General features: G+C 70.2%; 45 protein-coding genes and 3 pseudogenes (1 of these 48 running past the window's edge). 23 read left to right on the forward strand and 25 right to left on the reverse strand.

The genetic code is table 11. From position 1 onward, the window contains the following. Positions 1-27: 27 nt before the first annotated feature. Positions 28-699: a cupin domain-containing protein gene (locus HG542_RS01695; RefSeq protein WP_171078177.1), complete on the reverse strand. Its 672-nt coding sequence runs from the start codon at positions 697-699 to the stop codon at positions 28-30. A gap of 180 nt (positions 700-879) precedes the next feature. On the opposite strand from HG542_RS01695, the pseudogene HG542_RS01700 reads away from it, so the two are divergent. Further along, positions 880-1,053, forward strand: a pseudogene (locus HG542_RS01700) (SDR family NAD(P)-dependent oxidoreductase); the annotation flags it as partial. A 163-nt stretch (positions 1,054-1,216) separates the two neighbouring features. Then, a pseudogene (locus tag HG542_RS36240) lies at positions 1,217-1,363 on the forward strand (IS630 family transposase); the annotation flags it as partial. 53 nt (positions 1,364-1,416) lie between these two features. On the opposite strand, the gene HG542_RS01705 reads toward HG542_RS36240, so the two are convergent. Then, complete coding sequence (locus HG542_RS01705; RefSeq protein WP_171078178.1) at positions 1,417-1,794, reverse strand: nuclear transport factor 2 family protein; 378 nt, start codon at positions 1,792-1,794, stop codon at positions 1,417-1,419. A 545-nt stretch (positions 1,795-2,339) separates the two neighbouring features. Here HG542_RS01705 and HG542_RS01710 point away from each other — a divergent pair. After that, entirely contained in the window at positions 2,340-4,391 is a 2,052-nt protein-coding gene (locus HG542_RS01710) for a phosphocholine-specific phospholipase C (RefSeq protein WP_171078179.1), read from the forward strand. A 94-nt stretch (positions 4,392-4,485) separates the two neighbouring features. Here the strand turns inward: HG542_RS01710 and HG542_RS01715 are convergent, their stop codons facing one another. From HG542_RS01715 to HG542_RS01730, 4 genes are all read right to left on the reverse strand, one after another. After that, positions 4,486-8,076, reverse strand: a complete 3,591-nt coding sequence (locus HG542_RS01715; protein WP_171078180.1) for a hypothetical protein — start codon at positions 8,074-8,076, stop codon at positions 4,486-4,488. Positions 8,077-8,194: 118 nt separating this feature from the next. Next, the gene (locus HG542_RS34470; RefSeq protein ID WP_218038999.1) at positions 8,195-8,365 is read right to left on the reverse strand and encodes a hypothetical protein; all 171 of its coding nucleotides are present in this window, start codon (positions 8,363-8,365) and stop codon (positions 8,195-8,197) included. Between the two features lie 118 nt (positions 8,366-8,483). Then, the gene (locus HG542_RS01725; protein WP_171078181.1) at positions 8,484-9,047 is read right to left on the reverse strand and encodes a hemerythrin domain-containing protein; all 564 of its coding nucleotides are present in this window, start codon (positions 9,045-9,047) and stop codon (positions 8,484-8,486) included. A 132-nt stretch (positions 9,048-9,179) separates the two neighbouring features. Further along, positions 9,180-9,743 (reverse strand): TetR/AcrR family transcriptional regulator, encoded by a 564-nt coding sequence (locus HG542_RS01730; RefSeq protein ID WP_171078182.1) that lies wholly within the window; start codon positions 9,741-9,743, stop codon positions 9,180-9,182. A gap of 155 nt (positions 9,744-9,898) precedes the next feature. Here HG542_RS01730 and HG542_RS01735 point away from each other — a divergent pair, with 155 nt between their 5' ends. Further along, complete coding sequence (locus HG542_RS01735; RefSeq protein ID WP_171078183.1) at positions 9,899-10,504, forward strand: DUF2867 domain-containing protein; 606 nt, start codon at positions 9,899-9,901, stop codon at positions 10,502-10,504. Between the two features lie 60 nt (positions 10,505-10,564). Here HG542_RS01735 and HG542_RS01740 read toward each other — a convergent pair whose 3' ends face one another. From HG542_RS01740 to HG542_RS01765, 6 genes are all read right to left on the reverse strand, one after another. After that, positions 10,565-14,710 carry an RICIN domain-containing protein gene (locus tag HG542_RS01740; protein ID WP_171078184.1) on the reverse strand — a complete coding sequence of 1,382 codons (4,146 nt, stop codon included), beginning with the start codon at positions 14,708-14,710 and terminating at the stop codon, positions 10,565-10,567. Between the two features lie 231 nt (positions 14,711-14,941). Beyond that, the gene (locus tag HG542_RS01745) at positions 14,942-16,315 is read right to left on the reverse strand and encodes an FAD-dependent oxidoreductase (RefSeq protein ID WP_171078185.1); all 1,374 of its coding nucleotides are present in this window, start codon (positions 16,313-16,315) and stop codon (positions 14,942-14,944) included. 4 nt (positions 16,316-16,319) lie between these two features. Then, positions 16,320-16,904: a PadR family transcriptional regulator gene (locus tag HG542_RS01750; RefSeq protein WP_218038991.1), complete on the reverse strand. Its 585-nt coding sequence runs from the start codon at positions 16,902-16,904 to the stop codon at positions 16,320-16,322. Between the two features lie 90 nt (positions 16,905-16,994). Next, positions 16,995-17,888: a C40 family peptidase gene (locus HG542_RS01755; protein ID WP_171078186.1), complete on the reverse strand. Its 894-nt coding sequence runs from the start codon at positions 17,886-17,888 to the stop codon at positions 16,995-16,997. 71 nt (positions 17,889-17,959) lie between these two features. After that, positions 17,960-19,159 (reverse strand): sensor histidine kinase, encoded by a 1,200-nt coding sequence (locus tag HG542_RS01760; protein ID WP_171078187.1) that lies wholly within the window; start codon positions 19,157-19,159, stop codon positions 17,960-17,962. Positions 19,160-19,188: 29 nt separating this feature from the next. Next, positions 19,189-19,854, reverse strand: coding sequence for a response regulator transcription factor (locus tag HG542_RS01765; RefSeq protein WP_171078188.1), 666 nt, complete (start codon positions 19,852-19,854; stop codon positions 19,189-19,191). Positions 19,855-19,979: 125 nt separating this feature from the next. Between HG542_RS01765 and HG542_RS01770 the strand changes: the two genes are divergently transcribed. Genes HG542_RS01770 through HG542_RS01785 form a run of 4 tightly spaced genes read left to right on the forward strand, consistent with a single transcriptional unit; the run spans position 19,980 to position 23,530 of the window. Then, a complete protein-coding gene (locus tag HG542_RS01770; RefSeq protein ID WP_171078189.1) occupies positions 19,980-20,474 on the forward strand; it encodes a hypothetical protein in 495 nt (164 codons plus the stop codon). A gap of 28 nt (positions 20,475-20,502) precedes the next feature. Then, positions 20,503-21,576 (forward strand): efflux RND transporter periplasmic adaptor subunit, encoded by a 1,074-nt coding sequence (locus tag HG542_RS01775; protein WP_229922461.1) that lies wholly within the window; start codon positions 20,503-20,505, stop codon positions 21,574-21,576. Continuing rightward, complete coding sequence (locus HG542_RS01780) at positions 21,573-22,349, forward strand: ABC transporter ATP-binding protein (protein WP_229922462.1); 777 nt, start codon at positions 21,573-21,575, stop codon at positions 22,347-22,349. The genes HG542_RS01775 and HG542_RS01780 overlap by 4 nt, the downstream gene beginning before the upstream one ends. Then, a complete protein-coding gene (locus HG542_RS01785) occupies positions 22,331-23,530 on the forward strand; it encodes an ABC transporter permease (RefSeq protein WP_171078191.1) in 1,200 nt (399 codons plus the stop codon). The genes HG542_RS01780 and HG542_RS01785 overlap by 19 nt, the downstream gene beginning before the upstream one ends. A 123-nt stretch (positions 23,531-23,653) precedes the next feature. On the opposite strand, the gene HG542_RS01790 is transcribed toward HG542_RS01785, so the two are convergent. Both HG542_RS01790 and HG542_RS01795 read right to left on the reverse strand, forming a co-directional pair. Beyond that, complete coding sequence (locus HG542_RS01790; protein ID WP_171078192.1) at positions 23,654-24,535, reverse strand: serine hydrolase; 882 nt, start codon at positions 24,533-24,535, stop codon at positions 23,654-23,656. Continuing rightward, positions 24,532-25,509: a LysR family transcriptional regulator gene (locus HG542_RS01795; protein WP_171078193.1), complete on the reverse strand. Its 978-nt coding sequence runs from the start codon at positions 25,507-25,509 to the stop codon at positions 24,532-24,534. Before HG542_RS01795 ends, HG542_RS01790 begins: the two co-directional genes overlap by 4 nt. A 109-nt stretch (positions 25,510-25,618) precedes the next feature. On the opposite strand from HG542_RS01795, the gene HG542_RS01800 reads away from it, so the two are divergent. The 3 genes from HG542_RS01800 to HG542_RS01810 all read left to right on the forward strand — a co-directional run bounded on the left by HG542_RS01800 (position 25,619) and on the right by HG542_RS01810 (position 29,502). Then, positions 25,619-27,244, forward strand: coding sequence for a penicillin-binding transpeptidase domain-containing protein (locus HG542_RS01800; protein WP_171078434.1), 1,626 nt, complete (start codon positions 25,619-25,621; stop codon positions 27,242-27,244). Beyond that, positions 27,241-28,716, forward strand: coding sequence for a peptidoglycan D,D-transpeptidase FtsI family protein (locus HG542_RS01805; protein ID WP_171078194.1), 1,476 nt, complete (start codon positions 27,241-27,243; stop codon positions 28,714-28,716). The genes HG542_RS01800 and HG542_RS01805 overlap by 4 nt, the downstream gene beginning before the upstream one ends. 144 nt (positions 28,717-28,860) lie before the next feature. Then, on the forward strand, positions 28,861-29,502 hold the full coding sequence (locus tag HG542_RS01810; RefSeq protein ID WP_218038992.1) for a nucleoside/nucleotide kinase family protein: 642 nt from the start codon (positions 28,861-28,863) through the stop codon (positions 29,500-29,502). A gap of 51 nt (positions 29,503-29,553) precedes the next feature. Here HG542_RS01810 and HG542_RS01815 read toward each other — a convergent pair. Continuing rightward, positions 29,554-30,704 (reverse strand): annotated as a pseudogene (locus tag HG542_RS01815) (NADH:flavin oxidoreductase). Between the two features lie 178 nt (positions 30,705-30,882). On the opposite strand from HG542_RS01815, the gene HG542_RS01820 reads away from it, so the two are divergent. Beyond that, complete coding sequence (locus HG542_RS01820) at positions 30,883-31,344, forward strand: winged helix-turn-helix transcriptional regulator (RefSeq protein ID WP_171078196.1); 462 nt, start codon at positions 30,883-30,885, stop codon at positions 31,342-31,344. Between the two features lie 24 nt (positions 31,345-31,368). Here HG542_RS01820 and HG542_RS01825 read toward each other — a convergent pair whose 3' ends face one another. Then, positions 31,369-32,499: an alanine racemase gene (locus HG542_RS01825; RefSeq protein ID WP_171078197.1), complete on the reverse strand. Its 1,131-nt coding sequence runs from the start codon at positions 32,497-32,499 to the stop codon at positions 31,369-31,371. 71 nt (positions 32,500-32,570) lie between these two features. Here HG542_RS01825 and HG542_RS01830 point away from each other — a divergent pair, with 71 nt between their 5' ends. The 7 genes from HG542_RS01830 (at position 32,571) to HG542_RS01860 (ending at position 38,176) form a co-directional block, all read left to right on the forward strand. After that, positions 32,571-33,149, forward strand: a complete 579-nt coding sequence (locus HG542_RS01830; protein WP_171078198.1) for a helix-turn-helix domain-containing protein — start codon at positions 32,571-32,573, stop codon at positions 33,147-33,149. A 155-nt stretch (positions 33,150-33,304) separates the two neighbouring features. Further along, entirely contained in the window at positions 33,305-34,537 is a 1,233-nt protein-coding gene (locus HG542_RS01835; RefSeq protein WP_171078199.1) for a helix-turn-helix domain-containing protein, read from the forward strand. Between the two features lie 109 nt (positions 34,538-34,646). Beyond that, positions 34,647-34,877: a hypothetical protein gene (locus HG542_RS01840; RefSeq protein WP_171078200.1), complete on the forward strand. Its 231-nt coding sequence runs from the start codon at positions 34,647-34,649 to the stop codon at positions 34,875-34,877. A gap of 34 nt (positions 34,878-34,911) precedes the next feature. Next, a complete protein-coding gene (locus tag HG542_RS01845) occupies positions 34,912-35,355 on the forward strand; it encodes an ATP-binding protein (RefSeq protein WP_171078201.1) in 444 nt (147 codons plus the stop codon). After that, entirely contained in the window at positions 35,352-35,885 is a 534-nt protein-coding gene (locus tag HG542_RS01850) for a hypothetical protein (RefSeq protein ID WP_171078202.1), read from the forward strand. Before HG542_RS01845 ends, HG542_RS01850 begins: the two co-directional genes overlap by 4 nt. A 135-nt stretch (positions 35,886-36,020) precedes the next feature. After that, entirely contained in the window at positions 36,021-37,043 is a 1,023-nt protein-coding gene (locus HG542_RS01855; RefSeq protein ID WP_171078203.1) for a radical SAM/SPASM domain-containing protein, read from the forward strand. Then, complete coding sequence (locus tag HG542_RS01860; RefSeq protein ID WP_171078204.1) at positions 37,040-38,176, forward strand: methyltransferase domain-containing protein; 1,137 nt, start codon at positions 37,040-37,042, stop codon at positions 38,174-38,176. Before HG542_RS01855 ends, HG542_RS01860 begins: the two co-directional genes overlap by 4 nt. Positions 38,177-38,435: 259 nt before the next feature. Here the strand turns inward: HG542_RS01860 and HG542_RS01865 are convergent, their stop codons facing one another. The 4 genes from HG542_RS01865 to HG542_RS01880 form a co-directional block, all read right to left on the reverse strand. Further along, positions 38,436-38,828, reverse strand: coding sequence for a nuclear transport factor 2 family protein (locus tag HG542_RS01865; protein WP_171078205.1), 393 nt, complete (start codon positions 38,826-38,828; stop codon positions 38,436-38,438). Between the two features lie 182 nt (positions 38,829-39,010). After that, the gene (locus HG542_RS01870; protein WP_171078206.1) at positions 39,011-40,624 is read right to left on the reverse strand and encodes an NHL repeat-containing protein; all 1,614 of its coding nucleotides are present in this window, start codon (positions 40,622-40,624) and stop codon (positions 39,011-39,013) included. Positions 40,625-40,650: 26 nt separating this feature from the next. Beyond that, positions 40,651-42,090, reverse strand: a complete 1,440-nt coding sequence (locus HG542_RS01875) for an NHL repeat-containing protein (RefSeq protein WP_171078207.1) — start codon at positions 42,088-42,090, stop codon at positions 40,651-40,653. Positions 42,091-42,246: 156 nt separating this feature from the next. Then, on the reverse strand, positions 42,247-42,987 hold the full coding sequence (locus tag HG542_RS01880) for a hypothetical protein (protein WP_227722912.1): 741 nt from the start codon (positions 42,985-42,987) through the stop codon (positions 42,247-42,249). Positions 42,988-43,497: 510 nt separating this feature from the next. On the opposite strand from HG542_RS01880, the gene HG542_RS01885 reads away from it, so the two are divergent. From HG542_RS01885 to HG542_RS01900, 4 genes are all read left to right on the forward strand, one after another. Further along, positions 43,498-44,898: a phage tail sheath family protein gene (locus tag HG542_RS01885; protein ID WP_171078208.1), complete on the forward strand. Its 1,401-nt coding sequence runs from the start codon at positions 43,498-43,500 to the stop codon at positions 44,896-44,898. Between the two features lie 31 nt (positions 44,899-44,929). Further along, complete coding sequence (locus HG542_RS01890) at positions 44,930-45,370, forward strand: phage tail protein (RefSeq protein WP_171078209.1); 441 nt, start codon at positions 44,930-44,932, stop codon at positions 45,368-45,370. Positions 45,371-45,464: 94 nt separating this feature from the next. After that, the gene (locus HG542_RS35905; protein WP_171078210.1) at positions 45,465-46,805 is read left to right on the forward strand and encodes a phage tail sheath family protein; all 1,341 of its coding nucleotides are present in this window, start codon (positions 45,465-45,467) and stop codon (positions 46,803-46,805) included. A 10-nt stretch (positions 46,806-46,815) separates the two neighbouring features. Then, the gene (locus HG542_RS01900; RefSeq protein ID WP_171078211.1) at positions 46,816-47,250 is read left to right on the forward strand and encodes a contractile injection system spike tip protein; all 435 of its coding nucleotides are present in this window, start codon (positions 46,816-46,818) and stop codon (positions 47,248-47,250) included. Between the two features lie 38 nt (positions 47,251-47,288). Here HG542_RS01900 and HG542_RS01905 read toward each other — a convergent pair whose 3' ends face one another. The 5 genes in view from HG542_RS01905 to HG542_RS01925 are tightly spaced (each overlapping or abutting the next) and all read right to left on the reverse strand, a layout consistent with a single transcriptional unit that may run on beyond the window. After that, a complete protein-coding gene (locus HG542_RS01905; RefSeq protein WP_171078212.1) occupies positions 47,289-49,607 on the reverse strand; it encodes a hypothetical protein in 2,319 nt (772 codons plus the stop codon). Beyond that, positions 49,604-51,730, reverse strand: a complete 2,127-nt coding sequence (locus tag HG542_RS01910) for an ATP-binding protein (RefSeq protein ID WP_171078213.1) — start codon at positions 51,728-51,730, stop codon at positions 49,604-49,606. The genes HG542_RS01905 and HG542_RS01910 overlap by 4 nt, the downstream gene beginning before the upstream one ends. Continuing rightward, positions 51,727-52,371 carry a Pvc16 family protein gene (locus tag HG542_RS01915; RefSeq protein WP_171078214.1) on the reverse strand — a complete coding sequence of 215 codons (645 nt, stop codon included), beginning with the start codon at positions 52,369-52,371 and terminating at the stop codon, positions 51,727-51,729. The genes HG542_RS01910 and HG542_RS01915 overlap by 4 nt, the downstream gene beginning before the upstream one ends. Beyond that, positions 52,368-55,349 (reverse strand): beta-propeller fold lactonase family protein, encoded by a 2,982-nt coding sequence (locus tag HG542_RS01920; RefSeq protein WP_171078215.1) that lies wholly within the window; start codon positions 55,347-55,349, stop codon positions 52,368-52,370. The genes HG542_RS01915 and HG542_RS01920 overlap by 4 nt, the downstream gene beginning before the upstream one ends. Further along, positions 55,346-57,671 carry the 3' portion of a baseplate J/gp47 family protein gene (locus HG542_RS01925; RefSeq protein ID WP_171078216.1) on the reverse strand. 914 nt of this gene lie beyond the right edge of the window, so the window shows 2,326 of its 3,240 coding nt (coding positions 915-3,240); its start codon lies off the right edge, out of view — the gene reads right to left on this strand; it ends in the stop codon at positions 55,346-55,348. The genes HG542_RS01920 and HG542_RS01925 overlap by 4 nt, the downstream gene beginning before the upstream one ends.

Below are 57,671 nucleotides of genomic sequence, written 5' to 3' on the forward strand. Positions count from 1 at the left end.
CCGCATCGATCCGCAAGGAGTACAAGGTCAGCCTGCCGTCGCCGGGACCGGCTCGTGCAGGAAGAGGATCGTGCAGCCGGTCCTGCTGAAGGTCTGGTGCTCGATGGGGTACGGGTAGTCGACGAAGTCGCCCCTGGCCCGGTGTGCCGTGTGCCGGGTCCCGTCGGGGAACACCAGCTCGTCGTCGGCCTCGCCGTCGAGGAACAGAAAGCGGTGCGCCGTGCGGTGCGGATGCCGGGGCGAGAAGGAGCCCGGCTCGAAGTGGGACAGCCCTACGACCCGTTCGTCGAAGGTCTCGTCGAAGGCGACGTCGAGGAGCAGCCGGAACCACTGTCCCGGGCCCGACTCCAGCCACCCCTCCGGGCCGAACACGTCGTCGGCCGGGGTTCCCAGCCGCTTCCCGGCCAGGACGAGGGCCGTGGAGCCGCTGGTGCTGGATACGACTGCGCCCACCTCTCCGTCCCCGGGCAGCGCGGCATACGCCCCGGTCCGGTGCTCCGATACGAGTCCGGTCGTGCCGCCCGCGATCGAGAGCTTTCCGTCCAGGACGAGAACACGGTCGTCCCCGCACCCTGGACGGGTGAACTCGCCACCCGCCGCGAGCCGCAGGAGCGAGAACGAGTCGCCCTGGGCGGAGTTGAGCAGCTCTTTCGTCCAGACCCCCGGCACCCGCCCGCCGTCGTCGCGGGTCGCCGCCATCCACCCGACAGGGCTGAAGGTTGATATGCGGTCGGCCATTTCTCTCCTCTTCTCTCCTCCGTTGCGCCGACAATCCTGCCGCGCGGAGGCCGAGTTGGCTGCTTGTCACCCCGGGCACCGCTGATTCCACGACCGCTTGGCGGCCGCGGCCCTGGGCTTCATCCGAGGAGCGGGACGACAGTGTTCAGGGGAGCGCAACGTCGCAGGGAACAGGACCGGGCGGTACGCCTCAACCCTGGCAGCAAGGTCGTTATCGTCACCGGAGGCGGGTCCGGCATCGGCGCCACCACCGTGTATCGCTTCGGGCGCGAAGGAGCCACGGTGGTCGCCGTCGGGCGGACCGAGGGCAAACTGAAGCAGGCCGCCGTCGGTGCCCCCGCTGGTTCGCGCTACCGGCGCGGGATGATGCTGCTTGCCTCGGCGTCGCCCGTCCCTGATCGCGACGCCGGGCTCGACCGGATTGACCGACGTCGCAAGGGCACCGCCAACACCCTGGCCGTGCTCAAGTCGATCTGCGCAAACCCAGGCACTGCACCGCTACTTGCGCCGGCGCAATACCAACGCCCGCCACCCCGACGTACTCACCGCCCAGCGCAAGGAACGCGCCCGCGTCCGCAGCGAGAAGGGCATCCTCTGGGGCGGACGCCCCCTCGACACCGCAGCCCCCGAGCGCCGAAGGGGGCAAGTTCAGGAGAGGGACAGCGGCAGAAGGACGACTCAGGAGGCGGACGGTCCGATCTCCCCCGCAAAGACGATGACCTGGTCGATGAGGCTCCGCCGCAGATGGACGACATCCGTTCCCGCCAGGCAGGGACCTCCATCCGGCGTGGTGAAGACCCACTGGTACCGGGCCCACTCGTCAGGCATGTCCACCGCCGAGCAGCGCACCATCGTGCCGGTCCCCGCCGGGTGGCGCCGGATGTCCAGCACGAACCTCTCGACCGCCGCGATTCCTTCGCTGCGACCCAACGGCCCCCAGAAGACCACGTCCGAGGTCAGAGCCTGGGAGAGCAGCGCAGTCACATAGCTGTCGTCCGAGGCGTTGAACGCGGAGATGAACGTGTCGATCGCGGAGCGTGCAATCTCTTCCTGCATGCCCCAGTAATATCAGTCGTTTCGCGTGCGCTCGTCCCGCGGTCCGGAACGTGCGCTTCGAGGCGGTCAGTTGGTTCCGCTGGGCGGCCTTCCACGGCTGTGCATGCTTCCAGGGCAGCTTGTGGTGCAGCTCCGAGCGTTCGGACGAACTTGCGGCAGGCCGCCGGCTCACCGCCCCAGCGGGACCTGGCAGCCCCGCTCGCGGACGGGGCCAGAAACTCGCCTTCATCGGCACCGCGTTGCGCCCGCCTTCCCCGCCTGGGACGCCCACGGGCTGGACGACGCCGCCTGCGAACACGATCACGGACTTGAGGCGGCCCCACGCCTGAGGTGCAGCCTCGGGCGTCAGCCGTCCCGCCGGGCGGCCGAGGTTGTCCCCGCGGGACGGCGACCGGGCGCGGCGCCTGCCGGCCCGCAGAAACGGCACCTGTAGTTCATCTGCCGGACATTCTCAAGTCTTCCCCTGCAGCCACTTCTGGCGCACTCTGTCCGCGTCCGCGACCAACGGTCGGTCGTCCCTCGACACCACGAGGTTCCCCACGCCCATGCCTGAACTCAACCGACGCCGCTTCCTGCAGATCGCCGGTGCCACCGCCGGGTTCGCCGCGCTCTCCGGAAGCATCGAGCGCGCCGCCGCCATCCCGGCCGGCCGCCGCACCGGCACCATCGAGGATGTCGAGCACATCGTGGTGCTGATGCAGGAGAACCGCTCCTTCGACCACTACTTCGGCACCCTGCGCGGCGTCCGCGGCTTCGGCGACCCGCGCCCCGTGACGCTGCCCAGCGGCAAGCCGGTCTGGTATCAGTCGGACGGCACCAAGGAGGTCCTGCCGTACCACCCGGACGCCGAGGACCTCGGCATGCAGTTCATCGAGGGCCTGGACCATGACTGGGCCGGCGGCCACCAGGCCTGGAACCATGGCAAGTACGACCGTTGGATACCCGCCAAGGGCACCGGCACCATGGCGTATCTGACCCGCGAGGACATTCCGTTCCACTACGCGCTCGCCGACGCCTTCACCGTCTGCGACGCCTACCACTGCTCCTTCATGGGCGCCACCGACCCCAACCGCTACTACATGTGGACGGGCCACGTCGGCAACGACGGCAAGGGCGGCGGCCCCGTCCTGGGCAACCAGGAGGCCGGGTACGACTGGACCACGTACCCCGAGCGCCTGGAGAAGGCCGGCATCTCCTGGAAGATCTACCAGGATGCAGGCGACGGGCTCGACGCGCATGGCTCCTGGGGCTGGATCAACGATGCATACCGGGGCAACTACGGTGACAACTCCCTGCTCTACTTCAACAACTACCGCAACGCCAAGCCCGGCGACCCGCTCCACGACAAGGCCCGCACCGGCACCGACGCCAAGAACGGCCAGGGCTTCTTCGACATCCTCAAGGCGGACGTGAAGTCCGGCAAGCTGCCGCAGATCTCCTGGATCGCCGCGCCCGAGGCGTTCAGCGAGCACCCCAACTGGCCTGCCAACTACGGCGCCTGGTACGTCTCCCAGGTGCTGGACGCGCTCACCTCCGACCCGGAGGTGTGGAGCAGGACGGCGCTGTTCATCACCTACGACGAGAACGACGGCTACTTCGACCACGTCCTGCCGCCGTTCCCGCCCGCGAACGCCGACCGGGGCGCCTCCACCGTGGACACCTCGCTGGACTGGTTCCGGGGCGACGCCCACTACGCCGAGGGCCCCTACGGGCTGGGTCAGCGGGTGCCCATGCTGGTCGTCTCGCCGTGGAGCACGGGCGGATTCGTCTGTTCCGAGGTCTTCGACCACACCTCCATCATCCGGTTCATGGAGCGCCGCTTCGGCGTGCACGAGTCCAACATCTCGCCCTGGCGCCGTGCCATCTGCGGTGACCTCACCTCGGCCTTCGACTTCCGGTTGCGGCGCACCGGGCACCCGGAGCTGCCGGACACCTCCGGCTACGTCCCCAAGGACCACGACCGGCACGGCAGTTACGTGCCCAAGCCGCCCGCCGGTCCCTCGCTGCCCAAGCAGGAGGCCGGCTCCCGGCCCACCCGGCCGCTGCCCTACGCACCCCTGGTGGACGCCGCCGTGACCGCGGCGACCGGCCGCATCACCCTCACCTTCGCCGGCGGCGACGCCGCCGGGGCGTGCTTCACCGTCACCTCGGCCAACCGCACCGACGGCCCCTGGAGCTACACCGCCTCGGCGGGCAAGAAGATCTCCGACACCTGGAACACAGCCTACTCCCATGGGGGTTACGACCTGTCGGTCTTCGGCCCCAACGGCTTCCTGCGCACCTTCAAGGGGTCCGGCAAGGCGCAGGGGCCCGAGGTGACCGCACGCCACAAGAAGAAGGGGCTGGAGCTGACCCTGACCAACGCGGGCAGCACCACCTGCCGGCTGACGGTCACCAGTGCCTACGGCGGCAAGCACGAGACGTTCACGCTGCGTCCCGGAGCCCGCTCGGTGCACACCGTCGGCCTGGGCCACAGCAAGCGGTGGTACGACCTGTCGGTGTCCTGCGACACCGACCCCGGCTTCCTGCGCCGCTTCGCCGGCCACGTGGAGAACGGCGAGCCGGGGGTGAGCGACCCGGGGATCATCACGCACTGACGTCACGCACTGACGTCACGCGAGGTCCGGTCGACGCCCTCACCAGGCGTCGACCGGCAACGCCGATCCGGTCGCCCTCGGCGGCGGCAAACGCTCAGGACAGCAACGCGGCCACCGGAGACATCGGTTCCCACGCGGGGTCGCGCCCCGTCAGCCGGTCGATCACGCGCGCCCACGCCTCCGCATCGGTCCCGAGCCGGGAGCGGACGAGATCCGCGAGTTCCGTCAACGCGGTGTGCGCCCCGGCCGGAGCGTCCGTGCGGCGAGCGGCGCTGTTGAGATAGGCGAGCGTCAGCGCCGCCGGGGCCGCCAGGTGCAACAGGTCGGCCCCGGACAGGATGTCCGAGTCGAGCAGGCCGTCGAGCTGTGTGACGGTCGCGCAGTGGAACAGGCCGCCCAGGCCGTGGCGGGCGCGTGCCCGGGTCTGTTCCACGCCCTCGGCCAGGCCGTTCGGTCCCGGCTCCCGTATCAATGCCGCGTACCGGATGCGGAGTTCCGCGGGGACGTCCGGCAGATTGATCAACTGTTCCCAGTACGGCAGCGGTTCCTCTTCGTGTGCGGCTGCCAGCGCCTGCCAGTCGGCGCCGACCGGGAGTGCCGCCACGGCACTCGTCGTCTGCCAGTGGCCCTGGGACCGGCGCAATTTCTTGACGAGCTTGGCCGGGTCCAGCTCGCGGTCGAGCCGGGCGCGGATCACGGCGGCCGGGTCGTCGGCGGCCAGTGCTTTGACGCACAGTTTGGCGGCGGCCTGGCCGAGCAGACCGCGGCCGACGAGCCCGGCCAGTCGGCCTGCTCCGCCGTGCTCGAACAGGTACAGGCAGCCGAGGAGTTGGTGGGCGAGGCCCAGTTCGGTGCCCTGGCGGACGAATATCTCCTCGATCAGATCCGGTTCGGCCGAGCACAGCCAGAGCCGGCCCCCGAGGGGGCGTGCTGCCGGATCGGCCCGCAACTCGGCCAGCACCTGCGTCGCGACCGGGTCGGACCCCGGCCCGGAACGCCGGGAGCGGGCCACGATCCGGCGGGTGATGTGCGGCGCGCCGGCGTGCCGCAGCAGGGCCAGGTCCGTCTCCGGATCGTCGAGGTCGGCGAGCCGCTCCACCAGGCCCTTCTCCAGCCACCGGGACTGGGAGGCGAGGATCCGCAGCGCGTCGGGATCCCGGTCCGCGAGCAGCCGGTCGAAGACCGGGCGCGGGGTGTGGTCGTGGCGCAGCAGGTATGCGGCGAGCAGCCAGGAGCCGTCGGGGCCGAGCCGGGGCAGGACCGCGTCGAGGACCTCGGCGCCGGCCAGGCACAGCAGGGTGCCCATCGGCCAGGCCCACAGGTGGTTGCCGCGCTCCAGCAGCCTGAGCGCCTCGTCGGGAGTGCGCGGGCGGGGAGTGTGAGTGCTCAGCGCCGGTTCCTCCGGTGGCCGGTGCCCGGTGGCGCCCGTCTCCCCGGCTGCCGGCGCGGACTTGGCGAGGGGCAGCAGGTCCGTCCAACTCGGGCCGTCTGGGCCGCTGTTGCCGGAGTCCGCGCCGGCTGCCGTCCGAGCCGTCTCGGCCAGCCGGAGCCAGGCGTCGGGGTCGGTGCCGAGCTCGGCGCGCAGCAGGCGCCCGAGCGCGGCGCGCCACGCGGCCGGGAACGCGAGCCGCTGCCAGTCGTGGGGAAGGAGCAGCATGCGGCGCGCGGGCAGCCAGGCGAGCAGCCCTTCGGCGGGCAGGAGGCCCTGGGTGTAGGCGAGTTCGGTGAGCGTGGCGCTGGAACCCCAGGACTGCGGAGGCTGCGATCGCACCGCTGCGAGGGAGGGCGCGGTGTGCCAGGAGCCCTTGTCCGGCGGGTCGATGCCGTGGGACGCGCAGGCCTGTACGAGCCACTGCGGGGTGGCGAGGCCGGGAGCGTCGTGCCGGCCGTGGTGGGCGAGGAACGTCAGGACGCCGGGGTCGGCAGGGAGCGGGGCGTCGGCGGGGGAGAGGGAACGGAGGATGTCGACGGCGGCGAGGGCGGCCCGCTCGCCGGGGTTGCGCGGAGTCCGGGGCGGTGCGGTCCGCTCCCGGAGCCCGGGGTCGACCGTGGCAGCAGCGCCCGTGTCATCGGGCACCGCGGTCGTTCCGGATTCGGCCGGGGCGGTTCTGCCCGCTTCGAGGATAAGTTCCCGCAGGTTTCCCTGGTGATCCGGCAGCAGGCGGTCGAGGGCGGCCCACGCCTCGGGGCGGTCGCCGAGCCGGGCGTCGGCCAGTGACTGCAGCTCCGCCACGGCCGTACCCGTGAGCAGGCCCTGCTCGGCGAGCAGGGCGAGCGCGGCCAGCGCATGGACGGCCGGCCGGGCAGTGCGGATCAGCTCGACCGGATCGAGCAGCCCGGCCCGGACCATGCCCTCCGCCCACCAGGCGGCGTCATCGTCGAGCGCTTCCTCGGCCAGGCGCTGGTGAGGCAGGGTGACGTTCCCGACGCGCCGACCGGCCACGCGCCAGGGCTCGTTGAGGACACTCAGCCTGAACGCCAGGCGCTGGGCGTCGCTCGCCTCCTCGTGGCGGGCCAGCTCCGCACCGGCCGCGGGCATGAACGGGCTCTTCGCGTGAGCCTCGGACAGGGCCTGCAGATCGTGGACGTACGGTTCGGACAGCAGGTCGCGCAGACTGCTGGTGCCCCGGGTGACGGCCAGCAGGCCCGGCAGCCGCGCGGGGTCCTCGTAGGGTTCGCACCGCTCGCTCAGCCGGCGGAGCGCGTCGCCCGAACCGTCCTCCTCGGCCAGTGCGTCGGTCACGGTGGCGATCACGGGCCGGCTCAGGTGCCGGACGACGGCCGGATCGTCGAGCAGGCTGCGTACTGCCTCGGGCCCCGTGCGTTCCCAGACCCGGACCAGCGCGTACTGCTGCGCCATGCCCCGCACGCCGATGCTCAACGCCCTGGCCACGAGCTGTGGATCGCCCGAGCCGAGCAGCGGCGCGAGCCAGGTGCGCGGCGCCTCGCGGCGCGGGTCGGTCAGCTCGGCGCGCAGAGCCGGGTCCATCGCAACCGGTCCGGTCCGGTGCGCAAGGGCCCGGCGCAGGGACGGTGTGGCGCGCGGGTTGCGGTAGACGGCGGCTCCCACCAGGGCGTCCCCGGTCGCGAGCAGCCGGGCCAGCACCCGTGTGTCGATCCTGGGGTGGCGGGCCAGGGCGGCGCGGGTACGGGAGTCGCCGTGCTCCGTGACGGCGGTGACCAGGCCCGGCCCGGGCAGCGTGCCGCCCGCGAGCAGCCCGTCCACCGTGCGGTCGGGCAGCGCGGTCAGGGCGACGGCCGCGTGCTCGGGCCGGGCCTGGTCCAGCAGGAGGGCGAGGGTGTCGCGCACGCTCCGGGGCGCGGGCGTGCGGACCTCTCCCGGGGCGGCGGGCGGTGCCGGAAGCGGCGCGTCGGCCAGCAGCGCAGGGACGGTGCCGCGATGGACGGCGAGCGCATCGTGCACCCCGAGCCACCGCTCGGCGCGGTCGCCGAGATGATGCTCCACCAACTCACGGAGGCGGCGCGCCGCTTCCTCGCCGACTCCGCCCGCGGCGGCGATCCGCGCCGCAGCGGTGCGCGCCGGGCGGGCCGACTCGAGCACCCGGAGTGCGTCGTCCCCCGCGCTCCCGGCTTCACCTGCGTCCTCTGGGCCCTCTCCCGCCTGCGACGAGGCGAGGATGGTGCGCACCACGTGGGCGGCCGAACTGTCTTGCGATCCCCTCATGCGCGCCATGCTAGGGGCGGGGTACGACAGCCGGGCGGGGGCCGGCTCTCATGCGCTCGGTCGAGAGGCAGCCGAACTTCGCCCTCGCCCGGGCACTGTCCGGCTGTCCGGCACCTTCTCAAGGGTTCAGCAGGGCCTTGACCATGCCGTCCTCCTTGGCCTGGAAGGTCTTGTACGCCTGCGGCCCCTCTTCCAGCGGGAGGGTGTGCGTCGCGAAACCCTCATCCACGGCCTTGGCGATCACCGCACGGCAGTGGGCGGGCCCGGCGAGGTCGCCGGGGACGAGCACGGCCCGCTGCCCGGCTTCCGGTTGGTCACCCGCACGGCTTTCTCCGTGCTCACGCCGCCATTGTCCGCTCGGTCCGAAGGGGCCGCCACGTGGTGCCCCGGAAAGATCGCCTGCGGATTCAGCCGTCGGTGCCGCGTCCGGAAAACAGGTCGCGTACCCGATCGACCAGTCCCGCACCAGGGGCGAGGAGTTTGTTGCCGGGAGGTGTGTCGGGGGCGGAAGGGTGCGGCCGGGTGGGGGCCGTCTTCTTCGCGGTGCGTACTTTGTCGCCCAGCTTCTGGAGCTCTTCGGCGCCGGCGGCCTGGCGGAGTTGCGTGAAGAGGATGAGTTCCTCGTCCTCGATGTGGTCGCGGACCTCGCTGATCAGAGCGGTGACGAGGCGTTCGAAGTCGGGTTCGCCGGGCTTGCAGCCCTCGAGGTCCTTCATGATCTGTTCGGCCTTGGCGTGGTCTTCGATCTCCTTGTCGGCGAGCGCATCACCGTTGGCGAGGTATTGGCGCACGGCCGGGTAGAGGTGCATCTCCTCGGCGACGGAGTGGCGGACGAGCTCGATGGTGGCCTGGTCGGCCAGGTCCTTGCGCTGCTCGGCTCCGGAGGGAAGGGTCTCGATGCGGCTGAAGATCTCTTCGACCTCGCGGTGGTCTGTGGTCAGTTCCTGGATGACGTCGCCGCCGTGGCCCACGGGGAACTCCTTTCGTGTCGGGTGTACCTCAGTGTGTGCACCCTCGCGGGTACCCGCAGGGGGCCGGGTGATACTCAGCAAAACGGCATCGGACGCTCCGCCCGACGACAGCCGGCCACCCGGCTACCGGGTTCAGCGGCTGCGGGGCCGCCCGAGCACGATGTCGGCCGCCATGGCGCGTACTCCGGTGTGGGTGCGGCCGGGATGTTCGGCGGCGAGGAAGTGGCTGCCGATGGCCAGGCTGAAGGCGAGCAGGCTGCGGGCCTCGATCTCGTCGGGGTCCTCGCAGAAGGTGCCGATCGTCTCGCGCAGCAGGGCCATGCGCTCGTTGTCCACCCGGCGCAGGCGTGCGGCGGCGGTCTCGTCGCGTCGTGCCCAGTCGCGGATTGCGAGGTCGATCGGCAGCAAGTGGTCCGGTGACAGCGTCAGTTGACCGGCCAGGCGGATCTTCTCCCGTGGATCGCCGTCGAGTTCCCCGACCCGTTCGAGCACCTCGTCGACGCTCTCCCGCTCCCAGGCGTCCAGCATCGCCTCCAACAGCGCATTGCGGTCGGCGAAGTACCCGTAGAAGCCTCCCTTGGTGACCCCAAGTGCTTTGGCGAGCGCCTCGACCCGTACGGCGTCCACGCCTCCGGAAGCAAGCGCCCGGAGCCCCTCCTCGACCCACGCCTCGCGCGGCGTGCGCTTCGCGCCCATGGTGTGTCTCCTCTCACGTCCCGCCCCTTCTATACGGCACCGTATAAGCGGGCTAGCCTCTTCGTTGTACGCCACCGTATACAGCGACGCAGGAGAGATTCCATGGCCGTCGGTTTGGTCCACCACCTCGAGTCCGGGCAGGGGGTCCGCGAACGATGAGGCTCCCGAGCACCGCCCACACCTCGCGGCCGTGGCGGATCCATGAACTCACCCCCGATTTCCGCGTGGAGGACGTGTGGTCCTTCCGTACTCCCGGAGCCGGGCCGGACGACTTCCCCACGCTGCTCACCGCGCTGCGAGCGGCGGGCGGGCTCAGCACGCAACCCCCGCTGACCCGCCTGCTGTTCGCGGTGCGCTGGAAGCTCGGCGCCCTGTTCGGCTGGGACGCTCCCGGGGCCGGCCTCGACGGGCGGGTACGGTCGCTGTGCGACCGCCTGCCGGACGACCTGCGCGGGCCCCTGACGGCCACGGCGGGACCGGACACCCCGTTCACCACCGTGTACCAGCTGCACGACGAATGCGCCGACGAGCTGGCCAACAAGACCGTCCATACCGTCTGCCACCTGGGGTGGGTTCAGGCCGAGAACGGTGAGTACGAACTGCGGATGGCGGCCCTGGTCAAACCCAACGGCCGGTTCGGACGGCTGTACATGGCCGGCATCAAACCGTTCCGCCACCTGATCGTCTACCCGGCACTGACCCGTCAGTGGGAACGCGCGTGGCGCGACCGCGAGCGTCTGGTAGGCCTGTCGCGCGCCTGAGCGTGCACGTCGGGGTCCGTCCGATCCAATGGATCGGACGGACCCCGGTCGAGCGATCGCTCAGTGCTGTGGCATGCCCCCGCACTCGAACGTGCTGCACCACATGTGCACACTCGCCTCGGGCGAATCCTCGATCACGCCGTCCGGGTGCGTGTACCGGTAGAAGAAGCCGTAGTTCACCGTGTTGGCGATCAGCCCCTTCGGCACATTGAACCGGTCGCTTCCGTGTTTCGTGAACGGGTAGGTGCGTTCGTCGCGGAGGCCGTACGCCCGGATCACCACCTGTGTCCCTGCGGGGACGGAAGCGTCACCCCAGTAGACGTAGCCTTCCCCGAAGGTGTCGGGGAAGTTCACCCGGGCGTCCGCGGTGACGCCGGCGGGGGCGGGCAGGCGCAGTCCCCGGCCGTTGACCCGGGTCCAGCTGTCGTCGGTGAACGCGTAGTAGTCCCCGTCGGTCCCCGGAACCGGCAGCAGGGCCTGGATCCGGTCGGTGCCGGTGTTCAGGGCGAACAGGGACCAGCCGTCGGCGATCCGCCTGGGGGGCACCACCTGGGTGTCCTTGTGGGTGTCGTCGCCCTCCACGCGGATGGTGGTGAACCAGGCCCCGGAGAACACCTGGTATTCGCCGGAGTCGGCGGATACCGGCCGGACGGCGTCCACCCGCGTCACCCCGGACTTGCCGAACAGGTCCTTCAGCGAGGCCCATTGATCCAGGCTGCGGGAGTCGTACCCCTCGTTGTCGTCCTTCAGATCGTCGTCGAGACGGATGCGGGTGTACCGGTCGCCGGAGAACACGTAGAAGCGGCGGTCGGAACCGGGTACCGGCATGGCCGCGTCCACCCGGCCGGCCTTCGAGGCGGCCAGCAACGCCGCCAGGGAGGACCAGTTGTCCGTGATCGCGGCGGGAGCGCCGTTGCCGGTGACCGTCGCGGCCACCGTGGTGCCGTCCGGCTCGTCGAGGCGGATCCGCTGGTACTGGTTTCCGGAGAAGACCCAGTACTCCCGCTCCAGGCCCGGCGCGGGCATGACCGCATCCACCCGGCGCGACGCGCCCTTGGCCGCCAGCAGACCGGCCAGCGCAGGGGAGTCCTTCTGCGGCCGCGCATCGCGTGCCGGAACCACCGCTTTCCACAGGGCGAGTGAGGAGGCCTGCTCGTTGTCGGCGACCATCACCACACGCCCTGCCGGTTCGGTTCCCAGGAGCAGCCCGGTGGCGACATTGAACAGGCGCCCGTCGCCGTCCGGCCGCCATCGCTGCTTCCGCAGGTTCTCGCACGCCGCCGTGCTCACCGCGGTGCCCGCGGAGTCACCGGCGACGAGACAGCGTTCGCCGTCCAGAGTGCTGATCCGCCCGGTGGGATGGAACACGAAGGTCTGCAGATCCGGACGGTCCAGCGACGCGCGGTGCTCGACCGCGCCGCCCCCTGCCGCAACGGACAGATAGCGCGCGGCTTCACCGGTGGCCAGCTGGAGGTGGCGCGGGGTGTCGACCGGCTGCAGAAAGCCGGGGTCGGACATTCCCATGGCCTCGAGGACGTCCTCGATCTCGGCCACCGACAGCCCGGCCGGGGGAGTGGACTTCAGCTTGTCGACGACGCCGCGCTGCTCTCCCCGCATCGTTTCCAGGCACTGGGCGTAGCGTCCGCCGCCGCCGTGGTTGCCGATGTCCGGTGCGCACCATGTGCTGGTCGCAAAGCCGTTGGCCTTGTCGATGAACTGCTGGTTGAAGTCCTGGCCGGTCTTCTCGCTCCACACGGCGTCGAAGCCGTTCTTCAGCGCCTTCGCCAAGGCTGAGCGGACCAGCTCGGGGGTGCTGCCGGTCAGGTCGTCGACTTTGGCGTCGGCCTTCTTGAACTGCTCCGACCCGGACCACTCCTGGCTTTGCGCCTCGTCAGGATCCACCGTGCCGGATTCCGTTGCCGTGCTTGCCGCATGGGCCAGGCCCTTGACCGCGGCACGCTGCATCTCCATGGCCTGCACGAGCCCGATGCCGGCTGCGACGGCTTCCGTGCCGCCCTTCTTGGCCGGCCACCCCTGCTTGCCGTCCTGCAGATACCGGTCGAGCAGTTTCCTCCACTGCTTGTCCCGCTCGGCGGGCAGGCCCAGCAGTTCCTGCTCACTGGTCCGGATGTGGTCCGTCCACGCCTTGGTCAGGTGGTAGGCCATGGCGAGTGCGAACGCAGGCCCGCCGACGGCCGATTCGACGCCGGCCACCTCCAGGCCCTCCACCAGCAGGGCGAAACCGTCGACCCCGGCCCCGGCGAAGTCCTTGTCCTGGACGTCCACCCCGACCTGGAGCAGGCTGCCCACCACAGGAAGGAGTGCGGTGACCGCCGCGGCCTTGTCCAGGTCGGTCGACTCGCCCGAGAACGCCTCCACGACTCCGTGCGCCCACAACACCGCACCGCCGGCATGGATGACGTGTTCCCAGTCGAAGCGGTTGCCTCCGAGCTCGGTGCGCGTCTTTTCGTAGGGCACGTAGAACGCGGACGGGTCCTCCGTCACCGTCTTGAGGTCTTTCGCCAACCGGACGTCCGAAAGGTTCTCCACCCCGGCCAGCTTCAATTCCGTTATCTTTTCGACCTTTGCCCGCTCCTGCTCGGCCACCTTCTTCCAGTCCACGGTCTCCAGGCACGAGGCCAGCCCGGACGTGGCACACAGCTCCTCGGCCCGCTCCCGTGCCCGGCCTGGCAGCTTCTTCGCCTCGGCGACGGCCTCGTTGCGTATCTGCTCCCGGTCCGCTACGGCGTCGTCCTCCCAGGGCAACGCGTCCGGCGCGTCCGGCTCTTCCTTCAGCAGCCGCCCGGTTTCTTCGATGCGGCGCTTCGTCTCCTCCGACACGTTCTCGGGGCGGCCGTTCAGGCGGCATGCCATCGAGCGCCTGCCCGGGGAGCAGGACCGCAGGACGGCCCGCTGCGCCTGTTCGATCCGCTCCACAAGAGCGTCCGGATTCTTGAGGTCCTTGTCGGTGACGACCAGGCCGGGCGGCAGCTTCACCAACTCCTCGTACCGGTCGGGCCAGTCCGCCCAGAACCCGTCGGGGAGCGCATAGTGTTCGCGAGCCGGCACGCCCCGTTCCCCGGCGAGATCGGTCTCGGTGAGGTCGAGAGTCTTGCGGCGGCCTTCTTTCGCTCTCTTCAGGGCCTTCTGCACCGCTCCGGAGGATTCCTTCACCGCCTTTTTGACCTGTTCCCACGACCTGTTCAAGTGCTCGTACGCGAAACGGCGCTTGCCCGAATCGCCCGTAGCGCTCGCGAGGTACTTCTTGCGGGCCTTCCCGCCCAGCGTTCCGAGCTCTTCGGCGTCGGTATAGGCGGTGTCGGTCCTGTCCCTGCCGCGAGGGTCCTTGTAGGTCACCTCCACCGGGATCTCCCCGTTGTCCGGCAAGGTGGCGTCCGCGCCCTGCAGGTTGTGGGCGGCATGGATCAGTTCGTGTGCGACCGCGAGGGGCTCGTCGAGGGCGAACCGTTTTCCGTCCGGCTGATATCCGAGGAGCACGAACGGGTCGTCCGGCATCGCGATCATGCTTTCGGAGCCGATTCCGTTGCTCCTGCGCCTCACGTCGAAGGCGATCGCGCCGGGGTCGTTCACGAGGAACGAGTCGATCGTTTCGCTCCGTTCCCTCGGGGAACGGCTCTCGAATTCCTTCCTCACGTCGTCCGGCCATGTGCTCCGGTCTTCTGGAAATCCCCGGAAGAATATGGTGTTGACGTCTGCGCGTCCCGTCGCCGCACGGGCCTGTTCGCTCGCAACGTCCAGTGGACGCATGAGGCTGACGCCCTCCAGCAGGGTCTTCCCCTTGCTGCGGGAGGCGATCTTCTTGAGGTTCTCCGCGATCCGCTTGACGAAGGCCTCGGCCTTCATCGCCCCGCCGGGCTCCCGCTCGTAGGGCATGGTGTGCCCCTCGATGCTCTGCCTGTCCAAGGCAACCGTGATGCTCGACGGCACCTTCGAGCCGGGGACGGGGATGCGGACTGCTCGAAGGTGTTCCCTGAACCCCTCGACTTCGATGACTTCATAGCCCGCAAGGGTCTGGCCCGCGGCCGGCAGACCGGAGGCGGGCGCTGCCCGGGAGCCGGCGGCTGCAGGCAGCAGTGCGGAAGCCGGTGCGGCCGACGCGGCGGGGGCGATGCCTCCCAGAAGGGCGGCTGCAGTGAGTGCGCCGACCAGCGGCACTCGTATCGATCTTTTGGAAACTGCTCTCATCTGTCTCTCTCGTCACCTGTCGCATCGACCCGCAGAACGAGAGAGCCGCCGGGGACCGGGCGTGTTTACCCTCACGCGAACACGTAGGCGCCGGCCATATGGGCCGACGCCTACGTCACACCGCCGCGCTCACCATCACCAGGTCAAGCGACACTTGACCGAGACTTTAACAAGGAAATGCCGGCAGGGACGACATTGCGCAACCGAGTAAGAGGGCGGGTAAGGGGGTGGTCAGTCCTCCTTTTGCCGGCCGGCGCCGCGGAACTCCGCCTCGGACATCGCCATCTTCCGCTTGACGAAGGTCATCTGATTCATGGCGCGCATGCTGGTGCGCATCAGACCGCGGACCAGCGAGCCCGTCACACCGTCCTTGTGGGCGGCCGAATGACCGTCCATGTTCCGGCGGGACTTGGCCACGGCTTCGAAGCCGTATGCGACCATCTTGGTCTCGTAGTCGCGTATCGCGTCGAGAAGACCGGTCCTGCCCTCCTGTGCGGCCACCAGGTTCTTGCACAGCAACGCGGCGTCGCGCAAAGCCGTGTTGGCCCCGACGCCCCGGCCGGGTGTCATCGTGTGGATGGCGTCGCCGATCAGTGTGACGTTGGTGGTCTGCCACTGCTCGACCGGTTCGGACGTGCGGATCTTGAGCGGGAAGCAGCTGTTCGGGTCGCCGAGCGCGAAGAGCCTGCGCAGGTTCGGGTGCCAGTCCGCGGTGAGTTGCCGGACCAGCTGCTGAGCCTCCCCGCCCTTGCGCTGCATGGTGTCCGCCGGGAGCCGGTGATCGGCGGCCGCGAAGCCCCACATGATGTAGTCGCGCGAGTTGTCGTGGAGCAGGCCGGGCCACTGGCTGATCAGCTCGGCCTCCGTGCGGCCGATGCCGTCCTTCGGCTCGCCGTCGGTGTCCCACGGGAACTGCATGACGTGGATGATGCACATGAAGCCCTTGGGGCCTTGCAGCATCGTCACCCCGTCGAGGATCCGCCGGGGCAGCAGTGTGCGCGTCTCGTCGGTCAGGAGCGTCTTGCCGGTGATGCCGGTCAGCCCGGCGTCGAGCAGCTTCGCCTGCGGCAAGTACTGTCCGCGTACCTTGGAGTTGCTGCCGTCCGCGGCGACGAGCACATCACCGGTGGCCGAGGTGCCGTCGTCGAAGAACGCGGTGACCTTGCCGTCCGGGCGTTGTTCGTAGTGGGTGTAGCGCTTCTCGAAGTGCACGACGTCCTCGAGCCCGGTCAGCAGCACCTGGCGCAGCGTCATCCGGCTGACGGATTCGTACAGGTCGAGTTCGTCGAAGTCGGGCGGCTCCTTGAAGATCTCCGGGCCGGACGAGAACAGCTGCGACAGCTGCTCCGTGTACTGGTTGAAGTAGACGGGCCGTTTCGCGCACGTGGCGACGAAGGTGTCGTAGAGCTCTGGCGAGAGACAGGCGCGCAGGGCGCGCTTGCCGTCGGCGTCGATGCCGACGCCGTAGCCCTGCAGACCGTCGCTGCGGGTCCGGTCGCGCTCGTGGACCGCGACGCCGACGCCGGCGCGCTTGAGTCCCTGGGCGAGGCAGAGGCCGCCCGTGCCGCCTCCGATCACGATGACGTGTAAGGGTGATGTGGACATGGTGCTACTCCCCGGCAGGTGAAAGTGTGCCGTGCTGTTCGGCCGGATCCCGGCCGTCCGCCTGCGTGGCCGTGGCGAGCGCACGCAACTGGTCTTCGCTCCAGGCGATCACGCCGGCCCGCAGGTCCTCGATGACCGACGCGACCCATGCCAGCTCGGCCCCGGTCGTCGCCCTGAGCAACTCCATCTCCAGCATGAACAGCCTGGGTACGCCGTCTGCGCTCAATTCGGCGTCGATCCCGGCGAGTTCGGCGCCGAGCAAATCGTGGCGCCGTTCGAGCTGCCGGAGCACCTCCTGCGGAGGGAGCATGGGGATGAACGCGATCGCCGCCGGGAACGCCGGGTACTCCTTCGTGGGCGTCGCCAGGGCGTCGAGCATCCATTCCCGCCACGTGGCGCGGCCCTGCGGAGTGAGGGAGCAGGCCGTCCGCTCCGGCCGTGCGCCCTCGCGGGAGACCTCGTGCACCGCGATCAGACCGGCTCTGCACAGCCGGTCGATCGTCCGGTACAGGCTGGCGCGCTGCCCGACGTTGACCACTTGGTCCTTCCCGCGCGCCTTGAGCAGCTGCTGCGTGCGGTAGGGGTGCATCGCGCCCTCACCGTACTGTTCGTGCGGCGGCGGACGCACGGTGGGCCGAGGTCCGCCGCCCCTGAACTCATCAGATATGGCGCGCAGTAGTCACAGCACGCGAACGGCTCCGGTCGGCATGTCCCACTTCATGTCACGCTCCACGACACCCGTGCGCGGGTTCTGCGCGCCGATGAACTTGCCGCCGCCGGTGTAGACGGCGACGTGGTAGGCGCTGCCTGCGGAACCCCAGTACAGGATGTCGCCCGGCTTGAGGCTGTCGAGGCTCACCTGGCGGCCCGCCGTCGACTGCTGGCCGGAGACCCGCGGAAGGTCGATGCCGATCTGCTTGTACGCCGCCATGACCAGGCCGGAGCAGTCGTACGAGCCGGAGGCGCCGGTGCCGCCCATGACGTAGGCCTTGCCGACCTGGGACTTGAGGAAGGCGAGCATGGCTGCGGCGCTGCCGGTAGCGGAGGACGAGGAATCCGACGACGAGGACGGTGGTGTGGGCTTGGCCGTGCTCCCGCTCCCGGCCGGCCGGGACCGGTCCGCGGAACGTGAGCCGTGGGACTGCGCGTTGTCCTCGGACTGCTTCTGCTCCTGCTCCTGCTCGTGCTCCTGATCTCGCTTCTTCTCGGCCTCGGCCGACTTCCGCTCCGCTTCGGCCTTCCGCTCCGCCTCCTCCCTGGCCTTCTTGGCGGCCTTCCTGGCGTCGTTCCTGGCCTGCTCGATCGCGTCGTCCACCTGCGCCCGGGCCTGGTAGCCGGCAGCGGCCTGCTGTGTGGCGTCCGCGCTCTGCGCAATGGAGGCGGAGAGGCCGACGTCGAACGTCGGCATCTCCATGGTCGATTCGGCGGGCTTCTCGGCGGCCGTGGCGGAGCCGGGTGCGGCGACGGCCAGTGTGCTGAGGACGCCGCCGGCAACACCCGTGCGGACCGCCCACGACTGCATCGCGGGACGGCTGGGTTTCCGGTGACTGCGTATGCGTGTGTTGGGGGACATAGTCAACGGGCTATCAGAAATGGTGCATCAAGGCCAAATAACGTGGGGTATCCCACAGTTGCCGACTCCGGTCATGAACCCCCCTCGGGACCGGGGAAGACGACCCGGACGGTCAGCCCGCCGCCCGGGTTCGCCTCTGCCTCCGCGTGGGCCTGGTGGGCGCGGGCGATCGAGGCGACGATGGACAGGCCCAGCCCGGCGCCCTCGCCGCGGGCGTGCCGGCGTTCTTCCAGGCGGCGGAACGGTTCGAAGAGGTAGGGGACGGTCTCCGGGGGCACCCGGGGGCCGCTGTTGTCGACCTCCAGGGCCCGGCCGTGCGCAGTGATGGTGACGTGGCCTCCGTCGTGGTTGTAGCGCAGGGCGTTGCCGACGAGGTTGCGTACGAGGTGCGTCAGCAGCACCGGGTCGCCCTGCACCGTGACTGGCGCGGCCCGGGCCCGGACGGTGATGCCGCGGTCGCGGGCCTGCTGCGTGACGGCGTGCTCGGCGGTCACGGAGCGGACGAGTTCGTCCAGGGCGACCGGTTCGCGGTGGTCCAGGCCCTGTTCGGAGACAGAGAGCAGCAGCAGGCCTTCGATGAGCCGTTCGCTGCTGTCGGCGACCTCGATCAGCTTGCGGCGGATGCGGGCGACGGCCGCCGGGTCGGAGGTGGCCAGGCCGATCTCGGCCGCGGCCCGTTGCACCGCGAGCGACGTGCGCAGTTCGTGCGCGGCATTGGCGGCGAAGCGCTTTTGCGCGCCGACGAGATGCTCTATGCGGTCGAGCATGTCGTCGAAGGTGTCGGCGAGTTGCTTGAGCTCGCCGGCGGGAGCGTCGAGGGCGATGCGTTCGTGGAGGTTCTCCCCGGACAGCCGCCGGGCGGTACGGGTGATCACTCCGACGGGACGCAGCACCCGCCCGGCCATCCACCAGGCGAGCGCGACCGAGACGATGGAGAAGACGGCCAGGGTGATCAGGGAGATGGTCAGCAGCTGGTTCTGTGTGGCCTGTTCGGCGGCCCGTGTGAACGTTCTGATGACCGTCGTGGCCTCCTGGTCGCGCTGAACGGGCGTGGGGCCAGGAGAAGCGGGGACAGCGGCGGGGGAGGGGACAGGGCCGGAATGCGCAGGGGCGACGTCCGGGTTGTTCCGGGCCACCGCTGCCGTGATGGTGGTGTACAGGCCCTGGGACACGAGGAAGTTGATCAGGCCGATGAGCATGGCCCCGGCAAGCACCAGCAGCCCGCCGTAGAGCATCGTCAGCCGGGCCCGTTCGCCGCCGGGCAGCCGCATCGGCCGTCTGTGCGGTGTGGAGGACCGGTTCATGCAGTCCCGCCGATGCGGTATCCGTGCCCCGGCACGGTCTCGATGACCGGAGGCTCGCCCAGCTTGGCGCGGAGCTTGCTGAGCGCGACCCGTACCGCGTTCGTGCGGTAACTGGTGTTCTCCTCCCACACCTGCTCGATCAGATCGTCACCGCTGACGACGGCGCCCTCGGCGCGCATCAGTACTTCCAGCACCCCGAACTCCTTGCGCGACAGGGCGAGATAGCGGCCGTCCCGGAAGGCCTGTCGGCGAGCCGTGTCCACGGTGATGCCGGCCCGTTCGATGACGGGTGGCAGGGCGGGCCGGGCACGGCGGCCCAGGGCCAGCACGCGGGCGAGCAGTTCCTCGTAGGCGAACGGCTTGGAGAGGTAGTCGTCCGCACCCAGGCCGAGGCCCTCGACCCGCTCGCGCACCGAATCGGCGGCGGTGAGCATCAGCACCCGTGTCAGCAGACGCGCCCCGACCACGCGGCGGCACACCTCGTCGCCGTGCAGGCCGGGCAGGTCGCGGTCGAGGACGAGCACGTCGTAGTCGCCCAGGCGCAGCCGCTCCAGCGCCGTCAGGCCGTCGTGGGCGACGTCGACGGCCAGGGCATCGCGCCGCAGCCCTTCGGCGATCATCTCCGCCAGGAATTCCTCGTCCTCCACGACCAGCACGCGCATGACATCCACGTATACCCGAGAGCCGCCTTTCGTCGGCATAAACATCCTCGTTGAGGGAAACGAAACACGGGCTCGTGCCAGCCTCCGTGCCGTCGGCCACCGGGTCTCGGATACGGAGGAATTCCATGGGGAACGTCAGGTACGGCATGGCGGCTGCATTGGTCACGGGAATGGCGTTGTTCGCCGTGGGCTGCACCGGGGGCGGTGCGGATTCCGGCAAGGACAGCGGTGCCCGGGGGGCGGGTGCGTCCGGCGAGGGGAAGAAGGAGGACGACGCCTACAAATACCGCCAGTGCCTGCGCGACAACGGTGTGAAGGTGGCGGAGCCCAAGGGCGACACGGCTGCGGGCATCGAGGTGAAGGACGAGAAGGCGTTCAAGAAGGCCCAGGAGGCCTGCAAGGACCTGCCCGGTGCCGGAAAGGAAATGAGCCAGGAAGAGCAGGAGAAGGCCCTCGACGAGGCCGTCAAGTTCGCGAAGTGCATGCGCGAAAACGGTGTCGACATGCCGGACCCGCAGATGCAGGACGGCAAGCTGACCGCGCAGCGGGGAGACACCACCGTCGACAAGGGGAAGCTGGAGAAGGCCCAGAAGGCGTGCAGTGGTCAGAATGGCCGGTGAGCGCAGCCGTCGGCCCCCGAGAAAATACGTGATCGCCTCGCTCGTCGTGGCGAGTGCGCTGGTGGGCGGGGCCGCCGTCGTCTCGGTGAGCGGCGACGACGGCAAGGGCCGGGAGCGGCACGTGGACGGGCTGCCGCAGAAGACCGACACGGTCAAGCGGCAGGACCTGAGCAGCCGCACCCAGGTGGACGGCACCCTCGGCTACTCCAAGGAGCGCAAGCTCAACGCCGGAGCGCAGGGCACGGTCACCTGGCTGCCCGACAACGGCGCGGTCGTCAAACAGAACGAGGCGCTCTACGAGGCCGACGGCGCCAAGGTCCGGCTGCTGTACGGCGAGCGGCCCATGTACCGGAAGCTCAAGGCCGGGGACAAGGGGCCGGACGTCCGGCAGTTGAAGCAGAACCTGCGCGACCTCGGCTACGGCGCCGGCCTGACCGTGGACGAGGAGTTCACCTCCGGAACGGCGGAAGCGCTCAAGCGCTGGCAGAAGTCCCACGGCCTGAAGCAGACCGGTGAGACGGGTCCGGAGCAGATCTCCTTCGCGCCGGGTCCGGTGCGGGTCAAGAAGAAGGAGGCGGCTGTCGGTGACCAAGTGGCTCCCGGCAAGCCGGTGCTGACCGTCACCGGGGCCGAGCGCGAGGTGCAGGTCGAGCTCGACGTGTCCGATGCCTCTCTCGCCGAGCCCGGCACCCGTGTGGAGGTCACCCTTCCCGGCGGCGACAAGGTGAAGGGGAATGTCGCGTCCGTCGACCGCAGCGCCGGTCCGGACGGCGACGACAAGGGACCGGGCGGCGGGCAGGACAAGTCCGCCAAGGTCACCGCCCGGGTGACCTTCGCCGATCCGTCCGAGGTCAAGGGGATCGACCAGGCGCCCGTCACCGTCGAGCTCAAGGGCGAGACGCACGAGAACGTGCTCACCGTCCCGGTCAACGCGCTGCTCGCCCTGCCCGCCGGCGGCTTCGGCGTCCAGGTCGTGGAGGACGGGAAGGCCCGCGAAGTCCCGGTCAGGCTCGGCCTGTTCGGGCAGGGCAGGGTGGAGGTCAGCGGGATCAGCGGGTCCGGCCTCCAGGAAGGCATGAAGGTCGGAGTGCCCACATCATGACCATCGTCGCCAACACTGTCGTCGAACTGAACCAGGTCACCAAGGAGTACCCGGGCGGGGTCGCGGCTCTGCGCGGGGTGGACCTGCGCATCGAGCGCGGGGAACTGCTCGCGATCGTCGGCCCGTCGGGGTCCGGCAAGTCCACCTTGCTGCACATCGTCGGCACCCTGGACCGTCCCACCGCCGGTACCGTCGCCATCGCGGGCCATGACGTCGCGGCCCTCTCCGACCGCCGGCTGTCCGCCCTGCGCGCCCGGCACATCGGCTTCGTCTTCCAGTCCTTCCACCTCGTGTCCGGGGTCACCGCCCAGGACAACGTCGCCGAGGGCCTGCTCTACTCCGGCCTCGCCCGGGCCGAGCGCCGCAGGCGCGCCGCCACGGCCCTGGAACGCGTCGGGCTCGGCGACCGGATGCACCACCGCCCGCACGAACTGTCCGGCGGGCAGCGGCAGCGGGTGGCCATCGCCAGGGCGGTGGTCGGCGAGCCGGATCTGCTGCTGGCGGACGAACCCACCGGCGCCCTGGACTCCGCCTCCGGCGAGGCCGTCATGCAGTTGCTGCACGACCTCAACGCCGACGGGGCGACCATCGCCGTGATCACCCACGACGGCGAGATCGCCGGCGCCCTGCCGCGCCAGGTGCGCATCCGCGACGGCCGGATCGTCGAGGACGCGCGCACGACGCCGGAAGACGCACAGGCGAGGCCGGAAGACGCGGAGACGATGCCGCTGGAGCCGGCAGGAGGCGAGGACCAGTGCCGAGCGACCGACTGACCCCGGCCCGCCTCGGCCCCCGTGACGTGGTGCACGTCGGCTCGGCGGGCCTGCGCGCCCGGCCGATGCGGGTCGTGCTGTCCGCCTTGGGCATCGCCATCGGCATCGCCACGATGATCGCGGTGGTGGGCATCTCGGCCTCCAGCAAGGCCCAACTGCTCCAGCAGCTCGACAAACTGGGCACCAACATGCTCAAGGTCGCCCCCGGCGAGGACCTGTTCAGCGGCGAGAGGGCCAAGCTGCCCAAGGAAGCGCCCGGCATGATCGGCCGCATCCCCGGCGTCGAACACGTCGGTGCGGTCGGAGACCTGAAACAAACCGTCCGGCGCAGCGAGAAGATCTCCAAGGACGACACCGGCGGTCTCTCCGTGAAGGCTGCGGGCGAGGACCTGCTGAAGGCCCTGGGCGGCACGGTCGGTACGGGCACCTGGCTCAACGACGCGAACGGACGCTACCCCTCGGTGGTGCTCGGGAGCGTTGCCGCCGAGCGGCTGGGCATCACCGCGCCCGGTCAGCAAGTCCTCATCGGCAGCCAGTACTTCACGGTCATCGGCATCCTCGACCCGCTGCCGCTGGTGCCCGAGGTCGAACGGGCCGCACTGGTCGGATGGCAGGCCGCCGGCACCCTCCTGGACTTCGACGGGCACCCCACCCAGATCTACGAACGCTCCTCGGACGCCTCCGTCGAGTCGGTCGGCAAGCTGCTCGCACGCACCGCCGACCCGCAGAACCCGCAGAACGTCAAGGTGTCCAACCCGTCCGCAGCGCTCCAGGCCAAGGCCGCCACCGAGGGCGCGTTCGACAGCCTGCTGCTCGGACTGGGCGGCGTGGCCCTGCTGGTCGGGGGCGTCGGCGTGGCCAACACCATGATCATCTCGGTGCTGGAACGCCGCCACGAGATCGGCCTGCGCCGCTCCCTGGGCGCCACCCGCGGACAGATCCGCATCCAGTTCGTCACCGAGTCGCTGCTGCTGTCCGGACTCGGCGGACTGGCCGGTGTGTTGCTGGGCTCCGCGGCCACGTATGTGTTCGCCGCCTCGGGCGGCATGCCGTGGGTCGTGCCCCTGTGGGCAGTTGGTGGCGGCTTCGCCGCGACCCTGCTCATCGGGTCGGTGGCGGGACTGTATCCGGCGGTCCGCGCGGCCCGGCTCTCGCCGACCCTTGCCCTCCAGGCGGGGTAGGCGGAGAGGAACGTCGGGGACGGTCACCGGGCAGCTCAACCGGTAGGGTCGGGCGGCTGGTCGCGCAGTTCCTCCCCCAGCTACCGCTGGGGGCACCTGCCGGGGCCAGCGCCCCGGACCCGCTCAGGTGGCGCGCAGCGCATCCACTGCGATCCGGGCGGTGGTGCCGATGACGGCGTCCGCCGCCGGAAGCGTGGCGGCGGTGCTGGCGGCGCGGGTGAACACGGCCACGGCGTACCGGCCGCCGTCCGGGTACTCGACGACGCCGACCTCGTTGCGCACCGTGGGCAGGCTTCCGGTCTTGCCCGCGACGTGGACGTCGTCGAAGGGGAAGCCGGAGGCCAGCCGGTGCGGCCAGACCTGCAGCCCCAGCAGGCGGCGGATCGCCGCACCGTGTTCGGCGGGGCAGGCCTCGTCACGCCACACGGCGCGGAGAAGACGGGTCATCTCGCGCGGGGTGCTGCGGTTGGTACGGGCCGGATCGAGAGCCGTCAGCCGGGCGACGACCTGCGGATCGGTCAATGCCCGGGCCCGGCCGGGACCGGCGTCGTCCCGGATGGTGGCCAGCATGTCGTGGAACGTGTGGACGGCGCGCGTCCGGGTCAGCCCCAGGCCCGCCGTGGCGGAGTTCACCGCGTCGAGGCCGATGCGGTGCAGGAGGAGGTCGGCGGCCGTGTTGTCGCTGACGGCCGTCATCAAGTAGGCGGTGTCGCGCAGGGACATGCGGACGGGATCGAGCATGGCGGCGAGCCCGGTGGGGCCCGCGGTGCGGCCGGTTGGCGGGCAGTCGATCTGCTCGGTGAGGTCCAGGCGTCCTTCCGCGGCCTGTTGGTGGAGGGCGACGAGCAGGCAGAGCTTGTGCACGCTGGCGGTCACGACCGCCTCGTCCGCGCCCGCGTCGATCTCCGCGCCGGAGTCGATGTCGAGTGCGTGCAGCCGGCCGGTGACGCCGGCTTCGGCGAAGGCCGCGTGGATGCGGCGGCTGGTGGTGGTCGCGGTCGTCACAGCCAGTACTCCGATGCCGGGCGCAGGTACAGCGGTCGCGCGGGTTCCGCGGGTTCGTCCGTGCCGCCTGCGGCCGCGTCCAGCAGGGCGCGTGTGGTCGCTTCGGCGAAGGCACCGACGGCGGCGTCGCCGCGCCCGCGGGGCCAGGCGACGGAATGCCGCCAGTTCAAGGGGGCACCGGCGAGGGGGCGCCAGGTGATGTCCGGGTCCCCTTCGGCGGTATGCGTGCTGCGGGCGTCCTGCGGACTGAAGGCGACCGCGCCCGCCGAGAGGATCAGACCGCGGACGAAGCTGGCGCCCTGGCCCTGCCGGACGGCGGCGGGGGTGTAGCCGTCGCGTGCGCAGGTGGTGAGGATGTCGTCGTAGAGCGCCGGTGAAGCGGACCGGGGGAAGAGGACCAGGTCGTGTCCGTCGAGGGCGGCGAGCGGGACCGTGTCCAGGGCGGCGGCGGGGGAGTGGCGCGGGAGGAGCACGCCCACCTCGCGGCGCAGGACGGGCCCGAGTTCGAGGCCGGTGATGTCGCAGGGGTGGTGGACGAGCCCGACGTCCAGCTCGTGCGAGGCGAGCCGGGTGAGCTGCTGGGCGGTGGACAGCTCGTGCAGCTCCAGTTCGACGCCGGCGTGGCGCTGCCGGAACCCTTCGAGGATCGCGGCGACGGTCTCGCCGGCGAGGTCCGGTGGCAGCGCGGCGCGCAGCAGTCCGCTCTCCCCGTCCCGGATGCGGCGGGCGGCGGCCATGAGGGATTCGGAGCGGGTGAGCAGTTCGCGTGCCTCGTCCAGCAGCAGCGTCCCGGCCTTGGTGATCGTCACCTGCCGGCTCGTGCGCTCGAACAGGCGGACCCCCAGCTCGCGTTCCAGGCGCTGGATGCGCTGCGACAGCTGCGGCTGGGCGATGCCCAGCCGCGTTGCGGCACGGCCGAAATGTGACGCTTCTGCAACAGCGACAAAGCATTCCAGGTGCCGGATCAGGTCCATGACCAGCAAGCATAGTGCTTTCTTATCGATGTGAGACCGATAAGAATCTTGGACATGCCGCGTCGGCTGCTGCTCTTCTCGTTGCGTGAGCACGAACGAAGATCCGCCGATGCCCGAAGCCGAACGCCCCACCCGGAAACGCCGCAGGACCGGCCCGGTGATCCGGACGGCCGGTGCGGTGGCCGTGGCCCTCGCCGTCGTCGCCGGCGGCGCGTACGTCGCCGAACTGGGCCCCTTCGCCCCGGGCCCGCCCGTGCCCGACCCCGAGGCCACGGCCCAGGCCCGGGCCTTCCTGGCCGACTGGGCCCAGGGACGTCTGGCGGACGCGGGCGGGCGCACCACGAGCCCCGGCAAGGCCCAGGAGGTGCTGCGCAACTTCACCACCGGACTCGCTGTCGACAAACCGACCCTGACCGCGCATTCGGCGAGGATCGCCCAAGACGGCACCGTCGACGTCCCGTTTACGGCCGCCATGCCCGTAGCCGACCTCGGCACGTGGACCTACGACGGGACCGTTCCGCTGCGCAAGCAGGACGACGGCTCCTGGAAGGTGGCCTGGACGCTCTCGCTCGTGCACCCGCACCTGAGCGACGCGGAGAAGTTCCGGCTCGACCGCGAGGGCGCCGACGGCCCCAAGGCCACCGACCGGGCGGGCCGCGCGCTGTCCAAGGACACGCACCCCTCCCTGGCGCCCGTGCTCGCGCAGGCCGCCCGCGCCGCCGGAGCCGGTCCGGGCGGTGCGATCCGGCGCGTCGACCGCGCCACCGGAGAGATCAAGGGGACCGAGGCCACCTTCGGCAAGCAGCCGTCCCGGACCGCTGACCAGCCCATCCGGACCACCATCGACTCCGCCTGGCAGACAGCCGCGGAGAAGGCTCTGGCCGCGAAGACCGACGGCAAGAACGCCGCGCTCGTCGCCCTGCGCGTCGACAACGGCGAGATCCTGGCCGTGGCGAACTCCCCTTCCGGATTCAACCGCGCAGTCTCCGGCACCTATGCGCCCGGCTCCACCTGGAAGGTCGTCACCACCAGCGCACTGCTGCTCAAGGACGCGGTCAAGCCCGAGGACATCGTGGACTGCCCGAAGTACCTCACCGTGGGCAAGCAGTTCCACAATGTCGAAACGTCCGAGCACCGCAACGCGACGTTCCTCAAGGACTTCACGGAGTCGTGCAACACCGCCTTCATCAGCCTGCGCGACAAGCTCGGCGACCGCGAACTCGGCGATGTGGCCAGGAAATACTTCGGCGTCGGCCAGGAATGGCACACCGGCATACCGTCGTTCGACGGGTCCGTTCCGGCGCCCCGCGACGACACGGAGAAGGCCGCCTCGATGATCGGGCAGGGCCGGGTGCTGGCCAACCCGCTGATCATGGCGTCCGTCACTGCGACCGCGGTCTCCGGGACCTTCCACCAGCCCACGATCACGCGCGGCAACAAGGACACGACGACGACCTCCCGCCTCCCGCAGAACGTGGTCGAGCGGCTGCGGCAGATGATGCGTGCGACGGTCACCGACGGCACGGCGAAGGTGCTGGACGGTCTGCCGGGCGACGTCGGCGCGAAGACCGGCACCGCCGAGGTCACCGAGGACGCCCCCAACAACGGCTGGCTCGTGGCCCATCGGGGCAATGTCGCCATCGCGTGCGTCGTGGAGCAGGGGAAGACCGGCGGCGCCTCGGCGGGGCCCGTCGTCCGCAGTGTTCTCTCGGACGTTGCCGGTGATCCGTCATGAACCGAACGATCAGACGCATAGCCGGTTTCTGCGGAGTCATGGTGATGGCCCTCCTCCTCCGGGCCACATGGGTGCAGTTCGTCGAGGGCGACCGCCTGGCCGGTGATCCGCACAACCGCCGGGTGCAGATCGAGGCGTTCTCCCGGCCGCGCGGCGACATCATCGTCGGAGGGGAGGCCGTCACCGGTTCCGAGGCGACGCCCGACTCGGACTTCAAGTACAAGCGGGTGTTCAAGGACGGCCCGTTGTACGCGCCGATCACGGGCTACTTCTCCCAGGCACAAGGCGCGACGTTCCTGGAAGGCGTCCACAACGGCCTGTTGAGCGGCAAGGACGACCGGCTGTACACCGGACCCCTGGACGCGCTGACTGGTAAGAAGCCCCGGGGCGGCGACGTCGTCACCACGATCGACCCGGCAGCGCAGAAGGCCGCCTACAAAGGGCTGACGGACCTGAACGCCAAGGGCGCCGTGGTCGCCCTGGATCCGCGGACCGGCAGGATCCTCGCCATGGCAAGCACGCCGTCCTACGACCCGTCCGTCTTCGCCGGCATGTCGAGGAAGGAGGGGGAGATCTTCCAGAAGCTGGACAAGGACAAGGACAAACCGCTGAGCAACCGCGCGATCCGCGAGACCTATCCGCCCGGATCCACCTTCAAGATTCTCACAGCGGCGGCCGCCCTCGAAAGCGGTGCCGTCACCGACATCAACGCCTCGTCAGGAGCCCCGTCTCCGTACCAGCTGCCGCTCAGTACGACGAAGGTCGGCAGCGTCGTGCCCGACGCGCAGTGCGACCGTGTCTCGTTGAAGACCGGCATGCAGTGGTCGTGCAACAACGTCTTCCTCGACGCGGCGCTGAAAACCGGCAAGGACAAGATGCGCGAGACGGCCGAGAAGTTCGGCTTCAACAAGGAGCAGTTCACGCCCGTGCGCACGGTCGCGAGCGCCTATCCCGGCGAGCTGGACAAGCCGCAGACCGCGCTGACCGGCATGGGGCAGGGCAGCCTGGCGAGCACACCGCTCCAGATGGCCATGGTCACCGCGGGTCTCGCCAACAACGGCAAGGTGATGAAGCCGTACATGGTCGAGGAGCTGCGCGGCGCCGACCTGTCCACGGTCGCTAGGACCGAGCCCGAGGTGCTCGACCAGGCGGTCTCCGAGGGCACCGCGAAGAAGGTGCAGGAGATGATGGAGTACACGGTGACCGACGGCACGGGCGACAAGGTGCGGATCGCCGGTGTCACGGTCGGCGGCAAGCCGGGCACCGCCCAGCACGGTGCCGACGTCCGTGACGAGCGTCCCTACGCGTGGTTCGTCTCCTACGCCAAACTGCCGGACGGGTCGTCCCCGGTCGCGGTCGCCGTTCTCGTCGACCCCGCGGACATGGACATCTCCCGCTCGGACATCGCGGGCGGCCGGCTGGGCGCGCCGATCGCCAAGGCGGTCATGAAGGCGGTGCTGGACCACCAGTAGTCCCTGTCCCCGTCCCTGCCCCTGTCCTCGGCTGCTGAACGGGCCGATAGGTTCGGCCTCATGACATCACCACAGGCGGACGTGTACCACTCGGCTTCGTCCTGGCAACAGCCCTGCCCGCCGGCGGCTTCCGCCGAGCGGAGCATGCTGGTCGAAGAGATCGCCAAGCGCATTCTGTCGCTCGGCCAGGGCCGTCTGCTCGTGGGGATCGATGGCTTCACCGCTGCCGGGAAGACGAGCTTCGGGCATGAACTGGCCGGGCGGATCAGTGCCGAGGGGCGGCCGGTGCTCCGGGCGACTCTCGACGACTTCAAGAAGCCGTGGAGGGACCGGCATCTCTACGACCGGGAGTCGGGTGAGGGGTACTACCGCAATGCGTACGACTACGAAGCGGTCAAGCGCCTGCTGCTGGATCCCTGCCGGGCACCCGGAGCGACAAGCTGTGCACTGTGCAGCATCGACCCGCTGACCCAACGGGATTGCTCATCCGAGGTGACGCCGCTCGGGGCGGACGCGGTGCTGATCGTGGACGGCGTCTTCGCCTTCCGCCCCGAGATCGACGTGTACTGGGACTTCCGCATCTGGTTGCAGGTGGATGCGGAAGTATCCGTCCGGCGAGGTGCCGAGCGCGATCAGGACCGGGCCGGAACCGAAGGGGAGTCGGTCCACCGCGACCGGTATCTGGTGGCCGAGCGCATCTATCTTCAGGAGGTCGACCCGTTGCCGATGATGGATGTCGTCATCGACAACTCGGTGTTCGCGCACCCGCGGATCGTGACGGCGTGACCTTGGACGGCGAGACCTTGACAGCGTGACCTCGGCACTCCGCCGCCCGGCTCAGGCGAGGGTCTTGAGCAGTTCCGTGTCGTAGGGGACGGTCTCGTCGAGACGGCCGGTCAGTGCCTTGGCGGGCCAGTCGGGGTCGGCGAGGAGTGCGCGCCCCACCGCGACCAGGTCGAACTCGTCGAGCTCCAAGCGGTCCAGAAGCGGGCCGATGCCGGTGGTCCGGGCCTGCGGGATGTTGCCGCGGACTCCGCTGAACGCCTGGTCGAGGCCCACCGAGCCGACGGTGATGGCGGCCTTGCCGGTCAACTTCCTGGTCCAGCCGGCGAGGTTGAGGCTGCTGCCCTCGAACTCGGGCAGCCAGTAGCGGCGGGTCGAGGCGTGGAACGCGTCCACTCCCGCGGCGGCCAGCGGGGTGAGCAGCTGCTCGAGCTCCTCGGGCGTCCCGGCGAGACGGGCGTCGTAGTGCTCGGCCTTCCACTGCGACAGGCGGAAGACGACGGGGAAACCGGGGGAGACGGCGGCGCGCACCGCTGCGACGATCTCGGCCGCGAAGCGGGCTCGGGAGGCGGTGTCGCCGCCGTAGGCGTCGGTGCGCCGGTTGGTGCCGGCCCACAGGAAGCTGTCTATCAAGTAGCCGTGTGCGCCGTGCAGTTCGATGCCGTCGAATCCTGCGCGCTCGGCTGCCGCGGCGGCTTCGGCGAAGGCGGCGATGACCTCGTCGATGTCCTGGAGCGTCATGGCCTTGCCGTGCGGAGTGCCGTCGAGGCCGATGCCGGAAGGGCTTTCGGCAGGCACGCCGGCCGGCTGTCCGGGGTCCGGGCGAGCCCGGTGTGCCACAGCTGCGGCATGATGCGGCCGCCGGCGCGGTGCACCTCGTCGGCGACGCGGGCCCATCCGGCCAGGGCGTCCTCGCCGTGGAAGTGCGGGACGTCGAGGTAGGCGGCCGCGGCGTCGCGACCGATGTAGGTGCCCTCGGTGATGATCAGCCCCGCCCCGCCGGCCGCCCGGCGGGCGTAGTAGGCGGCGACGTCCTTGCCGGGCACGCCGCCGGGCGAGAAGCGACGGGTCATCGGCGCCATCACGATGCGGTTCTTGAGGTTCAGCCCGTTGAGGGTGAAGGGGCGGTCGAGCAGAAGCGCGGCTCGGTTGTGGTGGTCGGCGTTGTGGTTGTCGGCGGTGGGGGTGGTCGGCGTCGCGTCCATGATGCGGTCTGCTCCTTGGGGGAGAGTGAGGCAGCCTGAGCCTGACTATCGGGACGGTATCCACCGGGGCTGAGTTGCGCAACAGTACTCAGGAGCTGACTTGTGTTGAGCTAGTCAGGTGGTTAGGGTGGCCCCTGGCAACACCCGTGCCCGCGACGGCGAAGGAGGGAGGGCGGTCATGGTCGCGCAGACCCCTGCCCCCGGACCGGACGGCACGTCCGGCTGCTCGATCGAGCGCAGCCTTCAGGTGCTGGGCGAACGGTGGACGCTGCTCATCCTCCGCGAGGTCTTCGCCGGCAAGAACAAGTACGCCGACATCCGCGAGGCGCTCGGCGTCGCGCCCAACGTCCTCAGTGCGCGCCTCAAGGCCCTCGTGGCAGCCGGCGTGCTGGAAACCCGCACGTACCAGGACCCCGGCTGCCGGGCCCGCGACGCCTACCATCTCACCCCCGCCGGCCGTGACCTTCGCCTCGTCCTGGCCGCCATCCAGCAATGGGGCGACCGGCACATGCCGTGCCCGTCGGGCCCGTACGCCGTGCGGCGTTCATGCTCCACCGGGCAGCGGGTGGATGTCGCTTTCGTCGACGAGCGGGGGGACGTCGTCCCGCCCGAGGACGTGGCTTTTCTCGGCCCGACGTAGCTGGTGACGTAGGCCCGGCCGTCATCAACTGGGCCGGAAGCGCGGGCGCCAGACCTCGTGGACGGACCCGTCCGGGGCGATGACGTTGATCTCCCGCCATTTGTCGAAGGCGGAGCAGGGGTGGGAGATGCCCAGGTCCACGAAGTCGCCGACGGCCAGGCCGTGCGGATCGGTGAGGACCAGGTGGTGGTCGAAGATCTGCGCCGCGGTGCCGGTCGCGCCGGGCGGGCCCACCACTACCGGCAGGCCTGCATCGTGTGGCAGTTCACGCTTGCCGGCGCCGACGACGGCCAGTCCCGGTTCGGGTGCCGAGACCACGGCCGCACGGACGGTCAGCGCGGGCCGGAGGCCGGGGATGGGGGTGACCTGCTGGTAGGTGCCGTGGTCGTGGGTGACGTAGCAGCCCGAGCGGAGGACGCACACTGGCCTGTGGCCGGGCGGCTGTTCGCCAGGTTCGGCCGGCTCGGTGAGATCGGCCAGTTCGCGGCAGGCGTCGGCGGCCAGGTCGGGGAAGGCGGAGCCGCCGATGGTGAACACCGGCGGTCCCGCGGTCACCAGGGGTGCCAGCGCGCGGAAGACGTCGACGGCGGTGCGGCAGTGATCGCTGACGGCGGCGAGCGTGGCGGGGTCGCGACGGTTGGGGCGTACGCCCTCGTAGGCGGCGACGCCGGCCAGGGTGACGCAGCCGGGTGCCGCGGCCACGGCACGGCCGAGGTCGGAGGCCGCTTCCGCTCCCCGCACTCCGGTGCGGCACCCCTCGGCGCCCACATCCACGAGGAGGCGCAGGGGGGTGCGCACGCCTTCCAGCGCAGTGACGGCGCGGGCCAGGCCGGTGCCGGAGTCGACGAAGGCGTACAGCTCCAGGCCGGGCGTCGTCTCCAGCCAGGTCCGGATGCGGGCCAGGCCCGCCTCGTCCACCACCTCGTTGGCGATCATGATGCGCCGGATCCCCCACTCCAGGGCGACCTCGGCCTGATCGACGGTGGCCACGGTGACGCCCCAGGCGCCGGCGGCGAGCTGCCGTTCGACGATCTCCCGGGTCATCGTGGTCTTGATGTGGGGGCACAGTTCGAGGCCGCGCTCGCGGCACCAGCGGGCCATGAGGCCGGTGTTGTGATCCAGGGCGGCCAGGTCGAGACGCAGCTCAGCGGTCATTCACGTTCTCCACTATCTCGTATGCTGTGTCCACTATCCTAGACGTTGGCGAACGAGGAGGGCGTCGGCCGATGGAAGACCAAACCGACCAAACCGACCAATCCGGGATCGGGCAGCACCTGCGCCGCGAGCGCCTGGACAAGGGGTTCACCCTGGAGCGTCTCGCCGAGGCGACCGGGCTGTCCCGCAGCTACCTCAGCAACGTCGAGCGCAACGTCAACAGCCCCACGATCAACACGCTGCGGACGATCGTCGACGCCCTCGGCATCACGCTCAGCCGTCTCTTCCACGAGATCGACCGCCGCGAGCGCCGCGTCGTGACCCGCCCCGACCAGCGGGTGGAGCTCACCCGGGCCGGGGTCGACGGTGTCACGTACACGCTCCTCAACCCGGCCTCGGGCGGCCGCCTGGAGCTGATGATGCTGGAGCTGGCCCCCGGCGCCTCCTCGGGGGACCGGCCGCACACGCATGTCGGCGAGGAGGCGGGTGTGCTGCTCAGCGGTGAACTCGACTACTGGGTCGACGGAGTTCACCACCGCCTGCGCCCCGGCGACACCGTCAGCTTTCCCTCCACCACCCCGCACCGCTACCACAATCCGGGCACCGAGCCGGCGGTGTGCGTCTGGGCGGAGACGCCGCCCGGGTTCTGAGGCGCCGCATCACGCCCGGACCGGGAGTCGGATCGCCGCCCGCCGTATCTGCGCCCCCGGGGCGTCGAGTTGCTCCACCCGCCGGCTCCGGTCCCTCGAAGCACCCGCGTACTCTGGCAGTAGACCTGCGTCGTCACGTCCCATAAGGGGTACCGGTGAACAGTTACGCGCACGACTTCACCACCGGGGACCGCATCAAGTTGTACCGCCAGCGCAAGGGCCTGTCACAGTCCGCGCTCGCCGGTCTGATCGGTCGCTCGGAAGACTGGGTGAGCAAGGTCGAACGAGGAGTTATCCCCGTCGACAAACTGTCTGTTCTGCTCGACCTCGCCCGCGTGCTCGACATTCGGGAACTGGTGGAGTTGACCGGCCGGAACCTCGCGCTCACCGTCCACAGCTCACCGGAACACGACTCGGTGCCCGCGATCCGGCACGCCCTGACCGCGATCTCGTCCCGTCTCGGAGCCGACCTGCCCGGCACCCCCTTGACGCCTGATGAGCTGCAGCAGCGGATCGGTGAAGCGTGGCACGCCTACGAGCACGAAGTCGATCGGTACGCCATCGTCGGCCCTCAACTGCCCCAGCTGCTCGCAGAGGCGCGTCATGCATCCCGCCATGCCGCCGGTCCGGACGAGGAACAAGTCGCCCGCGCGGAGATCGGCCTCTATCACCTGTTGCAGGTCTACCTCCGTCGAGTAGGGGAACGGATCCTGTCCCGCGTCGCAGCAGACCGCGCGCTACAGCTCGCTGACCAGATCGGCGACCCCGTCCTGATCGGTGCATCCGCATGGAACATGTGCAGCGTGCTCACGAGTACCGGAGACGTCGCCGAATCAGCCGACCTCGCCCGCTCGGCAATGGAGATCACCGCGCCCGGGGACGATGCCTCACCGGAACTGCTCTCCGTCCATGGGGCGTTGCACCTGGCCGCGGCCGTCGCCACCATGCGGGACAACCGGGCAGCCACTGCGTGGGACCTGCTTCACTCAGCGGACCAGGTCGCCCGCCGTGTCGGCACCGACCGTAACGATTGGCGCACATCCTTCGGCCCGACGAACGTGGCCATGCACGGCGTGCACTTGGCCGGCGAGGAGGGCGACGCCACCGAGGCGCTACGCCTCGCCGACAGCATCAACGACGACAACCCCGTGTTGCCGCTGGAAAGGCGCACCCGGTATCTCGTCGAGGTCATGAACGCCAACCGGCTGAAGCAAGACGACTACGCGACGCTGTACATGGTCGGGCGCATCAGGAAGGCGTCACCCGAAGAGGTCAAGTTCTTCCCCCTCGTCCGGGAGGCCGTGCGCGACCTCCTCAAGCGCGAACGCCCCTCATACCGGGCGGAGTTGCGCGACCATGCTGCGTATGTCGGCGTGCTCGCCGGCTGACCCTCACCCCGGAAAAAAGGCACCCCGGAACTTCTTCCGGGGTGCCTTTCCTTGTTGGTCCTACGGTCTGACGGCCAGTGAACTCCTGACGCGGAGCCGAAGGGAACCCATGTCCGCTGACCGACGCACCGGGCTGCGCATCGAGCGCCTGCCCGATGAGCCGCTCGGCCGTACGAAGGCCGGCCGATTCTTCATCCCCCTGCGCATCTTCATGGACGACGAGCCTGCGACTGGGCACCTGATCATGAGCGGTTCGGACGCCGAGGAGCTGGTGCGCGACCTCTCCCGCCTGGTCTGCGGGGACGGATCGCCGCTCGATGCGATTGAGGGGACAGCGTGACCACCGCGCAGCCCATGCCAACGATGGGACACGCATGGTGACCTCAGCCCCGAAATGGCGTGAACCGTCCCGGCGTCTGCCCGTCGGCCTCCCGTCGCAGCTCATTCTCGAAGCCGACAAGGAGGCTCCCGCCGCGGCCCGCGCCTACGCCCGTGAATTTGTCGAGCATGTCCTCAACGACCCCGACGATGACCACTTGGACGACGTCGCCCTCGTCGTCTCCGAGCTCGTGACCAACGCCGTCCGATACGGGACGGAGAACCACGGCCTCATGCTCGTCGTCCTCGACGCCGACGACTCCCGTACCCGCATCGAGGTTCACGACAGCGTTCGTCAGCGGCCTCGGATGAAGCCGGGAAACACCGAAAGCCGCCGGGGCCGTGGCCTTCACATCGTCGATGCCCTTGCTGTCTGGGGCACCGGCACACGACCGATGGGAAAAGGAAAATTCGTGTGGGCGGAGGTTCCGGGCCGGTGACAAGCGCACTCAACAACATCAAGAATATTCCGTCCATCAGGGCCAGCCCCAGCATCGCGTTCCTCGCCGACCTCACGCACACCGTCGGCATCCACTACGGAGACACCGGCGCGGTGGCGCAGCTCCTCATGACCCACACGCTGCCCCGCCGCCCCGGCGAGACGGTCGAATGGATCGACGCGGGCATGCGCGCCCTCGCCGCGTGCCTCGGCCTTGTCCCGGTCTCCGAGGAACCAATCGACGTGGGGCCGCGGCTCTCCGTGCACCGGGGAGTCGCCCAACTCGACTACGGCGAAGGCGAGTGGCGCATCTGCATTCCTGACCCCGGCCGGGCCTGGTTGCAGCACATCACCGACGGCGGCCCTCTCCGCCTGCTCGTCGCGTTCGAGCCGTCCCGCAGTCACCGCACCCAACAGGAGTGGGGGCAGTTCGTCGATGCCGCCGTCAAGGCCGGCACGATCCGATGGGGATCCACGAACATCCGCTGCGGACAGCGGCTGAACCAGCAAGCGAGCCGCCCCGGAGTCTGATACACCCCGGGTCGACCCGCTCGCCGCAAGCGTATCGGGCGCAGCCCCGGCCCCACCCGTCAACAGGAAGGTCCAGGGAGGGCGGGGCCGATTCCAGCCACAACAGGCGCACCACCGGACACAGGAGAGGTACGCATGACCCTCGTCATCTCTGAAACCGGCAAGCCAATCACAGCTCCCGTCGGCATCCGCTCCGTCGAGCTGGAGATCACCGGGACCTGTCAGCTCAACTGCACCCACTGCTGCACCAGTTCCAGCCCCAAGACCGGCCCCGGCGCCATGACCCGCGAAGACTGGCAGCAGGTCATCGCCGACGTGGCCGCCCTCGGTATTTCCACCGCCCAACTGATCGGAGGCGAACCGACCTTCTCGCCTTACCTCCCCCACTACATCGCCCAGGCCATCGACGCCGGCCTGAAGGTCGAGGTCTACAGCAACCTCACCCACATCCGCCCCGCCCTCTGGGCAGCCCTCTCCCGCCCCGGGGCCCGCCTCGCCACCTCCTACTACTCCGATCAGCCCGAGGAACACGAGAAGGTCACCAAGGGCAAGGGCAGCCATGCCCGTACCCGCGCGAACATCATCGCCGCCCTTGCCCGCGGAATCCCCCTCCGCGTCGGCATCGTCGAGGTATTCGACGGACAACGCGTCAAGGAAGCCGAGGCCGAACTGCGCGCCCTCGGCGTCCGCTTGATCAACATCGACAAGGCCCGGCCCATCGGCCGCGCCGCCACCCCCGACGGCAACGGACCCACCACCGCCGACCTGTGCGGGCACTGTTTCCGCCACCGCGTATCCGTCGACCCGGACGGGAACGTATCGGGCTGCATCCTGTCGCGGTTCATCGACGCCGGTAACGTCCGGCAGCAGCGTCTCATCGAGATCCTCAACAGCGACCGATGGGAGGAGATCACCGCGACCATTCCCATGCCACGCGCCGCCTGCACGCCGGACGACTCGAACGACTGCGACCCGGCCTCGACGGAAGCCTGCGACCCCGCGTACGAAGAGGAAGAGTTCGCCCCGACCGCGGCGAATGGCGCCTGCCCGCCGGCCGATTCCAGTGACTGCAACCCCGCCTCGACCCCGGCCTGCCTCCCTTCCTTCCCCAAGCTCGGCACCGCCACCGCCCCAACCACTCTGGAGGCCACCGCGTGAACTGGCAGCACCACGCCGAAGCACTCGCCGAAGCAGCCACACATGGCTCGTCACGATGGCGTGCCCCCGTCGCCGAAACACCCCGGCACCTGTTCATCCCCCGGTGGTGGCAACGCGACGGCGACGCCTACGCCCTGCGCATCCCCCAGAACGACGACGAGTGGCTGACGGCCGCCTACGCCGACACATCCCTCATCACCCGCGTAGGTCCCCTGCACGCCGACCTCGCCACACCCGACGACCGCCCGAGGGGCCGGCCGACCTCCTCGGCCACCCTCCCGAGCCTCGTCGTCACCATGCACCGGCACGCCTGCCTCGACCCCGACGACATGCTGCTGTACGTCGGTACCGGCTCGGGGTACGGAACCGCCCTCGCCTCCCGCTACCTGGCTCACCCCGACCGAGTGACCAGCGTGGACGTCGACCCCTACCTCGTCGAAGCCGCACGCGACCGCCTTGGCGAGATCGGTCTGTGCCCCCGAGTCGAGACCGTCGACGCAACCGGCTCCCTGCCCGTCAGGCCGGGGTCCGTCGACCGCATCGTGTCCATGGTCTCGGTCCGCACCATCCCGCCGAGCTGGCTTGAGGCCCTGTGCCCCGGCGGCCGGCTGGTGACGACCATCGCCGGTACGTCCCTGCTCGTCACCGCGGAGAGGGATCCCGACGGCGGCGCCACGGGCCGAGTGCTGTGGGACCGGGCCGGGTTCATGACGGCCCGCCATGGCGACGACTACCCGCCCGGCCTCGACACCCTGCTCGCCGCCGCGGAGCACCAGGACGGCGAGGATGTCACCACGGGCCCGTACCCGGTCGTGGACGTCGAGCAGGCATGGGACCTCGATTCCATGCTCAGCGTCACCACCCCCGGCATTGTCCACCGCTACCACCAGGACGGCGAGAACCGAACTGCGATCATGGCGCACGCCGACGGATCATGGGCCCGCGCCACCGCGGTCGGCATCGACCGGCCGACCGTCCACCAGGGCGGCCCCCGACGCCTCTGGGATGCCCTCGACGAGGTACGCGCCTACTGGCTCAACCACGGCGAACTGCCAGTGCGCGGCGCCCGGGTACTGGTCAACGCCGAGGGACGGACGATCCTCGCCCGGGGCGGGTGGCACACCAAGCTCTGATGCGGCGCAGCCGCGACGGCCTGCGCCGGAAGCGCCACCAGGTCGGCCCAGGTCCCCCGGCCGGAGATGCTGGTCGCGACGGACCGGATCAGTACATCCCCGGTGCCCGGTTCGGGCTCGGGAGCATCGACGACGTCGAGGACGCCGGGGGTGCCGAAGCGATCGATCTGTATGGCGCGCGCACGAAAGTCCCTTCACACGACTGGTCCTGACGGGAGGCTCAACACCTCGGATGATCACGGGATTTCCGGCCCCACCCTCACATCACCGCATCGGTCCGCAGCGGGCCGGCAGTGATGTGGATGGTGCGAATCCTCCCGCTGTCGTCAAGGCGGTACAGGTGCATGAACGGAGCCCGTACGGTGGTGTCCGGGTCGGTCTTCTTCGCCATGGTGGCCTCCCCGCGCAGGAACAGGACCCCGTTCGGGGCGTCCCAGCACTCCAGGACCGTGTGATCGATGTGCAGCGGCTCATCGATCTTGACGAAGAACGCTTTGATGGCCTCGGTTCCCACCACGTGGGCGGTGCCGAAGAACATCTCGGTGTCGTCGGTCGTCCGGGCGAAACCCTCGCCGAAATCGAGGGTGTCGATCTCGTGCATGAACTGCCCTACCCAATTCGGCACGGGGGCGGGAACAGCATCCTGCGTCATCGTTCTTCTCCTTCCATGTGCCAGGCAGCGGGACGGGCCGTGAGGAACGCGTCGATCGCCACGTTGACTCGTCCGGCTTCCGTGAGCCTGACACAGTGCGAGACGGCCCCGATCCCTCCGGCTGAGGAATCGGGGCCGCTCGGTTGATGAGTGCAGTTGATGGGTGCAGTTGGCCTTGAAGGTCAGCAGTCGGTGACGTACTCGTTGAACACCACGCCCGCCTCGGTGCCCTCTGCCCACGCCTGGACCCTGAACCTGCCGACCACCGGGCCCGCGACGAGGGGCTGTGCGGTGGTGGCCACGCCGTCCTCGCCGCTCGTGGCCTCCGTGACGGCGGAGCCGTTTCCGAAGGAGGCCATATCGTCCATGACCCTGAAGACGACCTTCACCTTCTTCACGGCCGCGCCGTGCTTGTCCCGCACCACGGTGCTGAGCGGTGCGGGGAACTTCTTGCCCACTGCCGTGCGTTGGCCCGCGCCCGAGTGATACCCCAGGTGGTCCGGTGGTCCGACCGTCTCCTTGACCACAATGCCCTCGAACGGCGTGAAGGCGTCCTCCTCCAGCAACTCGGCCGAGGCGTCCACCTGCCCGGGCTGCTTCGCCTCCAGCAGCGCGCTCTCGGCGATGCCCATCTCATCACCGGACTCCTGCACGGATTTGATGTCGGTTGTCCCGCCTCCGACGAAGCGTGCTTGATCCCCCTTGAGGACGAACTTGACGGTCGCCTTGCCGACCGGGGTTCCGTCGAGATTGCCGACCAGGACCCGAAGGGGATTCTTGAACGAGGTGCCGACTGCCGCCTCCTGGCCTTGTCCTCCCTTGGGGGTGAGCCGGAACTTCGAGATGTGGAACATCTCCCCGGTTCCTTCGAGCCCGACCCACAACTGGGAGTTCGTGTCCGCCGCGATTCCCGACGGCCTCGAACCCTTGCCGGTGCTGATGCTGCCGGACGTGTGCGTGGCACCGGGGAGAACGCAGTCCACCGCGTCGGCGGAGGGCATGGTGAACCACAGCGAGCCGTCCGGCATCGCGAACAGGCGGTCCGGGACGGCGGAAGTGACGATCTTCCGCTGGGACTTGCGGTCGAGGTCGTACTTGATGAGGTACGTGTCGTCGGTCGCCACCCACAGGGCCCGCTCCCGCTCGGCGGTCTCGGTGATGGCGAGGTGTCCGGGCGCCGCCGTGCCGTCAAGGCGTACGGGGGTCTTGGAGAATTCGCCGCTCTTGGCGTCGAAGGAGACGACACAGCCCGCCGTGGGAGAGCTCAGCCAGTACTCCTGAGAGGTCCTCTTCGCGATCGCCAGCCCGTATAACGGGCTGGGTGAACCACCGGACAGGGAGAACGCGTCGGACGTGTGGATGTCGCCGTCCGCACCGATGAACATCAGTGACGGCATGCCCGAAAGGGTCGCGACGATCCTTTCGGCGCCTGTCGGGTCGGAGCCGATCGCCATGGCGGGGCATGCTGCCGCCGTGCCCCTCTCGTAGTTGTCATAGTGACCGTCACCGCCGCCGGTGAGCGTGCACTTGACCACGCAGCCCTGGCCGGCTGCCACCGTGTACATCCACACGGCCTGGTTCCAGGCCACGAGGGCTTTCGCGCTCCTGCCCGGATCCGGCGAGGGGAACACCTTGCTCTCGTGAGGTGTTTCGGTGGCGAACCTGCCGAACTGGGCGTCCCGGGTGACGAACCAGATCTGCCGGTCATGCGGGTTGTGGACGATGGCTGCGGGCTTGGCCGAGCCGGCCAACGGATAGCGAGGACCGGTGGATTCGTCGCCTGCTGTGGACGGCATCGCTGGATTCACCTTCTCCGGAGGAGTCATGATTCATCCGCTTCAGGGCTCTCGTCCGACTCGCACCGCACGCAGACGGAGAACGTGGTGGGAGGCTCCGAGAGCCCGTGGCCGACCTCCAGCACCACCTGGTCCTCCTCCCGGCCGGCCCGCAGTGCCGGGAGTGCGGCCCGGCCACGGGCGTCCGTGGTCAGGAGGATTTCCGTCGATCCGTCGATGAACGTCGTGCCGCCTTCGGAGACGACGCGGCAGGTGAGCGGCACCCCGGGGATGGGGAGGCCCTTGCTGATGTACTGGACCACGCCCGGCATTCCGGTGAGCCGACCCGGTGCCGTTTCGCTCACCAGTTGCGCCATGAACTGGGTTTTCCCGCCGGCGCTTCCGGGGTCAGGGGGAATCGGGTACTTCCCGATCGACTTGTTGGTCGGGTTGGTGTACCAGACCCATTTGTTGCCGTGCTTGTCCAGGCACAGCCCCATGGCGTCGCCGCCGCTCGGCAGGGCCGGGCCCGGGAGCTGGGTGATGCTCTTGTCCGTACGGAACCGTGCGATTCCATTGCTGCACGCCACCCAGAGGTTTCCGTCCGTGCCCAGCATCATTTGCCGGGGAGTTCCGCTTCCGGAGATGTCCCGCCGCGTCCAGCTGCGGAGTTCTGTGTCGTACCGGCAGATCTGGTTCGGATTTTCGGCGCCCACCCATACCGCGTCGCCGTTCGGGCTGGCGACGACGTGGACCGGCTTCTGACCGCTTCCCCCGGGGAGCGAAATGGGCTTCGGCTGGTCGTCGTGGGGCGGGGCGTACCGGTAGAGGCTGTTCGTCTTCCGCTCGTAGTTTCCCGTGGTGCTGACTTGGCCCGTCGCCCAATAGACGCAGTCCTTGAGCGATTTCGCTTCCTTCGGAGCGGTGACGGCCACCGACCAGAGCCAGGTGTCGTAGACCGGGTTCTGTTTGGCGTCCGGGAACGGATACGTGCCGGGAGTGCTGGACTCGTCCTCCGGATCGCAGTAGCCGACCATGGTGTGCACGGGCTCGGCGAACATGATCCAGTAGGCCCACACGGGAGCCTCGTCGGTGCCCGTGTTGAGCAGGAGCCACGCGATGGTCTGCGCCCTGGCGTCATCGGCCAGCTTGAACTCGTTGAGTCGCTTCTGGTTCGCGATGTCGTATTCGATGACCGGGTCGTAGTCCTGCTCGTGCGCGGGGGAGGCGAACCACACGACTTTCTTCCCGTCCGCCCGGTTCGGACAGGGGTCCGGAATGATTCCGGCGGAGAGGGTGCGGATGTCCCTGGTGACCTTGAGCTGATTGGCAAGGCTTGACGGATTTACCTGGACGAGCGTGCTGTCGTGGGTCGTCACCCAGAGGTATCCGTCCGGTCCGACTGCGACGGAGTGCGGGGTGACGGTGCCCTTTCCGCTGCCGTCCTTGAGGAGAGGATATTCTTCCGGTTCTCCGGAGTCCTGCATTCCGAACCACTCCTTCGGTGTGCCGCCCGAGAGTGAAGTGTGCCTTCCGGCCGAAATGATTCGACATGGGATGCTATCGGCCCGGCGCGGGTGCCGGGCAACCGGGCATCGGGAGATTGGCTTGAACGGGCGGTGTCGGGCGCGCACGCAAGTGGCTCACGTCTTCCTTTCCCAGCGCGTCACAGGAAGCCCGCCGGGAACCTTCAACTCGAAGGCCCCGCCGACCACATTGTCCAGTGCTTCCGCGGGGTCGTTGCCGGCGCCGAAGACAGAGGCCGCGAGGATCTTTTTGATTTCCGTTCCCGATCCGCGGAACGCCTTGACGTCCGCCAGCGCGGACTGAGCCTCTCCCGCGTCCCTGGCCTTGCTCATCGAGCCCAGCAGGTCTCGGGAGAACCAGCAGTCGCGGATGTCGTCGAGATTCCACTCGGCATACCAGTGGACATCGTTGAGGAACGGCCGTTTCGGTACCCGGCCGTCGATCGCGACCAGATAGAAGGTGAACTTGATGTTCCCCAGCGAACGCCAGTCGGCCATGTTGGTGTGACTGGAGACCCGGCCCGCGAGTGCATTGTCGTAGGTCGACGCGATGTCGTTGAACGTCGGCGGCCGACTGCGGTCGGCACCGCTGTAGTGGCGGATCGTCCACTTCTTGTCGAGCAGTTGGGCCGACTGCCTCGCCTTGATCGGTGCGATACGGGCCTGCCCCGCGGACTTGATGTGGTCGTTCATGTCGAAGGGGCTCTGACCCGGACCGGGCGGAAACGCCTCGCGGGTCAGATGCCCCATGAGGCCGTAGGCGTCATCGCCGCTGTGGCCGCTCGCCTCCAGGGCCTCGATCATCTGCTCCGCGGTGGCCGCATCCCGAACGGTCGGTGCCCGCTGCACCGTCAGCATCTGAGCCACCGCGGCGTTGCCTGCTGTGTAGTGCAGGGTGTGGAGCAGTGCGTGAGGCCGGGACGGAGCGGGAGCGGTTCCCGGGGTTGCGGGCTGTTCCGCGGCGCTGTCGGCCGCCCTGGCGTCTGAACGGTCCTTGTGCAGGTGCATGGATCCCCCACTCTCGCGCTGCGGGCCGACGGGTCTTGCAGTGTGACCCTCCTGCCGAGGCGGAACAAAGAGCCCGAACTCGCCGACCACCGTCCGAAGTTGGCTTGTTCGCGCAGGAAGGGAGCGCGCGCCCCTACATCATCTGACGTAGGTTCCCTTCTTTGCGTGCGCGATGTCCCCGCGGCTGGTTCGCTGAACGTACGCATTCCTGAAGAGAAGGGCAAACGGGGCATGGTTGCTCGTCCGTTGGCGCCCGGAGTGTTTGTCACGGAGCGCCCGAGCGGGGTCAGAACGATCACCGGAGCGGGTACGTCCACACCCGCGTTCCTCGGCTACACCGTCGGAGGGATCGAGTCGTCGATGCCTCCGACGCTGGTGGGCAGTTGGTCCGAGTTCGTGGACACGTTCCACTTCCGGTCGCCGATGGGTCCGGAGGAGCTGGAACGCGAGCGGGAGAGGCTGAGCGAGGCCATCGGGGAGGCCGCAGAGGAACTGGAGGAAAGGGAGGGGGAGCTCCGGCAGAAGTCCACCACCGGCGGCCAGCCGGTCGTCACGGAAGCGGAATTCGACAAGCTCGTCGAAGTGCAGACGGCCGACTGGGCCGGGGACGGCGTCAGCGATCCGGACCGGCAGGCGGCGAAGGCCGTGGAGGACAAGGTCAAGCCGGCCTTCCCCGACGAGTACGGCCTGTGGATCGCGGCAGGGGAGCAGGGCGTGTCCCTGCAGCGTCGCCGGGACGAGCTCGCCTTGCTGGCGGAGTGCTTCGCGCAGGCCCGTACCGCGAGCCTGCACGAGGCCGTCTACGGCTTCTTCGCCAACGGAGGAAGCTCCTGCTACGTCCTCCGGCTCGACCCCACCAAGCCCCTGACGAGCGAGGTCGAGGGGAACCCCGACAAGCGCACCGGTCTTGCCGGGCTGAAGAGCGTGCCGGACGTGACCATGGTCGCGGTGCCGGATCTGTGGAGCCGGGGCACGACAGCCAAGGACGGCGCGGAGATCCTCGGCAAGGTGGTCGGCCACTGCGCCGTCATGCGCAACCGGCTCACCCTGTGCGAGCCTCCGCCCGATACTGCACCCGCCGATGTGCTGGCGTTCCGGACGCGGCTGGCCACTCCCGATTCCGACGATGCGGCGTTCACGGCGCTGTACTACCCGTGGGTCGAGGTCGCGGGCGTGGACGGGATGCGGCGCACGGTGCCGCCATCAGGGCATCTGGCAGGGGTCTGGGCCCGTACGGACACCGAGCGCGGAGTCTTCAAGGCTCCCGCCAACCAGAACCTGCGCGGTGTCCTGGCGCTGCCCGTCCGGCTCACCGACCAGCGCCACGGCGAGCTGAACGACAAGGGCGTCAACTGCCTTCGCATCTTCCCCGACCGGGGGTTGCTGGTGTGGGGTGCGCGGACGCTGTCCACGTCCCGCGACTGGCGGTATCTCAACGTGCGCCGGCTCGTCTCCTTCCTCTCCGACTCCATTCGTCAGTCCACCACTTGGGCGGTGTTCGAGCCCAACGACGACCGTCTGTGGGCCGCACTGCGGCACTCTGTCGTGAGCTTTCTGACCGATCAGTGGCGTCAGGGCGCACTGTTGGGGCGTACGCCGGACGAGGCGTTCTATGTCATCTGTGACCGGACGAACAACACGTCGGACACGATCGATGCCGGTCAGGTGATCTGCGACATCGGCGTCGCACCGGTGCGTCCGGCCGAGTTCGTGCAGTTCACCATCACCCAGATCGCCGGCCAGCCCGGCAGGACCAGCTGAGCACACCCCGGATCCAGGGAGGCACACGCACGTGTTGACCGGTGACACCTTCAGCAGCAACACCTTCGCCATCGAACTGGGCAAGTTCCAGGTCGAGACCGTCCAGGACGTCTCGGGACTGACCCTCGAACAGGACGTCGTCGAGACCCGCCAGGTGTCCGCGACCGGGGAGCTGATCGTCCGCAAACAGCCGGGCGCGCGCAAGACCGGCGAGATCACGATCACCCGTGGCATGGACAAGAGCACCGCGTTCACCGACTGGATCAAGGCCACACTGGTCGACGCCGACCTGGCCGGTGCCCGACAGAACATCACCATCGCTCTGAAGGACGCACAGAAGCAGACCGTGCGCCGCATCCACCTCACCAACGCCTGGGCCTCCCGCTGGGAGGGGCCCCAGCTCGGCGCGGCCAATTCCGGCACCGCTACGGAGCAGGTGACGGTCACCTACGAGGACATCACCGTCGAGTAGCCGGGCAGCCCGACCAGGGCGTGTCCGATGGGGCAGTTCCCCGCGCCCCTTCGGGGCGCAGGTCCCACCCCCAGGAACCGGAAGGAGCATCAGCGTGGCAACGCAGCCGAAGCCCCCGGGCGTCTACGTCACCGAGAAGTCCAGCGGTGTCCGCATGATCGTCGGAGTGGGCACCTCGACGCCCGCCTTCCTCGGATACACGAAGCAGGCCGACAGCGCGCCCCCGGAACGGACGAACCCGCCGTTCACCGACGACGAGCGCAAGATTCCCCAACCCATCCAGGGCTGGCAGGAGTTCGTCGACCGCTACAGCATCAACGAGCTGGGCGCCGAACTGGCCGCCCTGCTGAAGAAGCAGAAGGAGAACACCCTCGTCACCGGTGACCTCAAGAAGATCCAGGTGCTCCAGCGGTGCTTCACGCTCGCCGAGGCGGTGTACGGGTTCTTCGCCAACGGCGGCACCTCTTGTTACGTCGTCGGCTTCCTGAACCCGGACACGCCGGTGACGGACTCGGTCCTCGGGGGGAACGCCGAGGCCCGGACGGGACTGGGCGGTCTGGAGACCGTGCCGGAGGTCACCATGGTGGCGGTGCCCAGCCTCTGGGACATGACGGTGGCCGCGAACGACGAGGCGACCCCACCGTCCCCGGTGCTGCCGACCGGCAAGGGGCTCATCGACAAAGTGCTCGCGCACTGCACCCAACTGCGCAACAGGCTTGCGGTGGTCGACGCACCACCGAAACAACTGGTCGGCCCACTGACAGAGTTCGTCGGCACACTCGCCTCACCGGATTCCGACGATGCGGCGTTCACCGCGCTGTACTACCCATGGGTCGAGGTCCCAGGCGTGGACGGGGTGCGCCGCACCGTGCCGCCGTCGGGGCACCTGGCAGGGGTCTGGGCCCGTACGGACACCGAGCGAGGCGTGTTCAAGGCTCCCGCCAACCAGAACCTGCGCGGCGTGCTCAGCATCCCCACCCTGCTGACCGACGACCAGAACGGAGCACTCAACGACAAGGGCGTCAACTGCCTCCGCGTCTTCCCGGGCCGGGGGTTGTTGGTGTGGGGTGCGCGGACCCGGTCCACGTCCCGCGACTGGCGGTATCTCAACGTGCGCCGGCTCGTCTCGTTCCTCTCCGACTCCATTCGTCAGTCCACCACTTGGGCTGTGTTCGAGCCCAACGACGACCGTCTGTGGGCGACGTTGCGGCACTCAGTTGTCAGCTTCCTGACCGATCAGTGGCGTCAGGGCGCGTTGCTGGGGCGTACGCCGGACGAGGCGTTCTATGTCATCTGTGACCGGACGAACAACACGTCGGACACGATCGATGCCGGTCAGGTGATCTGCGACATCGGCGTCGCACCGGTGCGTCCGGCCGAATTCGTGCAGTTCACCATCACCCAGATCGCCGGCCAGCCCGGCAAGACCAGCTGAGGCGGCGCGCATGCAGAAGGTCATCGTGCGGCAGAGCGACACCATCACCCTCATGCCGGCCCTGACGCCTCCGGCAACGCTCGTCCCGCCGCCCCCGATTCCCATTCCGCGGGGCACGGCGGGATTCCAGGTCGAAGGGTTGCCCGCCTGCGTACCGGATGACATCGAGACCATGGAGATCCCGCCCGTCCCCTACTCGACGCCGGCCTTCCCGACGTCCGGAACCCTCCGCGCCCGGTTCAGGGTTCCGGCAGCGAACCGCGCCAAGTACGCGAGGACGGGCCACGCTACGGTGGAGGTCGTCGTCGACGGTGGCCCCCTCGAAGTGCACTTCACCGTCCTGACCCCGGCGAGCAATCCGGCCGGCAGCCCGGATCCGGTGACCGAGTACCAGGGCTCGGCGACCCTCACCTGCCCCCGCACGCGCCCGGTGACGGCCGGATAGGCACGGTGCCGGAGGTCGTGGGAGTCGGGCGAGCGCAGTCAGCCCGCGGCGCCCGCGACCTCCGTCGCCCACACGAAGTCGTACCGCACGTGCTGGCCACCGACCACCGTGCCCTCGCCGCGGTTGCGCATGTTGACCGTGAAGGCCGCTTGCGGCAGGAGCAGGACCTCCTTCTCGTCCTGTTGCCGCGAGAAGAAGGCGATGTCCCGTCCGCTGTGGCCGGTCAGTTCCAGGCAGTACAGCACCCGGCGGCCACCGGCGGGCGGGTGCTGGAGCGGCAGGAACTTCTCGGCCTCCTCCCGCTCGCGGCTGGTGCTGGTGAAGCCGCTGAACGTCATCCGCTTCCGGGGCAGCAGCTCCCAGCCCGCCCGGTAGACCAGCCCCCTGACCGGCGGCAGTTTGCCGAGAGCCTCCGTGAGCATGTCGGCGTGGGACTTGGCCTCGGACCGCAGGGTCTCCGCGAGGGCGTGCATACGCCTGCGGACGGGCTCCAGGCGCTCCCTGCGCTCCGCGTCGTCGAGCCCCGGCGCCCGGTAGGCGTCGATCAGCCGCTGGAGTTCCGCGTCGCGCCAGGTGGCGTACGGCACTTCGACCGTCTGCCCCTCGGTGAACAGCGAGATCATCTCGTCGACGAGCCGGTGCACACCCGTCGTCGCGACGGGCGACGGCGTGGCGAGGACGCGGTTGACGAGCTGGTGGTTGCCGCCGGTGTACTCCGCCAGCGCGAGCAGGTACGGGAGCCGCAGCTCGGCTCCCAGCCGGGCGCGTTCCGCGTCCGCGTCCGTTCCCGAGAGGTCCTGTCCCGCCAGCCATTCGGTGAGGTCCGCGCTCGGCTGCTGCCGGAGCAGGGCGCGCCGGGCGCGGCGCGCCGTGGCCACCGTGCGGTCGTCCACGGTCACCAGGCCCCCGTCCCCGGGTGCGGCGCGCGCCTTCTCCTCGTACAGGGCGGCGTACGGCAGTTCGGGCAGGGCGGACGCTGGCAGGACGTCCCGGGCGAACGCGTCGAAGTCCCGGTACATCCGTGGCACGTCCTTGGAGGACGCCGTGAGGTGCGCCAGGCCGCGCAGGCCCGCCGCCTTGGCGCCGCGCAGGATCTCGTACAGCGAGTGGTCGCGGCCGGTGAGCATCCATGCCGTGACGGCGAGGAAGAACTCCCGTTCCGCCAACTGCGCGGCGCCGGAGCCCGGTACGACCTGCAGCCAGCGGAACGCGCTGAGCATGCGGGTGGTCGTGCCCGAGATGCCCGCTACCAGGGGTGCGCCGCGCCCGTGATGCTTGCGGTACCAGTCGTCCTTGGTGCTCATGGCGAAGGCTGCCTCGCCTGGGGCCCATGGCAGGGGGAACTCCGGTCCCTCCTGGCCCGGTTCGGTCATCGCCTCCCACACGGCCTCGGCGGTGACCTCGTGCCGGGCCGGGGCGAGGTCGTCCGTCAGGCCCTCGACGGACAGGGGAGCGGTACTGCGCCGGGCGTGGGCGGCCTCGGCCTCGCTCAACGGCACGCCCAGGTCGCGGTAGTCGCGCAGGGTCCGCTTGCCGGGGGCGGTGTCCGGGTCCGGGCGCTCCGAACGGCCGCGCTGGCTGCGCCCCATGGAGAGGGCCGTGCCCGCGCCCTGCTGGAGCGTCAGGTTGCCGAGGGCGAAGACGTCCTCGGCGAACAGCCGCCGCACGTCGTGCGGGAGACGGCCCAGCACGGCACGGGAGTGACCGGTCAGATACGCGTGCTGGGCGGACAGGGCCTCGGCGTCCAGGCCGAGTTCGCGGGCCAGGTGCAGGTCCCCGCCGAGGACGATGCGGTGCAGGAGCGTCTTGAGCGACACCGCGCGTTCGTCCGGGTGCGGCCCGGGCTGCGGCCCGTATTTGTAGTAGGCGGCGTTGTAGAACGCGGTGACGAGCTCGCGGACCGTGGCGTTCGAGTCCGGCGCCGTCCACTGCAGGAGCCGGGTGCCGGGATCGCCTTCGGTGCCCACTTGTCCTGCGCTGTGCGGGTCGTCGTGGACGAACGCGCCCGCGGCCGCTTCCGGGGTGAACCCCCGGCTCAGGACCTCGTACAGCCGCAGCACGGCGGTCCGGGCGGCGCGGCGCACCTCCGGAGCGGCGGCCAGGGCCGCCCCGAGCCGCTGCTCGTACAGTTCGGCCCGCTGGTGCCAGCCTGGTGAGGCCAGGAGCCGGCGGTGGCCGAACGGCGCGCCCTGCCGGGGGGATGCCGTGAGGGCTCGCGCGGTCGCGGCGTTGCCGGCCTCCTGCTGGAGACTGCGCAGCCGTTCGGCCAGGGTCGTGGCCGGCGCCGGGGCAGTCGTTTCCGGGCCGGGGGTGTCCGTGACGGTGGCGGTCGGTGCGTGCAGTGGGCCGGGGCTCACGGCCGTACCTCCGGCTCCGACAGGAAGGCCGACTCGTCCACGTAGCGGCCGAGTTTGGCGTACTCCTCGCGGACGGCCACCAGCAGGTCCGCCATGGCCACCGGGCGGCCGTCGTCGGCCGCGCGGTAGGCGGCGGTGACGGCGCAGCAGCGGATGGCGCCGCCGGACAGGTCGAACGCCGAGGCGAGGGAGGCCAGTCCGGCCCGGTCGATGTCCTGGGCGCGGGGCACGGCGGGGCCCAGGCAGCGGTCCCACAGGGCTCGGCGCAGGGCCTCGTCCGGGGCGGGGAAAGGGACGACGAGGTCGAGGCGACGCAGGAACGCCGGGTCGATGTTGGCGTGCATGTTGGTGGTCAGCAGGGCCAGCCCGGCGAAGGATTCCAGGCGTTGCAGCAGGTAGGAGGTGCCGGTGTTGGCGTAGCGGTCGTGGGCGTCCTGGGTGGCGGTGCGCCTGCCGAAGACGGCGTCGGCCTCGTCGAAGAGGAGGACCGCCTCGTCGGCGTCGGCCGCGGTGAAGATCTGCTCCAGGTGTTTCTCGGTCTCCCCGATGTACTTGTCGACCACGCCGGCCAGGTCGACGATGTACAGGTCGAGACCGAGATCCGCGGCCACCACCTCGGCCGCCAGGGTCTTGCCGGTTCCGGAGCCGCCGCTGAACAGTGCGCTCACGCCGTGCCCGCGGCCCCCGCCCGGCCGCATCCGCCATTCGCCGAGGACCCGGTCGCGGTGGCGTACGCGCCGGGCGAGGTCGCGCAGTTGCCCGTGGGTCCGCTCGGGCAGGACCAGGTCGTCCCAGGTGACGGCAGGCCGTACGGTCCGGGCGAGGCGGACGAGTGCGCTGCCGTGCCAGGAGCGGGCCACCTCCCGGACGGCGGTCGCGTCCACCGCCGTGCCCTGTGCGGCCGCCTGCTGGCAGGCGGCCGCGGCCATGGCGCGGATGCGGGCCGGCCCGGCCCGGTAGCGGGCTCCGGCGGCTGCTGCCTCGCCGGCCGTCGGCAACGGGGCATTGCGGGTGCGCAGTTCGTGCCGCCACAGCGCGGTGCGCTCGGCCCGGGTGAGGGGAGGGCACTCGGCCAGGACCGGGGGCGTGTCCGTCCAGCGGGCGTCCCACGGCCGGCTTCCGGTGAGGACGAGGGGGACCGGCGCGTCGGCGAGCGGGGCGAGCATGGCGTGCACGCGCCGGGTGTCGGCGGAACCGACGGGCCCGGCGATCAACCCGCAGCCGCGCAGTCGGGCTTCGAGCAGCACGGCCCGCACGGACTCGGCCGGCTGCGGTTCGTGGTCGAGCGCCGCGAGATCCAGGTGGAGGGCGGGCCGGCCCACCGTCGCCAGCGCCGCCCGGGCCGCGGTCCCGGCGGCGCCGTCGCCGCTGTCGCGCAGGTGGACGGGCCAGGGGTGCGCGAGCAGCCCCGCGAGCCGGTGCGCGGTCCGGGCCAACGGGCCGTCGCCCGGCGGCGGCACGTCCGGCGGGGCCGGGGGGCCGTCGTCGCCCAGCAGGTGCGCGGTGACCCGGTCGGGGACGCGGAGCCCCCGCGTCGGGTACGGGCGCGAGGTGTCGAGGAGTTGGAGGAGACCGCCGGCTCGCAGGGGCGCGTCGGCGGAGAACAGACGGCGGGCGGTCGCGGACGCGGCCGGGACGCCGCACAGCGTGAGGGCGAGCCCGATGGTGGCGTGCCGGCAGGTGACGTCGTCGTTGAGGTAGCCGTAGCAGCGCTCGAACCGGGCGTCGACGTCGGGTGCGAGCGCGATCAGCAGGACACCCACGGCGAGTTCGTCCAGGCCGAACTCCTCGGCGAGGCGCCGCAGGGGCGGTACGGCCCCCGCCGCCGTCGCCGTGTCCTCGTGGGCGCGGACGACGGCGGCCAGGGCGTCCTCGGCGGCGGCGGGCGGCAGCGGGCCGGTGGGCGCGTCCAGGAGGTGCGTGGCCATCTCGTCGGAGACGTAGAGCCCCTGGAACGGGTCGAAGGCGAACTCCCGCAGGTCCGGCGGGTCCGCGGGGTCCTCGCCGGTGCGCAGGGCGATGGCCCGGCGCACCGCGGACTCGACGACGGCCAGCCGGGCCAGCAGCCAGTCCGCGGCGGTGGGTGCGGATGCCCGGGTGGTGCCGGTGGCCGGTGCGGTCACTGCCGGTCTCCCTCCGCCTGCTGGTTTCCCTCGGCCTGCTCGTCGATGATGTGCTCGGTGACGACCGGGTCCTCGGTCACCCAGTGGGTGTAGGTCTGCGGGACGAACGACAACAGGGGCAGGGTCACGGTGACGTTGAGGGTGGGGACGAGGGTGTGCCCCACTGCACTCCACAGCTCGGTGAGGGCGCGGTCCTCGCTCGGAGGGTGTCCCACGTCCAGGAGTGCCGCGAGGTCCATGTCCTCCAGTTCCGGCGGAAGTTGCACGGGGAGCTGCGGGCTGCGGGCGAATCCGACGAGGAGGTCGCCGAGCATGGCGTGGGCGATGAGCGCGTCTGGCGCCCAGGCCGCGACCAGGTAGGAGAGGCGGGCGTAGCGGGGCGGATCGAACTGGGCGCTTTTCCGCAACGGCAGTTCGGGGTCGCCGGGGGGTCCCGCGTACTGGTAGACGGTTCCGGTCTGGCGTCGCTCCAGGGCCTCGCGGATGTCGTAGAGGTAGATGCCGACCGCCTCGGAACCGGTGGTCTCGCCGAGGCCGGTGTCACGGCCCGGGGGCTGGAAGGTGACCGGGAATCCGGGCGGCAGACAGGTCATGTCCTGCCGTACGCGTGACTTCAGTGCCTGGTCGACGAGTTGGATCACCGGTCCGCCCCCTTCAGGCCGGCCGGGACGACGACGGCCTGCCGCAGGTCGAGCGCCGCCTCGGTGCCGCCGACACGGCCGAGTGCCGTGGTGTTCACGACGGACACGGCTGCGCCCGCCGTGTCGGCGAGGTACACCAGGGGCGTTGCGGCCCGTGGATCTGGTGCGCCGGCAGCGAGTGCCCGGCCGGCCGGCACCGTGAAGCGGGGGGTTCCGGTTGTGGCGTCGAGCATCAGGACGGCTCCGCTGTTCTCGGTGGTCACGAAGAGCCAGGTGCCGTCGGCCGACACCGATACGGACTCGGGTTTGGTGATGAGCTCGTGCTTCCAGGTGGCGGTCTCCTCGGGCCTGCCCTGCGTTCCGTTCAGGCTGATGACGGTGATGCTGTTGTCCTTGTGGTTCGCCACATAGGCGCGGGCGCCACCGGGGGCGCAGGCGACGCCCATGGGGTCGGCGCGCACGGGGACGGGGAACACCTCGCGGTCGGCGAGGCGCAGACAGTGGACGGTTGCTGCTTTGCGGTCGGAAATGCATGCGTAGACGCCGTCGTCGGAGACGGCGACGTCCCATGGCCGGGAAGTGGCCGGTTCGCCCACCTTGACGGGGGTCACGTTGGAGGTGAACACGGTGACCGTCCCGCTCGTGGCGTTGGCGATGCAGCAGGTGCCGTCATCGCGGGCGATGGCGATCGAGTAAGGCGTGTCGTCCTTGTCGAGGGCCTGTTGCTCGACCTTCTGTACCTTGAGGCGCGAGGCGTCGAGGGTGATCACGGCGAGGAAGGCGTCGCGTACGGGAGTCTCCCTGCGTCCCTGGTTCACCACGTAAAGGGTCTGGTTGTCCGGGCAGACGATCCCGTTGGGCCGGTCGACGTGCGCGGCCGCGGGGGAGGCTGCGACGGGCGTCATGGCGGTGCCGCCCCCGGACAGCCGGATCCCGTACACCATGCCCAAAGGTGCGTCGTCGCTCAACCACGCCTTCGACACCGCCGCGTAGAGATACTGGCCGTCCGGGGAGAGCGCGAGCCCGGGAGGGATCGAGTCGCCGTTCTCGACCGTGATAGTGCGCTGGTGCGTCGCCGGATTCCCCGAGATGTCGAAGGCTTCCACCGTGGCGTTGTTTCCGGCGGCGTTGGAAACGTAGAGGGTCCTGCCGTCGGGTGTCAGGGCGAGCCCGTAGGGGTGGAACATGGCCGGTTTGTCCACGGTCATGTGGAAGGCCCAGCGGTCGCCCGTCGTGGCGCGTTGGAGGACGGAGACCGTACCGTTCTGGTAGTTGGCGACGCAGAGCCGCAGCCCGTCGGCCGACAGGCCCAGTTCGTGCGGGCCCGAGAGGTGGCCGGTCACCGAGTCGATCGGCGTCTGCTGCTGCCAGGTCCCCGGGCTGGTGCGGGTCAGCACGGCGATCTGGCCATTGGGCGACCCACTGGCGAAGTCGGACACGTAGAGCGTCGTGCCGTCCTTGGACAGCGCGGCCCCCGTGGGCTGTTGGCAGCCCACGACGCCCGCCTCGATGGTGTACTTGCCGCCCTTGGGATCGACGAGGGAGACCGTCGCCGTGCCCGCGTCCGCGGTCACCGCGTAGTGGCCGTCCGGGGTGATGGCGACGCCGTGCGGCTCGGCGTTCGGCGCCAGCGCAATCGCCTTCACGGTGACCGCGCCGCCGAAGGTGAGGACCTCCCCCTGGGCAGGGGTGAGGACGAGGAGGGCTGCCGTGCCCGGGCTGGTCGCGCAGGCGAAGGTGCGGTCGGGTGCGATGGCCACGTCCCACGGCTTGTGCGCGCCGCCGAGTGGGACGGGTGTGCCCGGCTGGAGTTGGCCGAGGTCGAGCACCGCCACGTTCCCCGAGGCCGAGTCGGCGGCGTAGGCCCATGAACCGTCGGGCGCCACCGCGACGTTGACGGGCTGCGACCCCGTACCGGTCCTGACCTCGACCGTCTTCCGCGGGGAGGTGCGCACGGTGACGAGCGTGCCGCTGGCCTGGTCGCTCACGTACGCGAACCGGCCGTCCGGGCCGGGCACCACCCCGGCAGGGACCGCCCCCACCGGCTCGTCGAGCGTCGTGGGCGTGAGCGTGTCCGTGCGGATGGCGGTAAGCCGGCCCGAGGTCCGGCTCACGGCGAGGATCAGGCTGCCGTCCGGGGTGAACGCCACGGCGACCGGGTGCGGTTCCACGGGAATGGACACCGGGGTCTCGATCCGCCCGGTGGTCGGGTTCACGGAGGCGACGGACACCGACGCCGAGCCGTAAGCGGCCACGCAGAGGCGGTCCCCTTCGACGCTGAGCGCCAGGGCACGGGGCTCGGCACCCACGGACACCGGATCCCCCACCGGATCGCCCTCCGCATCGACGTCCAGCACGGTCACGTGCCCGTTGGCCGTCCCGTCCCCCCTGCTCGCGACGTACGCGAAGCGCCCGCCTTTCGCCACGGCGATCGCCCGGGTGACCCCGGGGACCGGGACCGTCGCCGTCACCGAGGGCGAGCCCGATGTCCCCACGTCGACCAACGACACCGTGGCGTCCGTCTCGTTGACGACACAGACGTGCTGCGCCTGCCCGCCGGGGGCCGCCGCCAGCGCACATGGGCCCTTGCCGACGTCGACGGTGACGGGCGAGGACAGCCCCTCCTTGTCGAACACCGCAACCTGGTCGTCCGCCCAGTTGGCCACGCAGACCTGGTCACCGGCCAGCCCGGCGGTCACGGCGCACGGGTTCTTGCCAGCCGAAGGGGACCGCAGCACCGCGGGGACGGCCGGGCCCAGGTCCACGACGGACAGCGTCCCGGCGTCGTGGTTCGCGGTGTAGGCCCGGGTGCCGTCCGAACTGACGGCGACCGCACGGGGGTTGCTCTGTACCGGCGTGACGTGGACCTCCGGCTGTTCCGGCGCGGCGAGGCCGGCCACGACCAGGCCGTCCGTACCCCAGGCCGGGGCCACCAGCCGGGCCGCCGCGCTGTTGTGGTCGTTGTCGTGCTCGCTCACGAGGGCACCTCCGCGACGGTGATGCGGTGTTCGACGGAGTAGACGGTCTCGCCCGGCCCGCAGTCGATCCGGGGGACGGGATCGGAGGCCGTGCCGGTCTCCGGATCGACGGGGACCAGCTCGGCCGTGGCGACCCGACCCACACCGGGTACGCCTTCCAACACGCGGAACGCCTCACCTGCGTACACCGGACGTCCCAGGGGCCATCCGGTGCCGTCGGGGCCGCCGCCGACAGGGCTGAAGTACCGGTAGAGGGCGCGTTCCGCGGCGACGCGGAGTTCGGCGCGTTCCTCGGCGGTGCGGTAGTCGGCGGGCACGATGCGGGCGTCGAAGCGGATGCCGTGACAGCCGGGCGTCACCAGCCACACCGGGACCCCCTCGGGCTGGCAGGCCCGCAGGGCGCGGCGCAGGGTGTCGCAGGCGTCGGCGGTGGGCGTGAGCATGTGGTAGGGGAACCAGCCCCGTTCATCGGTGGTGACGAAGGGGACGACCATCAGTGTCACACCGGCCCGGGTGCTGCCGCCGCTGGTGTCGGTGTAGCCGTTCTTGCCGTCGTGCGACGGGGTGGTGTTGTGCACGCCGAGGATGTGCGGGTCGGTTTTCTTCAACCGGCAGATCGCGCCCCGCGCGATGCCGTTCGCTGCATCGCCACGGGTGGTCCGGTACGGGCCGCGCGCGGTGATGGCCGCGTCCTTGGGCGGGACCTTGCCGTACTGCCGGGTGCCCGAGGTGCCGCCCGTCACCTTTGGGCCGAAGTGGACTCGTCCGGTAGTGGCATTGATGACCACGTGTGGCGCGTCCTCGCCGGACTGCTCGAAGGAGGTGACGGTCGTCCACGGCTCCGAGCCGACGTACACGGTGGGCAGTTGCTGCCCGCACACCGGCGCGTGGAGCAGGTCGAAGAACTGGCCCGGCTCGCCCGTGGATGTGAACGGCCCGTCGCCATGGTCCTGTTGCTCGTACTGCAGGGCGGGGACGGTCCCGGTGGTGCCGGAGTCGGCGTGGACGGTGTATTTCGTGGTGCTCGTGCCGTGGGGGTCGATGATCTGGACGGCGATCCAGCACGCGGCAGGCTTCGTCGGGAAGGCTCCCGTCAGGCGGGTGACGGCGTCCTGGGCCGTCTTGGCGAAGGCGTCCTGCTCGACGGCGGCCTGCCAGCGTGCCGACGCGCCGAGCGGAACGGGATGGGCGGCGACCCCGGGGCGGCCTGTGACCGGCTGTGCGGGGGCCGAGGCGTACACGAGCGGGACGGAAGTGTCCCACCACGGCGTACCCTTCCGCGGTGCGAACACCGACACCGCGACGCGATCCTGCGCCTCCCGTTCGCCGTCGGCTGTCACCCAGAGCGTCAAGTGGCGCGGGTCATGAGTGGCTTTGATCTCCACCAGGGCGAGGACCAGCGCGCCGCCGACCCTGAACGGCCCGGAAAAAGTGCCGTCCGCCTCGTAGTCGCCCGCGGTGAACATGTCGACGGCGGCAGTGACCCCACCGGTGAGCCGCAGCGGTGCCGCACCGGCGGCCTCGGGCGGCAGGCGTTCGGCTTCCTGCGTCGTGGTGAAGACGGTCTGCCCGTCCGCCGTCGTGACCTCGGTCCCCTCGGCGACCTTCGGCGTACCGGCAGCCAGGGTGAAGACGACATCGGTCTTCGCCGCTTTCCACGGCAGGTAGTTGCGGGCCGGGTCGAGTGCCTGGTGCGGCACGTCGCGGACGTGGTGGATACGGGCCATTCCCGCCGACGCGGCCAGCGCGAGCTGCTCGTAGTCGGCCGGGACGACGGCCCGTTCGGGCACCGGGGCCCCCAGCGGCCGGCGTTCGGAGTACGCGAGGGCGCTCTCGCCCTCCGTACCACCTGTGGCGGGAGCCGGGTTGGTCACCGAGGAGACGTACGGCAGCGGGGTGCGGAGCACGGTGAGGGTGCGGGCGGGCACGTTGCCGCGGGCGCCGCCGCCGGTCAGGTAGCGGCGGATACGGACGGCCGCGCCCGCCGGCAGCGGCGCCCCGTGCCGGCGCAGCCCCTGGGCACCGGCGACGGCGGGGGCGAAGACGGCCTCCCCGGTGCGGGGGTCCAGGGTGAAGTGCCGGTCGTCCGGCCCCGATCCGGCGAGGGAGGCGACGTACGTCCACTGTGCCGTCCGGCCGTCGAGGACGGCGTCCACGACGAGCGGGTCCGTGCTGCGGGGCAGCGGCGGATGGGCGAAGCGGAGGCGTTCGCCCGGGACGCCGCTCGCCGTGCCCAGGGTCTCGTCGCGCACCAGCCGTGCCTGGACGACCGGGACGGGGACGGTGAGGACCGGCTGCAGCGCGGCCTGCCCCACACGGTTC

This window comes from Streptomyces morookaense, assembly GCF_013030945.1.
Classification (GTDB): Bacteria; Actinomycetota; Actinomycetes; order Streptomycetales; family Streptomycetaceae; genus Streptomyces; species Streptomyces morookaensis.

Excerpts from the sequence above, each read along its gene's own strand:
- HG542_RS01695 (WP_171078177.1), bottom strand. The coding sequence starts at position 699 with ATGGCGGCGACCCGCGACGACGGCGGGCGGGTGCCGGGGGTCTGGACG.
- HG542_RS01705 (WP_171078178.1), bottom strand. The coding sequence starts at position 1,794 with ATGCAGGAAGAGATTGCACGCTCCGCGATCGACACGTTCATCTCCGCG.
- HG542_RS01710 (WP_171078179.1), top strand. The coding sequence starts at position 2,340 with ATGCCTGAACTCAACCGACGCCGCTTCCTGCAGATCGCCGGTGCCACC.
- HG542_RS01715 (WP_171078180.1), bottom strand. The coding sequence starts at position 8,076 with ATGAGGGGATCGCAAGACAGTTCGGCCGCCCACGTGGTGCGCACCATC.
- HG542_RS01730 (WP_171078182.1), bottom strand. The coding sequence starts at position 9,743 with ATGGGCGCGAAGCGCACGCCGCGCGAGGCGTGGGTCGAGGAGGGGCTC.
- HG542_RS01735 (WP_171078183.1), top strand. The coding sequence starts at position 9,899 with ATGAGGCTCCCGAGCACCGCCCACACCTCGCGGCCGTGGCGGATCCAT.
- HG542_RS01740 (WP_171078184.1), bottom strand. The coding sequence starts at position 14,710 with ATGAGAGCAGTTTCCAAAAGATCGATACGAGTGCCGCTGGTCGGCGCA.
- HG542_RS01745 (WP_171078185.1), bottom strand. The coding sequence starts at position 16,315 with ATGTCCACATCACCCTTACACGTCATCGTGATCGGAGGCGGCACGGGC.
- HG542_RS01750 (WP_218038991.1), bottom strand. The coding sequence starts at position 16,904 with ATGCACCCCTACCGCACGCAGCAGCTGCTCAAGGCGCGCGGGAAGGAC.
- HG542_RS01755 (WP_171078186.1), bottom strand. The coding sequence starts at position 17,888 with ATGTCCCCCAACACACGCATACGCAGTCACCGGAAACCCAGCCGTCCC.
- HG542_RS01760 (WP_171078187.1), bottom strand. The coding sequence starts at position 19,159 with ATGCGGCTGCCCGGCGGCGAACGGGCCCGGCTGACGATGCTCTACGGC.
- HG542_RS01765 (WP_171078188.1), bottom strand. The coding sequence starts at position 19,854 with ATGCGCGTGCTGGTCGTGGAGGACGAGGAATTCCTGGCGGAGATGATC.
- HG542_RS01770 (WP_171078189.1), top strand. The coding sequence starts at position 19,980 with ATGGGGAACGTCAGGTACGGCATGGCGGCTGCATTGGTCACGGGAATG.
- HG542_RS01780 (WP_229922462.1), top strand. The coding sequence starts at position 21,573 with ATGACCATCGTCGCCAACACTGTCGTCGAACTGAACCAGGTCACCAAG.
- HG542_RS01795 (WP_171078193.1), bottom strand. The coding sequence starts at position 25,509 with ATGGACCTGATCCGGCACCTGGAATGCTTTGTCGCTGTTGCAGAAGCG.
- HG542_RS01800 (WP_171078434.1), top strand. The coding sequence starts at position 25,619 with ATGCCCGAAGCCGAACGCCCCACCCGGAAACGCCGCAGGACCGGCCCG.
- HG542_RS01805 (WP_171078194.1), top strand. The coding sequence starts at position 27,241 with ATGAACCGAACGATCAGACGCATAGCCGGTTTCTGCGGAGTCATGGTG.
- HG542_RS01810 (WP_218038992.1), top strand. The coding sequence starts at position 28,861 with ATGCTGGTCGAAGAGATCGCCAAGCGCATTCTGTCGCTCGGCCAGGGC.
- HG542_RS01820 (WP_171078196.1), top strand. The coding sequence starts at position 30,883 with ATGGTCGCGCAGACCCCTGCCCCCGGACCGGACGGCACGTCCGGCTGC.
- HG542_RS01825 (WP_171078197.1), bottom strand. The coding sequence starts at position 32,499 with ATGACCGCTGAGCTGCGTCTCGACCTGGCCGCCCTGGATCACAACACC.
- HG542_RS01830 (WP_171078198.1), top strand. The coding sequence starts at position 32,571 with ATGGAAGACCAAACCGACCAAACCGACCAATCCGGGATCGGGCAGCAC.
- HG542_RS01840 (WP_171078200.1), top strand. The coding sequence starts at position 34,647 with ATGTCCGCTGACCGACGCACCGGGCTGCGCATCGAGCGCCTGCCCGAT.
- HG542_RS01845 (WP_171078201.1), top strand. The coding sequence starts at position 34,912 with ATGGTGACCTCAGCCCCGAAATGGCGTGAACCGTCCCGGCGTCTGCCC.
- HG542_RS01855 (WP_171078203.1), top strand. The coding sequence starts at position 36,021 with ATGACCCTCGTCATCTCTGAAACCGGCAAGCCAATCACAGCTCCCGTC.
- HG542_RS01865 (WP_171078205.1), bottom strand. The coding sequence starts at position 38,828 with ATGACGCAGGATGCTGTTCCCGCCCCCGTGCCGAATTGGGTAGGGCAG.
- HG542_RS01870 (WP_171078206.1), bottom strand. The coding sequence starts at position 40,624 with ATGCCGTCCACAGCAGGCGACGAATCCACCGGTCCTCGCTATCCGTTG.
- HG542_RS01875 (WP_171078207.1), bottom strand. The coding sequence starts at position 42,090 with ATGCAGGACTCCGGAGAACCGGAAGAATATCCTCTCCTCAAGGACGGC.
- HG542_RS01880 (WP_227722912.1), bottom strand. The coding sequence starts at position 42,987 with ATGCTGACGGTGCAGCGGGCACCGACCGTTCGGGATGCGGCCACCGCG.
- HG542_RS01885 (WP_171078208.1), top strand. The coding sequence starts at position 43,498 with ATGCCTCCGACGCTGGTGGGCAGTTGGTCCGAGTTCGTGGACACGTTC.
- HG542_RS01900 (WP_171078211.1), top strand. The coding sequence starts at position 46,816 with ATGCAGAAGGTCATCGTGCGGCAGAGCGACACCATCACCCTCATGCCG.